This window comes from bacterium, assembly GCA_036504735.1.
In the GTDB taxonomy this organism is placed as follows: Bacteria; Electryoneota; RPQS01; order RPQS01; family RPQS01; genus DASXUQ01.
This window is the reverse complement of sequence record DASXUQ010000005.1, coordinates 519,043-576,713: the sequence shown is the minus strand read 5'-3', so window position 1 is coordinate 576,713 and position 57,671 is coordinate 519,043. Positions and strand designations below refer to the sequence as shown.

Below are 57,671 nucleotides of genomic sequence, written 5' to 3'. Positions count from 1 at the left end.
GGGGCGCAGATGAAGCGTACTGGTCCGGGACTTGCATCCAGAAACGGTCGGTGTCTCCTTCGGCAAGGACCAAAAAGGTGTCAATGGGCACGGGCTGCGCCCAAAGGACACAGCCCGTAACCAACACCAGCGCAAACGGCAGAAGAATCTGTCGCATCGAATCCTGATTTCCTATTTGAGCAATACGATCTTCGCGGGCGCCTGATGCGTTCCCGGTATCGACACAAAGTAGATGCCCGAGGAGAGCCCGTCACCCGACAACATGATCCGCTGCGTTCCGGGGTTCAGGTTCGCCATGATCGTCTTTGCCAGCCGCCCCGTAACGTCGAACAACCGGATTTCCCGTCGGGCGGAAATATTGCTCTGAATCTCCAGCACCATCTGCGAATTGAACGGGTTGGGATACGCGGCGGAAAGGGCGATTTCCAGCGGCTGCAAGGCGGTGGGCCTGTCCGCGGCGTTCGGCTGGAAGATGACCGTGTAATCACCGCTGCCCGGAATCACTACTGTCAGCGTATCATTGGCATAAGTGAACGCCCAGGTTGCTCCGTTGCGGCGAACTTCGCGCACGGCGGGAACACTGGTCAGTTGGATGGTCGCGTGCGGAATGGCGACCGAGTCACGGTTAATCCAGTGGCCGTTCAGCGTATCGAACCGTCCCCACGGAAACAGGAATTCGACGTCCAAGGCGGCAACATTGCGCACAAGATTGATGTCCAGCCGTTTATGGGCGGAATCTTTTACCGCGCCGTACCGCCCCATGGTGAACCGCTGAGTGTCAAGGCTGGCCTTGGTCCAATAGTACTCGTCGTATTCATCCGCATTGATGGAGATGTTGTCCGGATACCGGTTAGCGCGGAAGCCACTGAGCCACATCATCACCGAATCCTGATAAAGCACCGGGTATCCGTGCGCGTTAATGCCGGAGCAGAAGGTCTTTGTCGTGTCGGCATGATCAGCGCGGCGCAGCGAATCCAGAGCCTGAGCGGGCCTGCCATAGGCAAACCACTCTGCATTCCAGGCGTTGTCCGAAGTGCCCCATGTATTGTAGGCGGGCAAATGCAGGGCGTTGAAGTGCATGGATTCAAGAGTATCCGAAATGCGAATGGCGCTGGCCCGGTGATACTCATGAGCGATGCTGTCGCTGTCCCACGGGAAACCGCCAAATACCGCCCGCATGGCATCCAGCGTGTGACCGGAATCGACATACTGCTGTTGCCGCAGTTCGCAGTCCAGAATGGGTGATCCACCGACCACGGCTGCCGGCATGAAATCATGGATTCCGCAATGGTTGTTGTGCCAGACCAGGCCTGCCGCGGCGCCCATCGAGCTTCCTGCCATATAGATCGAGTCCATGCTGAAAGGGGCAGTGTCCATAGCCCACGTCAGCATGGAATCCATCTGATGCTGCCCCCGGCGTCCCTGGTAGTGCTTTCCATCAAACGGCCCGCGGATCGATGCCGCCATCCAGCCGCGCTCATCGCACAGAGCGGGAAAGTTGGTTGCCCGCAGTTCCAGCGAGTTGGCTCCATACCCGTGCCACCAGACGAGAATGGCGGGTGGATGCGTTCGATCATAGTTCACTGGCGTCCGCAACCAGAACTCAAAGGTGTCGGTCGCAGTGGTGTCGAAGAGAGCATACTCGGTCTGCGCAATCGCCTGGAGTGACAGCACAGCCAAGAGCAGCAGTACGCCAAGTAGGAGTTTCTTCATTGCCGGTCTCCTGATGTTTGCCGGTGATGCCCGGCCGAGAGCATTGCAGTCAGGTATTTGCCTTACGGAGTTCAAAATTATGGTCAACGCCCAAGAGCTTGCAGGGAAAGTCGCCCTTGTTACCGGCGGTGCGCGCGGAATCGGCCGCGGTATTGCGCTGAAACTTGCCCAGGATGGAGCCGATCTGGTGATCAACTATCTGGAACGGGAAGATGCGGCGCATGAGGTCGCCGATTGGATCCGGGGAATGGGCCGGCGCGTGTTGCTGGCCAAGGCAGATGTGTGCGATCCCGTTCAGGTTCACGATATGTTCAAGAACATTGTAACCGAGTTCGGTCACCTCGATATTCTGGTTAATAATGTCGGCCCGTTCCTCGTGCGCAAGGTATTGAAGATGTCGGTCGAGGAATGGAACCTGATGATTACGGCCAATCTTACGAGCGCTTTTCTTGTGGCACGGGAAGCCGTCACACTGTTCGACCGCGGCGAAGCCGGTGGCAATATCATCTTTATTGGCGCGCCGAATGCCGAGCGAGTTGGATCTCAAAGCGAATCCTGTACCTACTCCATTGCTAAAACCGGCGTGGTGATTCTGGCTCTGACCTTGGCCCGCGACCTGGGAACCAAGGGCATCCGCGTCAACGTGGTCAACCCGGGCTACATCGAAAACGATTCCATGACCCCGCGAATGCGGGAATGGATGCCCCACGAAGTGCCCCTCGGGCGCGTCGGCACTCCTGCGAACATCGGTGACGCAGTGGCGTTCCTCGTCTCCGACCGGGCTTCCTACGTTAACGGCACCGTGCTTAATATCCACGGAGGACTTTGGGTGTAGCTAACCCGTAATATACTGCGGCAATTTAACGATTTCAATCGAAATCGTGGCTAACGCGAAAAACTTCCGCCTTCATCTCCGGAAGCAATGCTCCACGCCTCAACATCGTCTACCGTTGTCAGCTATCCCTCATTATGTCCCGCTATCTCTTCACTCCTGCCCCCACCATGCAAGGTCTGCACGGATGAATGTGGCTTATTGCACATGTGCGCACGGAAAACCCATCGCAACTAATTGATATTTTTGTCTTAAGGTCGTTGCCCCGGATTTTGCAAGCTATAGAATAGCTAATGCCAGGCTTTCCCGGACTGCCTATCCCGCTTTGCATGCACGCCATTCTTCCGATCACCACATCAACTTGTATGGGGACCCGCCATGAAACACACTGTTAGACAGCTTTGTACTTTGGTGGCACTGCTGTGCCTGTCAGGTCACATCGTGGCTTCGACCGGCGCACTCCCGCTCGGCGAGGTGGATTTTTCGCACATGAACCCCAGCCTCGCCGTCTCGTCGGACAACATCCAGCGGACATCTATCCGGTTGGTGAATCCCGAAATCATCGTCATCGATTCGACGGTGAACTTCGAGACCTACCAGATTCCGGTCGTGCTGGGAGAACCCCTCAGTCAGGCGAGCGGTACGCCAACGGTGCCACAGGTCTCCCGGTTCTACCACATTCCCAACACCGGCTCCGTGACACTGGAAATCACCGCCGCGGAGTACGAACTGGTGGAGAATTACAATGCCTATCCAGTCCAGCCGGACGATGGCACGTTTCCGAATCAGTTGGTCAAGGACGCGCTACAGTACGGGAAAAACGAGTGGTATCCTCGGGATGTCGCCGTGATGACTTCACCGATGATCTGGCGCGATGTCCGGGTCGTGGCGGTAACGCTGTACCCCGTGCAGGTCAATCCCGTCACTCATCAGGCGCGCATCTATCGCCGCCTTGAGGCCAATGTTGTGGCGAATGACACTCCCGGCGAAAACGAACTCCTGAATCCCCGCCGGCCTTCGCGGGATTTTGCCGCCGTCTACCGCAACCTCATCCCGAATCTTTCCGACGCGACGCTGGACGACTTGAGCAATGTGCCCGGCTCCTATCTGTTGGTCTGTCACAACGACTCCGTATCGCTCCGCTGGGCCGACACGCTGGCGACATGGAAGCGCCGTGCGGGGTATTCGGTCGTGGTGGATGCCCGCCCGACCTGGAGCGCGACGAATATTATAGCACGCGCGCAAGATCTCTACAATAACTCAAGTCCTCCGCTCGAATACATCTGCCTGCTGGGCGACGTGTCGGGGACGTTCGCTATTCCTACTAATGGCGGCTCGTATGATCACGGATATGCTCTCCTTGCCGGAGGCGATGATCTCGAAGATGTCGGTATTGGCCGCCTGTCCGTCACCTCGGGCCAGCAGATGTCGATCGTGATCAACAAGGTGCTTTCCTACGAGCGGACGCCTTACATGGCGGACACAACGTGGTACCACCGCGCATTCCTCTATGCCGGAACCGGCGGCGGCAATCTTAGTTCGAACGTGATTACCATGATCTGGGCCCGCCAGCAGTTTCGCCATTTCACCGGTATTCCCAACGCCGATACGGTTGTAACCTCAGGCTCAGTAGATGAAGGTGTCGTCGCGTCGCATTTGAATCAGGGCGTGGCCTTCTTCTTCTGGCGCGGATCTGTCGTCGGCGAAATACAGACGACGGCGGCCTACGCGCCGAGTAACGGCACGCGCCTGCCGGTATGTCTGACCATTACCTGCGGCACAGGTGACTTTGATTCGCAGGGTGAATCCGTCACGGAATCGTGGCTGCGAGCGGCGGAGGGCACCACGCCTAAAGGCGGAGTCTGCGGCATCGGAACAGCCACGTGGAATACGCATGTGCACTTCAACAATACCGTGGCCGGGGGGCTTATCTACGGTATTTGCAACCTCGGGATCGAGCATCTCGGGCCTGCGCTGTCCGCGGCCAAAGTACAGCTCCACGCGGCATTCCCGTCGGACGCGGGCGCGGTCAATTTCTCCAACTGGAACAATTTGATGGGAGATCCGGCGCTGTCCATGTGGACGCAAAAGCCGGTGATTCTCAACGTGACCTTTCCCGGTACAGTGAACGTCGGCACCCGCCGCGTTCAGCCACAGGTGACCGATAGCCTTACAGGCCAGCCCATTCAGGATGCCCTTGTGGTACTCTGGAAGGGTACGGAATGCTACGCGCAGGCCTTTACGGATGAGGGCGGATTTGCCGATGTCCCGGTGACTGTGAATACGTCCGGTACGATGACGCTGACGGTGACCAAGCATAACCACAAACCTTTCCTTGCCAATATTTCCTGCGTGGATGCGGCGGAGATGGTTACGGTGTCCAGCCTGACGCTGGATGATGATAACGGCGGGGGAACGCAGGGCAATTCCAACGGCATCCTGAACCCCGGCGAGATCATTGACCTGTCCGTTGCCATGCGCAATTTCGGCACCACTCAAACCTCGGCGGCGGGGCAAGCGGTGCTCACCGTGGATAACACGGACGTAACCGTGGTGAATGGAACGCGTGCCTATCCGGTGATTGCGCCGGGCGATACTGCACTGGCAGCCGCGCCGTTCCGCATCTCCGTTGCGCCTGATATGCAGGAAAATGAGGAAGTGGTCCTGTCGTTTGCGCTGACCACCGGCAGCAATACGACTCACAGTTCCGTGCGGTTGATTTGCAAGGCCGGACACGCGCTGTTCCAAAACGAAACTGTGGTGGGGGGAGACGGTAATGGCCGGCTGGATCCCAATGAAAATGCCTCGCTGCAAGTCACGATTCGCAACGAAGGCGATCTGGCCCTGGACAATGTGACCGGCGTCCTCCGCTCGACCACGAGTTTCGTAACCTGCGGCCTCGACGCGCAGCCGTTCGGGAATATCGCGGTCCAAGGCACGGGCAACAATGCGGGACACGAATTCCCGGTTGCCTGCAACCCCCTCACCTATCGCGGATTTCCCGCGCGCATGATGCTGATTCTAACGACGGGCGGCGGCTACATCGACACCGTGTTCTTTACGCTTTCGCTGGGCCAGATCTCGCCCACCGACCCCACCGGCCCCGACTCCTTCGGCTACTATGCCTATGACAATACCGATGTCAGCTATGAGATGCATCCCACATACCGCTACATAGACATCTCGCAGAATGGAGTAGGGGAGAATCTGAACCTCAATGACCCGGGCGAAGAATCGGCGGGAGGTCCGACCTATTCCACCGCGCGCAACTTGCCCTTCGCGTTCACCTTCTACGGCCAGACCTACAATCAGATCACGATCTGCTCCAACGGTTGGGCGGCATTCGGCGATCAGCATGACATGGACCAGTTCCGGAACTACTCGATCCCCGGCGAGCAGGCCCCCGACGCATTGCTGGCTCCCTTCTGGGATGATCTGAAAACACAGGGGACCGGAAACGGCGTGTGGGCTCACTACGATGCGGACACCAACGCCTACGTCATTCAGTGGAAAGCGCAGGCCTGCAACGACGGCTACAGTTTCGCGCAGACCGAGCAGTTCGAAATCGTGCTGCTTGACCCGGCGCACTACCCGACCCGTGACGGCAACGGCATCGTCCTCTTCCAGTATAATAACGTTGCCGAGGCGCAGGGGCCGAACAACGACGTCCCATATTCGACAATCGGCATCGAAGCTCCGGGCTGCCGGGTCGGACTGGAATACCGTTTCAATAACCAGCCGCAACCGGGCGCGGCGACACTTGTTGCGGGACGCAGTATCGCCTTTACGACCGAAGGGCGCAGCGCCTTCGGCTCCATTACGGGAGTCATCACCGATAGCGCATCCCACGCGCCGATGTCCGCGGTAGCCGTCACCATCGACGGTCAGATGTATCGCGATACCACGGATGCTGAAGGCCGGTACTTCATTCCCAATGTGCTGCTGGGCACCTATGTTCTCCGCGCGCACAAGTTCGGATACAATGACGGCCTCAACCCCAACACCGTCATCGAACTGAACGACACACTGGCCATAAACTTCGCGCTGCCGCATCCGGAGATTGCCCTTTCCACCGATCATATCAACGTGTCGTTGCCCTCGGAGCCTCCGCAGACATCGTTCAATATTCAGAATGCAGGCAACGGTCCGCTGGATTATCAGATCCGGATCAGCTATTCAGCGAGTGGCCCGCTGGACGATGCCTGGGACTACCTCGACAGCGTCAACGTGTCGTCGCTGTCCGGTGATAACATGATCTGGGGCTGCGAATTTGTCGGCGATTACTGGTGGGTGACTGGCGGGAACAATGGCGAAGGGCCGAAGTACCTCTACCGCTTTGACCTCGAAGGCAACTATGTGGACCGGGTTCCCCAGCCATCCGATAGCGGCATGGGCTGGTTCGACATGGCTTACGACGGACAGTACATTTATGGGTCGAACGGACACGGGATTATCGGCGTGGATCTCAACGGCGTCGCGCGGGACACCGTGCCCAGCCCGCTGAATCCCAGCCGGGCGCTGGCGTATAGCCCGCAGAGCGATCACTTCTTTGCGGCGGACTATGCGAGCGGTGTGTACGAACTCACCCGCACGGGGACGGTGGTGCGCCATTTCTCGACCGAGTGTCAGGTCACGGGTCTCGCGTGGAACGCCTCCGATCCGCTGGGATACAATCTCTATGTATTCGGGCGGGATGAAACGAACGGGCATTCGCTGCTGTATCGGATGCATCCGGTGTCAGGCGATCAGCAATTTGTGACCACGTTGGACCGCGCGCAGGGCGACCGCTCCGCGGGCTGCGCGATCACTCCGGCATGGAACAGCACTCTGCTGGTCTTTGGCGGAATCGTACGCGGCAGTTCCGGTGCGCGCCTCGGTATTTGGGAACTGGACTTCAACACCCAATGGATCACGGTCACGCCGATGATGGCTACCGTGCCCGGCGCCAATACGCGCGAGGTGATGATTGACTTCAACGCTACGACGCTGCGCCCCGCCACCTATCATGTCAATTTGACCATCAGCAACAACGCAGCCGCCGGCACCATCGTGCTGCCGGTGGCGTTGACGGTTGAGCGGCTCGAGTCGAAGGTAAAGAAGGACATTCCGGTCGAATACAGCCTGTTGCAGAACTATCCCAATCCCTTCAACAGCGAGACGACGTTCCGCTATGACCTCAAGCAGCCGGGGCATACCACGCTGAGAATCTATAACCTGCTCGGGCAGGAGGTCGCCACGCTGGTGGATCGCCTCGAACAGGCAGGCTCCTACACGCGAAGCTACAACATGAACGGCCTGCCCAGCGGCGTGTATCTGTACCGCCTCAGCAGCGGCTCTTTCGATCAGACCCGGAAACTGATGCTGCTGCGTTAGGCAGCGATCCCTTATCGAATAAACAAAACGCGAGCCCTGCGGCTCGCGTTTTCTATTCAGATGGGGAAGATACTTAAATCAGATCCACGTTCTTCATACTGAACCAGCCGTCGCCGCCGACAATCACGTGGTCGAGCAGTTCAATGCCCAGAATTCGTCCGGCTTCGTAAAGCTGCCGCGTCATCTCGATGTCCTCCACCGAAGGCTCGGAGTCGCCGCTGGGATGATTGTGCACGAGAATGACGGAAACCGCGCGGTGCGTGAGGGCTGGGCGGAAGACCTCGCGCGGGTGCAAAATGGCGCTGGTCAGTGTCCCGATCGAAATGACCTCATCGGCAACCAGCCGCTGGCGGTTATCAAGGTAGAGGCCGCGGAACTGTTCGCGCTTGAGTTTGCCCATGTCCGCCGTGTGGGCGTAAATGTCTTCCGGCCCGCGCAGCACGGGTGCCTCCTCATCGGAGGCAAAGAAGCGGCGGCCCAGTTCGAAGGCGGCTACGATCTGCGCGGCATGGGGAGCGCTGATGCCGAAATTCTCCACCAGCTTCTGCGGATCACGTTCGTCAGCCACCGCGCGTGATCCATATTCCTTCAGAATTCGCTGTGCCAGTTTTTCAAGCCGGCTGTGGGACTCACCACCGGACATCACCAATGAGAGGAGCTTGGCGGACGCCATTGTTTCCATTTCGGAATTCGAATCGGATTCCGGCTCCAGCAGTTCGACCTCGCCGTCCTCAGCTTCAAGCAGAATCGGCGGAGCGTCTGCCGTCAAAATTTCCGAAGCAAACAGGGATCCCTCGGCGGCGGCGTAGACGGTCTTCTTGACGCCATGCAGCACCACAAGGCCGAGCGGTGCCACACCGTACACCTCGATGCGGCGTTTCAAGTCCATTAACCGCTGCTCAAATCCCCGGCGACGGTCGCCGAGCCGGCTGAGCGATGGCAGCAAATCAAGTTTGATCCGGTCCAGGCACTCCCGCTTCAAGAGCGTCTGCCAAGGGGTGCCGCCACTCAGATCATCGGGAGAAAGTTCGACCGAGCGGAAGTGATTCAGCTCAAGCAATTTCAACTCCCGGCGAATGTCGTCTACCGAGACGGAAGGAGAAGGCACGTCCAGCAGCGCATGGTCGCGGTCGCAGAGCAGCTTCTCCAATTCCATCAGAATAATCTGCGTCTGCGTGGCGGCGATGGCGCTGTCTTCAGCCACCACAAGGTGTCCGCGTTGCTTCAACAGCCGCATGGCCTCTTTCAAAATATCCGCCCACTCCGCGCGGGAGGTCAGCACGCGCAGCAGGAATACCGCATCGAAACTTGCGCTGTCATAGGGAAGATCGCCCCGGCCCGGCCAGGGCGTGCGCCGCACGCTGGGAGGAATATCCGCGGCAATGCGTCCGGCGGAAGCCGAAGTGGATAAGACCTCAACCTCTTCAAAGTACTTCGCTACCGGCGCAATATACTTACCGCTGCCGCTTTCTATGATGAGGGCTCGCCGTCCGCCAAGTCGGCCCAGAGTTTCGAGTGTTTGTGCGAAATCCATATCGCTGCCGTCTCCGTCAATCGTTCACGTCTTAACTGATTGCCGCGCCCGTTGGGATATCGGAATCCACCGTGAGCAGGACCAATTTGCCGTCGGCTTTCGCCGCCAGTAACATGCCCTCTGACATCTCGCCGCGCAATTTGGCGGGTTTCAGATTCGCGACCACGATAATCAGCCTTCCGATGATCTCCTCCGGCTTGTAAAACTGCGCGATGCCCGCGACGATCTGCCGCGTGCTGCCGCCGACGTCCACGTTCAGCTTCAGCAACTTGTCCGTGTTGGCCAGCCGCTCGGCGCTGATCACCTTGGCCACGCGCAACTGCACCTTGGCAAAATCCTGAATCTCAATCAGACCGGCCGGCGCTTCTGCCTGCTTGGGCGCGGAAGCCGCCGCTGTTGCCGGGACAGGTTCACCCGAGTACAACTCGGGCAGAATCTGCGGCAGCAGTTTTTCATCCACGCGCGGGAAGAGCGGTTCGCCCGCGACGAACTTGGCGCCGGAGCGCAGCCGTCCCCAAGCCGTCGCTTCATCCAGCCGGAAATTCTCAACCGGTTCACCGAGCCGCCCCAGAAGTTCGGCCATCTTCGCCGGCATTACGGGGTACAAAATCACGGAGGCGATGCGCAGCGTCTCGGCACATTCATACAACACTTCGCCGCAGCGTTGCTTATCCGTCTTGGCCAGCGCCCAGGGCGCGGACGATTCGAAGTAGCGGTTGGTCGCCCGCACCACCTGCAGGGTCTCTTCAATCAGCGTATGCAGGCGGAAGTCGGCAAGATAGTCGGGAACCGCGCGCACGAGGTTCTCCGTCATCGGCTTCAGGTCGCAGCAGTCGGCCGGCGGCGCGGGAATCACGCCGTCGAAATAGTCGCCGACCAGCTTGGCAATACGCGAGAGCAAATTCCCCAGGTCATTCGCCAAATCACTGTTGATGCGCTGCACCAGCAGATCGGGTGTGAACTTGGCATCGAGGCCCACCACCATGTCGCGCATTAAAAAGTAGCGCACGGCGTCGGCTCCGAATGCCCGCAGCAGCGGTTCGACATTTACCGGCTTGCCGGTCGACTTGGAAATCTTCGCGTCTTTGAAATTCCAATAACCGTGCACGGTCAGATGACAGAAGGGATCGATTCCTGCCGCCTTCAACATGGTCGGCCAGTAGATCGCGTGCGGCTTCAGAATGTCCTTGCCGATCAGATGCTCGACGTTGTTCCAGTAGCCCGCCCACTGCGGATTTGTGCCATAACCGATTCCCGTCAAGTAGTTGAGCAGCGCGTCAAACCACACGTAGGTTACATAGTCGCGGTCAAAGGGAATCTCAATGCCCCACGTTAGCCGAGACTTGGGCCGGGAAATGCACAAATCTTCCAGCGGCTCGCGCAAGAACCCCAGCACCTCATTGCGATAGCGCTCCGGACGGATAAACTGCGGATTGCGGTTGATGTGATCGATCAGCCATTCCTGGTAGCGGCTCATCTTGAAGAAATAGTTCTTCTCTTCGATGATCTCCACGGGGGTCTGGTGGATCGGACACTTGCCGTCGACGACTTCCTTTTCCGTGAGGAACCGCTCACAGCCGGTGCAATAGAATCCACGGTACTCGCCGAAATAAATATCGCCGCTGTCATACACGCGCTGCAAAACATCCTGCACCAGCTTGACGTGATCCGGATCCGTGGTGCGGATGAAGCGGTCCGGAAACACCAGCAGTTGCGGCCACAGCGTGTGGAAACGCGAGCTGATTTCGTCGACAAAGGCCTGCGGGGCAACACCCTTGGCCGCGGCGCTGCGCGCGATCTTATCGCCGTGCTCATCGGTGCCGGTCAGAAAGAACGTCTGATTGCCGAGCAGCCGGTGGTAACGCGCCACGACGTCCGCGAGCACGGTGGTATAGGCCGTGCCGATGTGCGGATCGGCGTTGACGTAGTAGATGGGGGTGGTTATGTAGTAAGTGTTCATGTAGAGTGCAATGTGGTTTGTCGGTGGGAGACTATTCGTCATCACCTTCCGATTCCGGCTCGTCCTGGCCGGGTTTGTCCTCGCCGCCCTTCGCGGTGGCATTCGGATCGCCGGGTTTCTTGTGACGGCGGCGTTTACGCTTTTTCTTGGGCTGAGCGGCTTTGGCCGGCACATTCAAGTCCGTACCGACCTGAATTTCCTCGCCCTTGGTGCCCGACTGCATACCGAGGCCGCCGCCGGCAAGCAGGCTGACCTTCTCGCCGCTGCGCACCTGCACGCCGGGAATCGAATGCTCTTCTACCGTGGTCACCGGTGCAGCCTGAGGAGCCGCAGGCTTGCGGCCACAGGTGCAGATGCACTCATTCTTCGGCATCTCCGGCTTCCAATTGGTGATCTGCACAAACTCTTCCTGCGAGAACTTCTCCGTGTCGCCGCTGCCGTACCGGACCTGAATCTGCTCGCGGACCACGTCCAGCTTTTCGATCACACCATCGCCCTTGACTTCATCGCGCACCGGATGACCGACCTTGGGGCAGGATCTCTGGAAATCGCGGTATACGTCGAGTTCATAGCGCAGGCAGCACTTCAATCTGCCGCACACTCCCGACAGCTTGGAAGGATTAAGCGGCAGGAACTGGTCGCGCGGCATCTGAGTGGTGATCGGCTTGAACTCATTCAGGAATGTCGAACAGCACAATTGGCGTCCGCAGACGCCATAGCCGCCCGCGCGTTTTGTTTCGTCGCGCGCGCCGATTTGCCGCAGGTCAATCCGGGTCCGGAAGGTAGACGCGAGGTCCTTCACCAGTTCGCGGAAGTCCACACGGCCTTCGGCGGTGAAGTAGAACGTCATCTTTCGTCCGTCCCATTGCAGTTCCACGTCCACCAGTTTCATATCCAGATGGTGGTCGGTAATCTTCTGCCGGGCTATGCCGCGTGCTTCCTGTTCCCGTTGGGCATTCTGGTCGAGCACCTTGCAGTCGGCGATTGCTGCCTTGCGAATGACGGAGATGGTCGGCGTCTCGTCGCTTTCCATGCCCGCCCGCCAGCCAAGGTGACTGACCTTTCCCATGTCGTGCCCGCGCTCCACCTCGACGATAGCGATATCGCCGACGAGAAAGGGGAATTGCATCGGGTTCAACGCATATTCTTTGCGGCGACCCTTGAATTCTATTTCCAGTACGTCAAGCATGTTTGGTCTGGGCTGGTTTGGCCTTGGTGGTCGTCCGTGGACCGAGCGCGGTGTTCAGGCTAATGGCCAATGAGTAGAGTACGAAATCCTGCGTGTAGCCACGGGACAGGTAATCGGCGTATTGGTCAACGGCTCTGGCCGCCTCGTCAAGGTCCGCCGCGGGATATGAAGCCAGCAGCGCCTTGATCGGATCCTCGAAATTGCGAAAGGTGATCGGAAAAGAACTCGGACCGTTGGTGGCACGGCGAATCGCCACATCACGCAAAAAGAGTCCGAGCAGTTCCAGCGCCGTGCTTTCCGGAAGTTTGCCCGTTTCCAACAGGGCATCCGTCACCGATGGGAGCTTGAGCGGGTCGCACACGGCGGCGGCGCGTAGATAATCAATGACGTGACTCTGCATGGTTTCCAGATCGCTGCCCGACAGCTCACGCGCATGCGAAAAACTTCCGCTGGACAATGCCGCGGCGGTCTCCGCGCGCTCGGCAGGAACCTTCTCCGCCGTCAAGGCGGAAATAATCTCTTCGCGGGGCAGCGGAGCCATCCGAACCCGCTGGCAGCGGGAGCGGATCGTCGGCAGCAACCCGGTTTCGTTTTCCGTGGTTAGCAGGAAGAAGGCCTCCGGCCCGGGCTCCTCAAGCGCCTTCAGCAGCGCGTTCTGCGCCGCCTCATTCATGGAGTCGGCCTGCACAATCACAAATACCTTGCGCCGAGCCTGAAACGGCTTCATCGCCGCGGCGCGCAGCAAGGCGCGAACCTGCGGGATCTTGATCGCCAGAGTCTCGATCTTGCTTTTGGATTCGTCCTGATCCTTCTTGCCACGCACCTTGGGCAGCACAATCGGCGCATAAGGATCTTCCGCCAGTGCGTTCGTTAGCAAGGCCACACGGTCGGCAAGGGCCTTAGCCGGATCGTCGTCCGACGAATCGCCGCGCGTATCGAAATCCCCCTCGTCGGCGGCACGCTTCTTTGCCTTTACCGGCGGCAGCGGAAACACAAAATGCAAATCCGGGTGCTGGAGCCGCGCGGATGCAATACACTGCGGGCAGACGCCGCAAGGTGCAAGCTCGTCGCGGTCACACAGCAGCAGAGTGGCATACTCGAGGGCAACTGCCGCTTTGCCAATGCCGCGCGGGCCGCTGAACAGGGCGGCATGGGCGGCATGGTCTACGCGCAGATTCCCGGCAAGATGCACCCGCACCTCTCTCTGCCCCACAATGCGTGACCAGAACGGTATCTTCAACGGGCTTGCAGCCACTCGATCGGATCCTTTTTCTCTTTCCCTGACCATACTTCAAAGTGTACGCGGTAGTCCCTGGCCCCGGCATCATAGGCCGGCTGGCCCAGCAGCGCACCGCTCTTGATACTCTCGTTCGCCTTCACCACAACCTTGTCGAGCTTGGCATACACCGTGTAAATGGAGCCCGGGTGCTCGACAATGCATACCGTTCCATATCCCCGCAGCCACGTCACCGAGGACACGCGCCCGTCCGCGACCGATGTGACCGAGGCATCCGCAGCGGTCGACAGTTCGATTCCCGGATTCTCTGTGACGGTATCCAGCTTGCGATTGTGAACCAGCCCGAACCTCTCCACCACCTGGCCATCTACCGGCCAGGGAAGTGAACCTTTGCGCAGATCGAGCGAGGTCCCGGCCAGCGGCGCGCGTTCGGTGGCGCGGTCAATCATATGTCCGATCTCGCGCTGGGCCTTGGAAACCTCCTTGCGGCGGGCGGAGAGGGACTTCCGTTCGCGGCGCAGATCGCTCAATCGGTCCTGCAATTCGGATTTCTCGGCATCGAGCTTCTGCAAGTCGGCGCGATAAGTCTCTTCCTTGGCGGCCGCCAGTCCCCGCGACTGTTCGAGGTCGCTCTGCCGCTCACGCAGGTTGCGCGCGCTCTCGAAGATCGCGCCTTCCGTCAGTTGCAGGCTGTCTTTGACCGAGTTCAAAGCGGTAAGCGAGTGGCGCTCGACCGTCTGCAGCCGTTTCAGCAGCTCGCGGCGGGCCAGCAATTCCCTCCAGGAGCGGGAGCCAAGGAGGAATTCGAGGGAAGCCCAGCCTGTCAACCGCCTCTCCACAAGGAAGGACTTGGCCAGCGAGGCGGCAATCCGCTGCTGCTCATCCTCCAGTCCAATCAGGCGTGTGCCCAAGTCGGCCAGTTCGGCATTGCGCGGCGCGATTTCGGATTCTAAAGCGGCAATACTGTCGCGCAAACCGTCCACCTGAGTGCTCTGATTGTGGATCATCTGCTCAATCAGCGCCGCCCTCTGCCTCGCGGCGGCGGCGTCCCGCAGTACATCCTGCTCCCGGCTTTGGCGCGCCTCCAGCTCCCGATCAATGCGATCAATCTCCCTGCGGAGGGAGTCTAAGACCGCTTGAGGATCATTCGGGGACGGTTTCGGTGCCGCCGTGATGGTCCACACAAGGGTGCAAAGTATTGCTATAACAATAGTTAACCGCATAGCCTCAGAGGAGAATACTAAATCACTAAGATATCATAACCTTGCGGAAAATGCAAGAGAGGTTGCTTTTCCCGAGGATCGAGCCTATATTCTCCGATAATGTCAATCCGGTCTAATTATGCGGGGTGATTTATGGCTTCCCTATTGATCGCTCTTCTGTGCACCTTTGGCGGAATTTGCTGGGCGCAGGCGGCGCCTCTGAGTCCCATGCAGACGGACTACATTCGCCAAGCCGAGGCCCAAAGCCGGGGACGCTGGTTCTCGCTGGATGTGGACAGCGCCCATAGTTATGATCAAATCGCTTTGTCGCTGGATTACCGTGTGGAGGACGCTCTCGTTCCCATGACCGGCCACGCGTATCTGACGCTGGTCGGGAGGTCGGCGATGTCCCAGATTTCGCTGGACGCCCATGCTATGACCATCTCTCAGGTCAGCGAACACGGTTCACCGTTGCCGTTTTCTCTCAGCAACGACACGCTGTACGTGACGCGCACGGTGCAGCCTAACGACACCGTGACGCTGGATATCGAGGTTTCTGTTCCCGCGCGGACCAATTCCTACGGCCTGAACTACGCCACGGCCCGTGCCCATCACGCCTACACCTTTGCCGAGCCGTACGGCGCGCGCTGGTGGTTTCCCTGCTTCGACCAGCCGTTCGACAAGTTCAACGAAGTCACAACCGCGGTGAACATGCCGGATAACTGGAATCTCGCATCGAACGGGGCGCTGATTGAGACCACCTACCCGTCATCAGGCCGCAAACGGCAGGTTTATCATCATTCTCATCCCATCAGCACGTATCTTGTGGTGGTAACGGCGGGTGATTACACTCGCCGGTATGAGACCGTCAATAATGTGGAGTTCCGTTACTTTGCGTTTCCGGTGGATTCGGCCAATGCCGCTTATGACTGGGGCCGAACGCCGCTCATGGTGCAGGTCTATGACAGCCTCTTCGGACCGTATCCCTTTGAGCAGTACGGCATGGCGGAAGCGGCCTTTGGGGGTGGAATGGAACACCAGACCTTCACCACGATCGATCAGAACTGGATTACTGGCAATCGCGCCGCCGAAGGTGGCGTAGCCCATGAACTATCGCACCAATGGTTCGGCGATCACTTGACGTGTGTTGATTTTCGGAATATCTGGCTCAATGAAGGCTTTGCCACGTACTGCGCATCGTTGTTCTATGAAGCCACGGGCAGTGAAGCGCTGTTCGATACGCTGATGTCGAACAGTGAACGATACTACTTCTACGAAGACAGGAATGTGCTCCGCTATGCCATCTACAATCCGCCTCCTCAGGTACTGTTCGGCACCGTAGAGTATGATAAGGGCGGGTGGGTGCTGCATATGCTGCGGAGACAGGTCTTAGGTGACAGCCTTTTCTTTGCGGGCATGCGGCACTACGTGGCCGTGCACGGGGGAGGAACGGTCAATACCGAGGATTTCATCCAGGCGATGAACGATGTGTCCGGCCAGGATCTGCACTGGTTCTTCGATCAGTGGGTGTACCATGCCGGGCACCCGGCCATCGAATACACGATCCAGACGGGATCTCCTGCCTCGCGCGATGTGAGTGTATTTGTCCACCAGACCCAGTACAATCCGTCCACGCAAACGCCTTACTTCCGCTTCCCGTTGATGCTGAACGTGCATCTCACAAGTGGCCAGACGGTGACCCGTCCTTACTGGTTTAACGCTCAAGAGTTTCAGACGGTAACCGACAGCTTTCCGGCGGACGTTCAATCGGCGGACCTTCTCCCGTTTCAGGACGTGCTGTTCGAAGGCACACCGGTCAATGTGCCGTCATTCCCGCCAGTTACTGCTGATCGTTTCGAACTTGGCGCGGTCTACCCGAATCCGTTCAATTCGGTGGCGCGTATTCCGTACGAACTCGCCCGCACCGGAAACGTGAAAATCGAGATCTACGATGTGCTGGGCCGACTGGTTCAGACGCTGCGTCCGGGCACGGTCGCTGCTGGACGGCACGAAGCGGTCTACACGGCCACGCCGGGAATGGCCAGTGGAGTGTACCTGATTGCGCTCGAATCCAGCGGCAGCCGCCGCGTCACCAAAGCCTTGTTCCTTAAATAGTCCACATTGCAAGTCGGGGAAAAATGAATCTTGCCATAGTTGCGGTGGGAAAGTTGCGCGAGCCGTTTTACCGCGCGGGAGTCGATGAATATTTGATGCGCATCCGCCGCTTTCTGCCCATCGAGCAAATTGAGGTGCCAACCGGGACGGGCGAAGAGTCCAACGGCAAGGGCAAAGGCGCTCTTGGGAAGGAAGCGGCATCGATTGAGAATCGTCTGTCCGCCGATAGCCGCGTGGTGGCGCTGGACCCGGCCGGAAAGCTGATGTCCACCGAAGAGTTCTCCCGCTGGCTTCAGGAAGCCATGAATACGTCGGTGCCTCGGGTGAACTTCGTGATTGGCGGTGCGTGGGGACTGGCGTCCAGCGTCAGCGAACGGGCAAACCTGAAGCTCAGCCTCTCGCCGATGACCTTTCCCCACGAACTTGCGCGGCTTGTGCTGGCCGAACAAATCTATCGGGCTCTAACACTATGGAAAGGTTTGCCTTACCATAAATGATTTTTTCGTGTACTATTTAGAGTCGAACGAATTTTCGTCCGGTCGTGCAATTTTTCGCGCAGGGGAATATTGCCCTAAACCCTATCTTTGTATAGAGTTCCTGAAACATCTGCGGCATCCAATCGTTCTCAAAGGTGAAATAGGTGCCCAAAGTGCCTGTCCGATGCCGCCCCGTGCTCGATGACGAGAGCTTGACAACATAAGCCGTTTTGGCTATATTCAAAAGATGCGAATTATTAGAGAGTCGTGAACCTTGGCAAGCCCCACACAAGAACAAATTCTTGATGCGCTGAAAACGGTGAAATTTCCCAAGCTCTCCCGGGACATCGTTTCATTCGGTCTGGTAAAGGGAGTGGACGTTGAAGATGGCGTCGTGCGGGTGGACATTCATGTCTCGTCGCGGGATCCCAATGTGCCGGTGACGATTGAGAATGACGTTACCAAGGCGCTGAAGCATGTGGCAGGGATTCAGGAAGTCCGCGTGGAGATGCACTGGGCACAGCCCGACGGTGCTGCGCCGCACGCTGCTCCGCAGGCGCACCATGATCCTCATGCATCGCCGCCGTCGACTGAGCCGCTGCTTCCCGGCGTGAAGATGAAGATCGCCGTTGCCTCCGGTAAGGGTGGAGTAGGGAAGAGCACCGTGGCCGCCGGCCTTGCGCTTATGCTGCAAAAGCAGGGCTTCAAGGTCGGGCTGGTGGACTTCGATATTTACGGTCCCAGCGTTCCCACGATTATGGGCATCAACGAGACGCCGCGCGTGGTGGACAATAAGATTATGCCGCTGGACCGCGGCGGACTGAAACTGATGTCCATGGGTTTCCTCGTGGATCAGGGTACGCCGATGATCTGGCGCGGCCCCATGGTTCACCAGGCGACCGAGCAGTTTCTGCGGGATGTGGACTGGGGTGAGCTGGATATTCTGATCGTAGATCTTCCTCCCGGCACCGGCGATGCGCAGATGACGTTGTCGCAGAAGGTACAGTTGCAGGGAGCGGTCATTGTCTCCACGCCGCAGGATTTGGCGCTGATTGACGCCCGCAAAGGCGTAGCGATGTTCGAGAAGCTCAACGTGCCGATCCTCGGTATGGTCGAGAACATGTCCGGTTTCACCTGCCCGCATTGCGGCGAGACCACTTACATTTTCGGGCATGGCGGCGCGGAGCGTGAAGCTCAGGCATTGGATGTTCCGCTGCTGGCCAGAATCCCCCTGATTCCCGCTCTGGTGCAGGCCGCCGATGAAGGCGACCCCTCGCGTGCCATTGAATCCATTCCCGCACTGTCCAAAGTGTTTACGGAAATGGCCGAGAAGGTGATGCAGAAGATCGGTCTTACGGTATCGAAATAATGTATTCGCGCAGATAATTGAGAATCCTATGGCGACCCCTGAAGACGTGTACAATGCCTTAGCCAAAGTGTATGATCCCGAACTGGCGCTGCCCGTGACGGACCTCGGACTGGTATATGACATCCAAGTCGTGGAGAACCGCGCGGAAGTCAAGATGACCTTGACCACAATGGGCTGCCCGATGGCGGGGTCCATTACCGACATGGCCAAGCGTGCGATTATCCAGACTGTGCCGGGCATCGAAGATGCCACCGTGGAAATCATCTGGGATCCGCCGTGGTCGATCGATATGATGTCCGATGAGGCGCGGATGCGCCTTGGCCTGATGTGACCGCCGTTCCGCCGCTTCGCTCCCGCGCATCCCTTCTATCCCTTTAAGCCGTTCCCTGTGAGAACAGAAAGGGTTCTTCCTATGAATCCATCCTTTTTAGAATACAATCCCTTTGGCTCTCCCCGGAGGGATTCTCTCTCTTTGCACCTTCCATAGGCTCTCTTACAACCATGGATTACAAAGTCAAATCTGTGCTCGTGGACGCGGCCGGGTTTAATCGCACCATTACGCGGCTGGCGCACGAGATCATCGAACGCAATCGCGGCACCGCGGACCTGGCGTTTGTGGGCATGCAGACTCGCGGCGTCTATCTGGCGCGCCGGCTTGCCCAGAAGATCGCCGAGATCGAGCAGATGAACGTGCCTGTCGGCGTCCTGGATACCACCATGTATCGCGATGACTACCGCACCGCGCTCAAGCAGCCGAAGGTGCAGGCCACCGAGATCCCGTTCGATCTGTACAACATGAACGTCGTGCTGGTGGACGACGTGCTCTACACGGGCCGCACTGTACGCGCTGCGTTGGATGCCTTGATGGACATCGGACGTCCCAAGCGGATCCAGCTTGCCGTGCTGGTGGACCGGGGCCACCGCGAACTGCCGATCAAGCCGGATTTCGTGGGCCGCAATGTGCCCACGAGCATGAATGAAGAAGTGCGCGTGCTGATGTCGGAGGTTGACGATGAAGACTCGATTCTGCTGGTGGAGGTAACCCAATCATGAGCCTGCTTGCCCACAAGCACATGCTCGGACTGGTGGACTATTCCGAGCAGGAAATCACCATGATCCTTGATACCGCCATGCGGATGAAAGACATCCTCGACCGGCCGGTAAAGAAGGTTCCTACGCTGCGTGGCGTCACGGTGGTCAATCTGTTCTTCGAAGCTTCGACGCGCACGCGCATCAGTTTTGAGCTGGCGGAAAAGCGCCTGTCCGCTGATACGCTGAATTTTTCCGCGTCGGGCAGTTCGCTTTCCAAGGGCGAGACTCTGCTGGACACCGCGCTGAACATCGAAGCCATGAAGATCGACGTGGTGGTGATGCGCCACAAGTCTCCGGGCAGCCCGCATTTTCTGGCGCGGCACCTTGACTCGGTGATTGTCAACGCGGGTGACGGCACGCACGAACATCCCACGCAGGCGCTGCTCGATATGCTCACGCTGCGCGAGAAGTTCGGCACGCTGAAAGGGCTTCGCGTCTGTCTGGTGGGGGACATTTCCCACTCCCGCGTGGCGCTCTCCAATATTATCGGCCTGAAGACGATGGGCGCGAATGTGACACTCTGCGCGCCGGCGACGCTGATTCCGCGTGACGTGCAGAAATTCGGTGTGGACATCACGCATAATCTCGACGAAGCCATTCAAAACTGCGACGCCCTGAACATTCTGCGCATCCAACTCGAGCGCCAGACCGCCGGCCTGTTCCCGTCGCTGCGGGAATATCAGAAATACTTCGGCCTGACCCGGGAGCGACTCGCCAAGGCGTCATCTCCGCTGACGATTTTGCATCCCGGCCCGATGAACCGGGGCGTGGAAATCACGTCCGACGTGGCGGACAGTGAACACTCCGTCATCCTTCAACAAGTCACCAATGGCGTCGCCGTGCGCATGGCCGTGCTGTATCTTTTGGCCGGTGCACAGCCGCAGCCTGCCTGAACCAAGCCGCAATTCCCCCTATGCAACGCAATTATTCCAATTTCGAAGACCCTGCTCGCGCCCGCAATCTGATTCTCGAAGGCGCGCGTGTGGTGGATCCGCGACTCAAACTCGACGCGGCGGTGAACCTGCACGTCCACGACGGAATTCTGACGGTGGCCCCGGCGGACGTTCCCGCGGATGCAGATGTCATCGACCTGCGAGGACACATTATTACTCCCGGCTGGTTCGATCTGCACGTGCATTTACGCGAGCCCGGCAGGGAAGTCGCTGAAACCGTCGAGTCCGGCTGCCAGGCCGCAATGAACGGCGGTTTTACCGGCGTCGCCTGCATGCCCAATACCGATCCGCCCCTTGATGACGTGGGACGAGTGCAATGGGTGATGGAGAAGGCCGCCAAGTGGCCGGTGGATGTGAGCGTGATTGCCGCGGCGACACGCGAGCGCGCAGGCAAGGAACTGGTCGACATGTCCGAACTGGTGGAAGTCGGCGTGCGTGGCTTCAGCGATGACGGCGCACCGATTCGCAATACGGCGGTGCTGCGCCACGCGATGGAGTACGCGAACATGCTCGGTGCCCGCGTCTTTCAACATGCCGACGATCCGGATTTGTCCTCGGGCGGCGCAATGAATGAAGGCGAATGGTCCACACGCCTCGGACTGCCCGGAATACCTTCTGTCGGCGAGACGGCCGATGTGCTGCGCTGCATTCTGCTGGCCGAATATACCGGCGCCGCCGTGCACATCTGCCACGTTTCCACGAAGGATTCGGTGCAGTGGATCCGCTGGGCCAAGGAGCACAAACTGCCGGTGACGGCTGAAGTCTGCCCGCATCATCTCTTCCAGACGGAAGAAAGCTGCAAGGATTTCGACACGGACTACAAGATGAGTCCGCCGCTGCGCACCGAGGCCGACCGCATGGCCTGTCTTGCGGGCCTTGTCGACGGGACACTGGATGCCTACTGTACGGATCACGCGCCGCATTCCTGGGAAGTCAAGATGCAGGAGTTCGACGTGGCGCCGTTCGGCGTGGTCGGTCTGGAAACGGCGCTGGGGCTGGCATTCACCCATCTGGTGCCGAATGTGATGGACCTGGCCGCTCTGCTCGAGCGCACTGTGTACGGCCCACGCGAAATTTTGCAGCAACCGATTCCGCAAATCGCCAACGGTGCGCCCGCTAATCTGACGATCATCGATCCCAAGGCGGTGTGGACCGTTGATCCCGCCAAGTTCCGCTCGAGATCCCGCAACAGTTCCTTCAAAGGCATGACTCTCAAAGGCAGTGCCCGGGGCATCGTCAACCGCGGTTTTGCTGTCATAAAGAATGGCCGGAGCGCATAGTCCCGTTTCCGAAGAAATCGAAGTTTCGCTGAACCCAAAAACGCAGATAATCGGTGAGGCATTACGCATGAAGAGCACCACAGCACTGATCCTGTTCGCCGCGACATTGGCCCTGTTTCTGGCCGGCTGCGGCGCCAAGGATATTCCGGACGGCACGGTTGTGTCCATTATCTATTCGTCGGATGTGCGAGGCAAGCTGGAAGGCTGCGGATGTCAAAACAGCGGAGGCGGCGTAGCCCGCCGCAGCGGCGAGGTCGTCAAGGCGCAGGAAGAGGATCCGTCCGTTGTCTTCTGCGATGCAGGCAACTTCATGAGTGGCACGCCGGAAGTGGATAAGTCTAAGGGCGCGGTGGCGGTGGAAGTGTACAACCAGATGAAGGCGAACGTGGTAAACGTTTCCGAGCGCGAACTGGCGTTCGGCATGGACGCGTTCAATGCGGCCAAGAAGGATGCGAAGTTCGACTTCGTGTCGGCGAACCTGCGGCATAAGGGCGCGATGGTCGCTCAACCCTTTACGGTGAAAAAGGTGAAAGAGGCGCGCGTGGCATTCATCGGCCTGTGCGGCTCTAAAGACCTGATGCGTTATGACAGCTTGACGCTCCCGGCGGAAGTTTCCGTCGAAGATCCGGTGGCCGAAACCCGCCGCGCGATTGTCTCGCTCGAAAAGAAGGCGGACCTGATCGTCGTTCTGTCCACGTGCGGCGACGCTATGGATTCACTGCTCGCGCTGAATGTGCCGGGGATTGACCTGATTATCGGGGGCCGAACCTTCCGCCCGAATGTAACCGCTCCGTGGGTGCTGGGCAAGACCCGCGTCGTTCGCACGCCACGCGATGGCCGCTCGATGGGCCGCATGGATATGGTTTTCGGACCGGATGCCAAGATCAAGACCTATAGCGCCACTGCTCTGAACACGACCGTTTCGGGTCCGGTGGATGCTAAGATGGTTGCGCTGGTGAAGAAGTACATTCCTAACTACTCTGATGCGCCGGCGGAACAGGTGAGCAACGCGGGCACAAGCGCCGCGAAGTAGCAGCGTAAGTCCTGAATCGGAAAACCCGGCATCACTGCCGGGTTTTTTCGTTTGACTGCTACCGGAGCGAATGAAGAAATTCGATTCTCCATACCGTACTCAATAGACAACCGCCGCGCTATACACGCGGCGGTTGCCTGTTCGGACAGAAATACGTTAGCTGATCAGTCCATCTGGTGACGGAGGAAGGTGGGAATTTCGAAGGAATCTTCGCCGACCACTACCTGCTCCATTTTGCCGTTGGTCTCGCGCATCAACGGTTGCACGTTGGACGTGTCGGGCATGCGCACCACGCGCGGCTCAAAGCTGCGGACTTCAATGGGCGCTGAGCGCAGCGGCTCGTACAGCTTGGTGCCGCCATTGCCGTTGCCGTTACCGTTTCCATTGCCGTTCCCGTTGGTGCTGGTCATGACGCGCTGCGGGCCGGCCTTGACGTCGATCTGATTGAAGCCCGTAGCAATGACCGTGACGCGCAGTTCGCCCGTGATGGATGAATCGGACACCGCGCCGAAAATCACTTCGGCGTCTTCGCCCGCGGCTTCATAAATCGCCGACGTGGCTTCGGACACGTCATGCAGCGCCAGATCATCGCCGCCGGTAATGTTGATGAGAATCGCCCGCGCGCCGCGAATCGAAACTTCTTCGAGCAGGGGGGAGGAGATCGCCTGCTGCGCCGCTTCCACCGCACGATGGTCGCCGCGCCCCACGCCCACGCCCATCAGAGCGTCGCCGCGCTGCGCCATGACGGTGCGCACATCGGCGAAGTCCACATTGACGATGCCGGGCACCGCGATCAGGTCGGAGATGCCTTTGGTTGCCTGCAGCAGCACGTTGTCCGCCATCTTGAAGGCGTCTTTCAACGTAGTGTCGCGTTCGACGATGGAAATCAGGCGCTGGTTCGGGATGACAATCAGCGTATCTACGTGCTGCTTAAGTTCGAGCAGACCGCGTTCCGCCGCCGCCGAGCGCTTCTTACCTTCAAAGGCGAAGGGCTTGGTGACGATGCCGACGGTGAGTGCGCCGAGTTCCTTGGCGATTTCCGCCACGATCGGAGCCGCGCCCGTGCCCGTGCCGCCGCCCATACCCGCCGTGATGAATACCATGTCGGCCCCTTCGAGGCTGGCACGGATTTCATCGCGGTTTTCTTCAACGGCAATCCGGCCCACATCGGGATTTGCTCCGGCACCCAGACCGCGAGTCGTTTCGCGACCGATCTGGATGCGCTTGGCGGCGCCATTCTGCTGAAGCGCCTGCGCATCCGTGTTGACGGCGACGAAGTCCACGCAGGCCAGCCCCGCCTCAATCATGCAATTCAACGCGTTTCCGCCCGCGCCGCCCACACCGACCACCTTCATCTTGGCGCTGCCAATGATCTCTTCGGCAAATTGAAACCGGTTAGAGTCCATGTGCTTCCTCTCCTTGACCTCGTTGCCTATTAAAAGATTCCTTGAAACCACTCTTTAACGCGGCCGGGAGCGCGAAGCTTCCAGGAACGGCCGTTGTTGTTTGTGGTCTCGCCGCGCCGCGTCTGCTGATGAGCGTAGCGTACAAGACCGACGGCGGTGGCGAACTTGGGGCCGAGCCCAAGGCCATCACCAGGTGCGGCATCGCGCGGCGCGCCGATGCGCACCGGCAAGGTAAAGATCTCTTCGGTGATTTCCGCCATGCCCGGCATGGAGGCGCCGCCACCGCTGAGGACCACGCCCCCTCCGATGTAATCCATCGTCCGGGAACGAACCAATTCGTCACGCGCCAGCGTCAGAATCTCTTCCACACGCGGTGCGATAATGGAGACCAGCATGGAGCGGCTCATCTCGCGCGGCTCGCGGCCGCCCACGCCGGGGATTTCCAGAAATTCGCTTTGACCGATGACGCGCATGTGCGCCGCGCCGTTTTCGATCTTGATGTGCTCGGCGGATTCCACGGGAGTGCGCAGGCCGACCGCGATGTCCCGGGTAATATAGTCTCCGCCGTACCCGATGACCGCCGAATGGCGGATAAAGCCATTGTGGAAGACGGCAAGATCGGTCGTACCGCCGCCGAAATCCAGCAGCACGGCGCCCAGTTCGGTCTCGTCTTTGGTGAGCACGCTCGCCGCCGACGCCAAAGGCTCCAATACCAGTTCATTGACCGTCAGACCCGCGCGCTTGCAGCAGGTCATGATGTTCTGCGCAGAGGAAACGGCGCAGGTGACGATGTGGACATTGGCTTCAAGGCGCACACCGGCCATGCCGACCGGAGCGCGAATGCCGCGCTCGGTATCCACGACGTATTCCTGCGGGAGGATGTGCAGGATGCGGCGGTCCATCGGCAGCGCCACGGCCCGGGCCGCTTCAACCACCCGGTCCACATCGGTTTGGGTGACTTCGCCCGTCGGTTCGCCGCGCAGCTTGCTGATGGGAATCGCGCCGCGCGAATTGATGCTTTTGACGTGCTCGCCGGCCAATCCCACCCAGGCCGCATGCACCGTGGTCTGCGCCGCTTCTTCCGCCATGGCCACGGAGCGTTCGATGTCTTCGGTGGTCTGTTCGAGGTTGATGACCACTCCGCGCCGCAGGCCGCGGGAAGGCACGCACCCGATTCCCAGCAACTGGACTTCGTCCTCGCCCACCGGCTCGGCAATCACGGTCACGATCTTAGTGGTTCCGATATCGAGGCCGCACAACAGGTCCATAGTGCTTCCGATCTTTTTCATCCGTGTGTTTGCTCTCCGGTCGCCGCTGAGCCCTCTGCCACAATAATCTTCCCAGGTATGCGCAAGTCAATGCTCTGATAGCGCGCCAGATCCGCTGAGCTTTTTCCATTCAGGATCTTCAATGCGCCGGTCCAGGCCAGCTCGCTGGTGCCGTGTCCAAGCAAGACGTCCACGGCGGGACGGGAGAGTGCCGCGTGCATTTGCCCGTCGGCATAATACAATTCGCTGAGGTTGTGCCACGCGTCTTTCGAGACCGCGTGCAGTTTGAGGGCTTCCCGTAACAGGGCGAGCGTGCAACTGTCGCTGACCGTCGCGCCGGCCTTTAACCTGACGGGGCGGGGAGGAGTGAGCAGCGGAAAGTCCCAGACCCAGTTATCGGTGACTGGCGCCAGTGCCACGCTGTCGGAGGTGAGAATCAGCAATTTGTCGCTGCGCACGGCGGCAATCGGCTCGCGTTCGACAATCCGGATTTCAATCGCATCGGGAAGCCGCCGGCGAACCACCACGGTTTTGATCCACGCCTGGCTCTCGATCCGCGTCTTGGCGGCGTGAACCGGCACGTTGAACAGCGATGTTCCCTTGGGGATGCTTGCCAGCTTTTCAATCGTTTCCGTGGCGACCACATGGTTGCCGGAGATCAGCACGTGTTGAACCCGAAATCTGCTGCTCCAGTCCACCAATTGGCCCGCGCACATCCGTGCGATCCAGTTGCTCCAGAGCGGAAGCGTGCCCACCACCAGCAGTACGGCCACGATCGAGATCAGCGTAACCCGGCGAGTCCGGCGGCGCTTTTCAGCTTTCGATGGTAAACGGGTCTGCTTCAAAGCCAACGGGCTTGACCTCAGTTTGGAGCATGATGCCGAACTTCTCATAGACACGGCGGCGGATCTCGCGCACCAGTGCGGTGACGTCTGCGGCCGTGGCGTTTCCGGCATTTACAAAGATCCCGGCGTGCTTGGGAGACACCCTGGCGCCGCCGATCTGCAACCCCTTGCCGCCCACCGCTTCAATCAACCGTCCCGCATAGTCTCCGGGGGGCCGCTTAAACATGGACCCGGCGGAAGGGAAGTCCAGCGGCTGCTTTTCGCGGCGTAGTTTCCACACGCGGCGCATTTCGCTGTAGATTTTGCCCGGTTCGCCTTTGGCTAACGCGTAGCGGCTTTCAAGAATCAGCACATTTTGCAGAGCCGGGGCACTGCGATACCCAAATCCGATCTCGTCCTTGGTCAGGGTGACGATGCGACCGTCGGCGGTCAGCGCGTCGGCTGCGACAAAGGTGTCGGCGATCTCCCCGCCATAGGCCCCGGCGTTCATGTACAGCCCGCCGCCCACCGAACCGGGGATGCCGCACAGAGTTTCCATTCCCGACAGACCCTGCGCCGCGGCGAAAATCGTCACATCCAGCAGTCTGGCGCCGGATCCTGCGCGGATATGGCCATGGGAAAGCTCGATCCGGCAAAGCTCGCCAGTAGCCCGAATCACTACGCCGTCGAATCCCGCGTCAGAGACAAGGAGGTTCGAGCCCAATCCGAGGTAAAAGAACGGAACCTGCTCCTGCGTGAGGAGCTTCATCAGCTCAACGACGTCATCCGTGCTTCGCACTTCGGCCAGAATCTGCGCCGGACCGCCGATGTGGAAGGTTGTCAACGGAGCCAGCGGCTCCAGCGCTTTGGCCGGGCAGCTTATCTGCCGCAGCAGGCGTTCACAACGCGCGGGAATCATGAGCCCCGGCGGAAAGTTCGTGAGCCACCTTCGTAATCGAGCCCGCCCCCATCACAATCAACACATCGCCCGACCGAAGCAACGCCCTTACGCTGGCCGCCGGGATGTCGCCACTCAAAATCTGAACCCGGTCCGCACCCTCCTGCCGTGCCGCTGTGGCAATCAGTTCGGACGTGATGCCGGGGATGGGCCGTTCGCGGGAAGGGTAGATGTCGGTGAGCAGAATCACATCCGCCAGGCGCAGCACCTGCCCGAAATCGGCCGCAAAATCGCGGGTGCGGGTAAACAGATGGGGCTGGAAGAGGGCGACGATCCGTCGGTCCGGCCAGCAGGTCCGTGCGGTTCGGAGAGTGTTTTCGACCTCGGTCGGGTGATGCGCGTAGTCATCTACCACCACCACGCCGTCGAACTCGCCCTTGATCTCGAACCTGCGGTGAACGCCGGTAAACTCGGCCAGCGCGGCGCGGGTGACATCCGGCGGCACATCCAGCTCGTCGGCCACGGCAATCGACGCCAGAGCATTCAGCACATTGTGACGGCCCGGAACCTGAAGTTCAAAGCTCGTCCCCTGGCACTTGCCGCCTTCCACGCTGAATCGCGCATGGTGCCCGCTGAAGGCGACCTGAACGGCGCGGAAATCGCAGCCTTCGGAGAACCCGTAGCTCACCACCGGGCGCTTGATGCGGGGCAGGATCGCCTGAATGTTCGGCTCGTCGCCGCAGACGATCACGCTGCCATAGAACGGGACCTTGTTGGCAAATTCCACGAAAGCATCCTGCACACCGGCCAAATCCGTATAGGTGTCCAGATGCTCGGGCTCGATGGTCGTAATCACCGCAAGGGTCGGGGTCAATTTCAAGAAGGAGCGGTCGAACTCGTCCGCTTCAACCACCAGCAACTCTCCCGAGCCCATCTTCACGCCCGACTGCAGGGATCTTACGATGCCGCCCACGATCAGGGTGGGATTCAGCTCCGCCCGCTGGAGAATGGCCCCGACGATAGACGTCGTCGTGGTCTTTCCGTGGGTCCCGGAAACCCCGATCCCTACCTTCAGCCGCATCAGCTCCGCCAGCATCTCACTGCGGGGAATGGTGGGGATGTGCTGCTCGCGGGCTGCTCTAATCTCCACATTCTCGGGCCTGACCGCCGACGAGTATACCACCACATCTGCGCCGTGGATGGCGTCCGCCGTGTGCCCCTCGTGCATCACGGCGCCCAGGCGGGCGAGGCGGTTCGTAATATCGGACAGTTGAAGGTCGCTGCCCGAAACCACGAAGCCCATGTTGAGCAGCACCTCGGCGATGCCGCTCATGCCGGCGCCGGCGATGCCGACCATGTGCACGTGGCGGACGCGGCGGAAGAGTTTGGGCGCGCTCATGGTTTCTCCGTGAGAGAAAGCGCGATGTCCGCTATGCGCGACGCCGCTTCGGGATGGGCCAGTGACTTCATCTTTATAGACATGGAAGATAATACTTCTTCTGAACTCATGCAATGCTGAACAGCAGAAAAAACATTTTGTGACGTGAGGTCAGCGTCCTTAATCAACAGTGCCGCGCCGCGTGTCTCGACCGCTTTTGCATTGGCTGTCTGATGGTCATCGGTGGCAAAAGGGTAGGGGATCAGCACCGCGGGGACGCCCGTCATAGCCAATTCGGCCAGCGTCATCGCTCCGGCGCGGCAGATGGCAAGGTCCGAAACCGCGTACGCGCCGGGCATATCATCGATAAATTCGAGTACTTTCAGATTCCCTGAGTGATTCGCTGCTTCGATGAGATGCTGATTTGCGGACTCCGGAACTCCCAGTCGGCCCGTCTGCCAGATCACATTGAAAACCGCCGTGAGATTTTCAAGCGCGCCCGCTATGGCCTGATTGATCGACCGCGCTCCCGCAGAGCCTCCAAAGACGAGTACCGTGCGGCGACTCGGATCGAGAGTCCATCTCTGGCGTGCCTCTCTTGAGTCCTCTTCCCGGAAGGACAATCGCAGCGGGTTGCCGGTGAACTCCATTCGCGCAGAGCCCAGCCGGGCCTTGGCCTCTTCGAACCCGAGGCAGACCATGCCGGCCTTCGGCGCGAGGGCTCGAGTAGTCCAGCCCGGATGCGAGTTCTGCTCCTGCAGCACGGTGGGAATGCCGAGCTTCTGCGCGGTCCAAAGAACAGGTCCCATCACATAGCCACCCGTCCCGATGACCACTTGCGGGCGAAAGGACAGCAGCAGCTTGAGGCTCTGCGAGAAGCTCACGGCGAGCTTCAGGGGCAACAGGAGATTCTGAAGCACGTGGCGGCGCGAGAAGCCCGAGATCCAGAAGGTCTTCAGCGTCTCGCCTTCCCGCGGCATCACCTTGGCCTCAAGGCCGCTTGCGGTTCCGGCGAAGATCACCTGTGCCTGAGGAGTCTTGCGCACGATGGCCTGCTTAATGGCGAGGGCCGGGAAGACATGGCCGCCGGTGCCGCCTCCGGCAATCAGGACCCGAACTGGGTTGTTTCGCGGACCGCTCACTTGAACCGGTAGGGTTGGTGTGGGGAATCGGAGTGGCGCTGGGACTGTTTCGAAATATTGAGCAGGACGCCGACCGCTCCGAGTGTCATCATCAGTGAAGAGCCGCCATAGCTGATGAAGGGCAAAGGTTGTCCTGTCGCGGGAAGCAGACCGAGGGTGACGCCGACGTTGATGGTGAGGGAAATCGCAATCGCGCAGGTGATTCCCGCCGCCAGATAATAGCCGTAGCTGTCCGGCGCGTGACGCGCGATCTTCCAGGCGCGAGCCAGAAAGAGCCCGAAGCCCGCCAGCAGCAGGAGGCTGCCGATCAATCCTGCCTCCTCGCCCACGATGCTGAAGATGAAATCTTTGTAGGGCTCGGGCAGGAAGAAATGCTTCTGGGTTGAGCCGCCGAGGCCAAGCCCTGTCACGCCGCCATGCCCGATACCGATGAGCGACTGCTTCACATGGTAGCCGGCGCGGAGCGGATCAACGATGCCGTCCACGTAGGCCGTGAGGCGGCTGCGCATATACGGGGTCAGCCAAGCCGCCAGACTCAGCGGAATTGCGCTGGCTCCGGCCAGGATCAGCAGGGGCTTCAAGCGGATGCCGGAGAGGAAGAAGAGGAGAGCGGCCGTGCCGAAAACCAGCACGGTCATGGACAGGTTGGGCTCGACCAGAATCAGACCGATCACGAAGACCGAGATGATCAGCGAGCCGACGTACACCTTGCGGCGATCCGAAGAGAAGGGATCATCGAAGTGTTCGCCGAAGCGGAAGGCGAGGTAGTTAATGAGGGCGAACTTGGCAAGTTCGGCGGGCTGAAAACTGAAGCCGCGGATGTAGATCCAGCGGTGGGCGGTTGCGCCCGCAGGCTGGGGAATGAACAGGACGGCCACGAGGGCGGCGAGCGCCAGCAGGATCGCAAAGCGTGCGGCCTGCTTGTTTAGAATGTGGTAGTCTACAAAGGAGAGCACGGTCATGCAGACCAGCCCCCAGCCCATTCTGCCGATATGGCTCCAGAAAATGGTCGCCGAATCCCCGCCCGCCATCTTCCAGGCGTGAGCGGCGGAGGAGGTCCACACGAAAATCGCACCGCAGATGCAGAGCCCGATGGTTGCCGCCAGCAACCAGACATCATAGCCCGCGCGGCGTTCGAGGTTCGAGGAGGTTTGAGGGGTGCCGGCAAAGGGAGTGGTCATGCGCCTTTGACCAGAGCTTTGAAAATGCGGCCGCGTTCTTCGAAGTTGTTGAACTCGTCGAAGGACGTGCAGCCGGGGGACAAGAGCACCGTGTCCCCGTCGCGCGCCGCGCGCTGCGCCAGTGACACCGCCGCTTCCATCGTTGCCGCCTCTTCAAGCGGCAGGCCTGCGGGCAAATCCGCATGCAGCTTCGGCAGAGCCTCTCCGAAAATAATCAGTTTTTTGACCGGCGACGGAATCCGGGTGGCCAGTGGCGCGAACGATTCCTTTTTCGGACGGCCGCCGAACAGCAGAATCACGTCGCGCTGGAAGGAGTTCAGGGCAGTCATGGTGGCCACCATATTGGTGCTCTTCGAATCGTTGTAGTAGGCCACGCCGTTGCGGGTGGTCACGTACTCGATGCGGTGCTCCACGGCCTTCGCCTCTTTGAGCGCGCGGCGAATCGCGTCCAGATCCGCGCCAAAGCTGTAAGCCGCGGCGGAGGCCGCCGCCGCATTCAGCGCATTGTGATGGCCGATCAGGGGGAAATCGGCCCGGGAAATGAGCGCCTGTTCACGTCCGTCGATACGGCACGCCAGGCGGTCCGGTTCGGCCCAAAACTCAAACTCCGACGAAAGGCCGAATCTTACTACGCGACTTGAAACAGCGCGCTCAATCTCCCGCACTCGAATGTCTTCGCCATTGAAAACCGCCACGTCGCCGGGGGTCTGGTTGCGAAACAGCTTCGCCTTCAGCCCGGCATAAACGTCCATCGTCCCGTGGCGGTCAAGGTGGTTTTCATACAGATTCAGCAGCACCGCTACATGGGGGTGCACGGTCGGCGAGGTTTCCAACTGGAAACTTGAGACCTCGACCACAAACACGCGGGACTCCGGCGCAGGCAGCAGCCCACTCCACGCCGTGCCGACGTTGCCGGCCATCATGACGTCCATACCGGCCTGCTTCAACATATCCGCAATCAGGTGCACGGTCGTTGTCTTGCCGTTGGACCCGGTCACTCCGATCCAACGGTTTGTGCTTGCCCGTGCCGACAGTTCCAGCTCCGACCAGACGGGAATGCCCTTCGCCTGCCATGCCTGCTCGAGGTCCGGCTTGGGAACCACACCGGGGGACAGCACCACGAGGTCGAAATTCTCGGTAACCACGCGCCGGTGTTCGCCCGTCTCCATCTCGATTCCCGCCGACCGCAGCTCCTCCAGCGCGGACGACACGGCTTCTGCCGGCTTGGTATCCGAAACCAGCGCATACCCGCCGAGCCGTTTTACAAGCTTCGCCGCGCCGATCCCACTGCGAGCACCGCCGATGACGGCGACTCGCTTGCCATTCAAATCCAGAGCCATTAGCGGACCTTGAACATCGTAAGACTGACCAGAACCAGCAACACCTGCACGATCCAGAAACGAACGACCACCTTGGACTCATGCCAGCCGAGCTGTTCGAAATGATGGTGGAGGGGAGCCATCAGGAAAACCCGTTGCCCCGTCCCATATCGTTTCTTCGTATACTTGAAATAGAGCCGTTGAATGATGACGCTCACCGCTTCGATCACGAAAATGCCGCCGATCACCACGAGGAAGAATTCCTTCTTCAGCAGAATTGCCATCGTGCCGAGACCCGCTCCCAGCGCCAGCGCTCCCGTGTCCCCCATGAACACCTGCGCCGGATAGCCATTGTACCAGAGGAACCCCAGACCCGCACCCAGCACGGCCGCACAGAAGATCGTCAGCTCTCCGGCGCCTTCGAGGTAGATGATATTGAGGTATTCGGCGAACTTCACGTTGCCGGTGACATAGCTGATCGCCGCAAACGCCGCCGCCGCAATCGATGTTACACCGATGGCGAGCCCATCGAGACCGTCCGTCAGATTCACCCCGTTGGATGTCCCCGTGACCACGAGCAGCACAATGATCGGGTACAGAATGCCGAAATTGAACATCACGTTCTTCAAGAACGGCAGGGTAGTGAGCGTCGACTGCGCCGCGAAATTATGGCCGAAAAGCTCAGGGTAGATCATAATGAAGGCGGCGATGAGTGCTCCGATGCCGAACTGCCCGAGCAGCTTGTAGCGCGCAACCAGCCCTTTCTTCGTCTTGCGCACGGCCTTCAGATAGTCATCGAGAAATCCGACTGCGCCCATCCACAGAAACGCCAGCAGTGTGAGCAGCACATAGAAATTCGTCAGATTGGCAAAGAGTAGGGTAGGTACGGCTACCGCCACCAGCACCATCAGCCCACCCATGGTCGGGGTACCGGCCTTGCTCAAGTGGGTCTTCGGTCCGTCTGTTCGGATTTCCTCGCCGATCTGGTGCTTGCGCAGGGTGCGGATCATCCACGGGCCGACCACAAACGAGATCAGCAGAGCAAACACAGCCGCCATCGCGGAGCGAAACGTGAGGTAACGGAACAGATTGGCACCGCTGATGACATCGCGAAGCGGCAGAAAGAGATGGTAGAGCATCAGGTATATAACGTTTTCAGTTTCTGCACAGCCCGTTCAAGGCGCATGGACCGCGATCCCTTGACCAGCACCGCATCGCCAGCACAAATCAGTGTCGCCAATTCCGCATCACACTCTTCATAGGTGGCGAACGCCTTGGCTTCGATGCCTTGCCCCCGCGCCTCGCTTGCCGCCAGCGGGGCGAAAGCCCCTACAAATAAACTCAGCGAGAGATCAAACTGTTTCAGATCCCGGCCCAGCGCACGGTGCTCGCTTTCGGCGTCGCTTCCCAGTTCGTTCATGTCGCCCAGAATCGCCACGTGTCTCCGGGCCGGAAGGAAGGACAGCGTCTCCAGTGCGGCGCGCATGCTCATGGGGTTGGCGTTGTAAGAATCATCCATCACGGTAATCCCGCCTAACCGTTCAATGCTTACCCGCCCGCCGACGCCCTGCCAAGCCTGAATGACCTTGCGGACCTCTTCGGCATAAAGACCGAAGTTGCGCGCAATAGTCAGTGCCGCCAGCGCGGACAGCGCAGCCGGACGGCCCGGCACCGATAGTTCGATCTCCACACGTTCAAATTCAAACCGCGCACAACCGGACGAATCAAACGTCAGCTTTGTGCCTTGGTAGAATTCTGCTTTCCAATCTGCAGGCTTACCGGAAAAGCCGTAGCCGATTTTGTGCCGGCACTCTGTCGCTTCTGTAAGGCAAAGAGCATCATCCGTCGGCACGTAAGCAATTCCGTTTTCGGCAACGGCATCATACAGCGCGCCTTTAGTGCGCGCAATTTCTTCGAGTGTGCCGAAGCCCGCCAGATGCGCCCGGCCAATGGATGTGACCAGGCCGTGCGTGGGCCTAACCAGTTGGCAAAGATCCGCAATTTCTCCCGGATGAGACGCACCCATTTCAATCACAGCTGCATCGCAATCCGACGGCGTAGCCAGCAGCGTCAGCGGCACACCAATCTCATTGTTGAAATTCCCCGGCGTCCCCGTCGCCTTCCGTTTCACCGACAGGATCCGCAGCAGAATATCCTTTGTGGACGTCTTGCCGTTGGTGCCGGTGATGCCGATCTGCGGAAAGGGCAGCGAATTGCGCCATGCCCGCGCGGCGTGAGTCAGCGCGAGGGTTGTTTCGGGAACGGCGATCAACCGTTCGCGGTAAGGTTCAGCATCCGGCGACTGCATCCAATCGAAATTCACCACCGCCGCTTTGGCACCGGACGTGAACGCCGCAGGGACAAAGTCGTGGCCGTCACGGCTGGACTTAATTGCCCAAAACGTGTCACCGGGTTTCAGCGTGCGCGTGTCAATGGAAATCGGGCCGAGGGAGAAATCGGAGAATAAAGATGGGAAATGTGCTCCGACAATATTACCGAACCAGCCAATCGTAGGAAGACTCATAGTGCGTACCCGGCGCGCGAAAGGTACGCTGCGGCCACAAGCCGATCATCAAACGGATGCTTGACGCCCTGAATCTCTTGATAGGATTCATGGCCCTTGCCTGCAATCAAGACAATGTCACCGTTGCGTGCTTCCGCCAGAGCCGTCTCAATCGTCAGTCGCCGGTCGGCATTGCGGAAGTAATGATTCTCTGCGCTGAGTCCGGCGGCCATCTCATTCAGAATGACTTCGGGATCTTCACTGCGCGGATTATCGCTGGTCAAAAACAATTGGTCGCTCAAACGGTGCGCGACTTCAGCCATCAGCGGGCGCTTGCCGTGGTCACGGTCACCGCCCGCGCCAACCACCGTGAAGATGCGGTTGTGCTCCAAAGCCTGAAGGGTGCTCAGGATCTTTTCCAGAGCGTCGGGTGTGTGAGCGTAATCCACGACGACCGTGAAAGGCGCGGATGATCGCACCATCTCAGCACGGCCAGGGACAGGGACGGCTTGCGCGAGCGCCTGCTTTGTGATCTCAAGGGGAACTCCCAGGGCGAAGGCGGTGGCAATAACGGCGAGTAGATTCTGTGCGTTGAAGTGTCCGATCAGTGGAGCTTCAATCGGCAGTGTACCGTGGGCGGTCACCAGATCGAAGCTCGTGGACTGGCGGGTCAACCGGAGGTTCGTTGCGCGGAAATCCGCATTCGTCAACAGAGAATAGGTCAGCACCTTGGCCCGTGCAGCCTTCACAAAATCGTTGGCCGCCGGATCGTCCAGATTAATAACCGCCGCGCCATCCGGTTCCTGCTCCTGAAACAACCGCAGTTTGGCATCGCGATAGGCTTCCACGGAACCGTGATAGTCGAGATGGTCGCGCGTGAGATTGGTGAAGACCGTCGCACGGAAGGGAAGCTTCCATGTGCGCTGCAAATCAATGCCGATGGATGTCGCTTCCATGACGGCGTGAGTAAATCCCAGCGCGCGCATTGCGGCAAAGTGAGCGGCAAGGTCGGCGGACTCGGGCGTGGTGCGCGGCGATTCAGCGGCGACCTCTCCATAATAGATGCCCAACGTGCCGATCAACCCGGTGCGATGTCCCGCAAAATCCAGCACCGCGCGCAACTGCGTGGCGACCGTCGTCTTGCCGTTGGTGCCGGTGATGCCGGCCAGAGTCAAAGAACGTTCGGGGTGATCATAGAAGCTCCACGCCAACTCGGCGAGGGCTTTGCGTCCGTCCTGCACCCTAATGAAGGGAACCTGCAATCCACTTTCCGGCGCGGTGTCCGCAACGATGGCGGCGGCGCCGCGTGCGATGGCATCCCGAATGAACTGAGCGCCGTCCGCTTTGAGGCCGCGCAGGGCGACAAACAGGCTGCCTTCCTGGACGGCGCGGGAGTCATAGGCCAGAGAGTGGACCAGCGGATCGCCGTCGCCGAACCGGCGGCAGTCCCGCAGTTCAACTGTCAGATCATGGAGTCTTTTCGGAGCAGGAGTCATCAACAGCAGCTTATTCCGTAACGCCGTACAGTTCACAGACTGTGCCGACGGGAACCATCGTTCCGGCGGGAGGAAATTGAGTCACAACGGTGCGGCTTCCAAGGAGTTTGAAACTCAACTTCCGCTTGGAGAGTTCCTCGACGGCCGGCCGCAGCGACCATCCCTGCAGGGATGGCACGGCTACCAGCGTCGAATCCGTTGTGGTTTGACTCTGATAGGTGGTTACAGAAGCCAGCGAAACCGGTACATAGGCGGCAGTTCGCGGCGGTTGCACGCGGCCAGACGACGCGTCTTTCTGCGTACTGTGGTTCACCGTCATTTCCAGCGGTACAGGAGTCGTGGACGGAGAAGGCGCGGGACTCGGCGTGGACATCATGCGCATGTCTTCGACAATGGCCTTGAAGATCGGTCCTGCCACCGAGCCGCCGTAGTGCTCACCGCGCGGGTCATCCACCGTAATCAGCAGCACATATTGCGGGTGTTCCGCCGGGAAAAAGCCGACAAAGGACGACATGAAGCGTCCTTTAAAATAGGTGTGGTGCACATAGTCGACCTTCTCGGCAGTGCCGGTCTTGCCCGCGATGCGCATGCCGTCCACCTTGGCTTTGGTGCCTGTGCCGTACTCGACGACATTCACCAGCATCTCATTGATCTGCGAGGCGATCTCCGCCGGCATCACGCGGCGGATAATCTCCGCCGGATAATCGGTGTGCGCTCCCGACGGGAAACGCACGGATTGCACGAGACGCGGTTTCATCAACAGGCCGCCGTTGGCTACAGCCGCGTAGGCCATCGTAACCTGCAACGCGGTGCAGGATATTCCCTGCCCGAAGGCCACCGTCGCCTGCGTCGAACCGCTCCACCGTTCCGGCACCGGAACTTCGCCCGGCTGCTCCATGGGAATTCCCACCAGAGTCAGGTTGCCGAAACCGTACGCACGCACCTTGTCATAAATCTCAGCCGGACTGAATGCCCGCGCGATCTTCGCCGTCCCGATGTTGCTTGAATACGCCAGCACGTCATCCACGGAGATGGTGCCATGCGCGTGGGAATCGTGAATCGTAATGCCGCCGACGGAATATTTGCCGCCTTCGCAATTGATCAGCGACGTCCGCTTGAACCGTCCACTCTCCAGCGCCTTGGAAATCGCCACGATCTTGAAGATGGAGCCCGGCTCGTACACATCGGTAACAGGCCAGCAGCGGCGATAGTCTGCTTTGCCGTCGCCCGGTTGATTGGGATCGAACGATGGATACGTGGACAGCGCGAGAACGGCGCCGGTCTGCGGATCTACCATTACCGCGCACGCGCGCTCGAAGGTGCGATCCTTCAGTCCTTCGCGCATCTTTTCTTCGACAATGGTCTGCAACTGCAGGTCAATCGTCAGAGTAATGTCCGCGCCCTTCGTCTCCACCGGGGCGGGGGAGAGGGCGGCAGACGCTTCGCGCAGGGCATCAACGCGGCATAGCTCCTGATAGCCTTCGCCGGAGAGTTCATCATTCATGAACCCTTCCACGCCTTCCATGCCCTTGCCGTCGCGGTTGGTAAATCCGACCACGGTGGAGGCATAGGTATTGGAAGGATAGGCGCGGCGCGGCTCCTCATCAAACTGCAAACAGGACAGGTTCAGCGCTTCCAGCTTCTCCTTGGTCTGCCAATCCACACGGCGCGCAAGGTAGGTGAAGCTGGTGGTCTCGAGCTTCTCCCGCATTTCGCGCTTCGGTTTCTGCAAGTAGGTGGATAGCGTGCCTGCGAGGGCATTCATGTCCAGCGCGTACTGCGGGCGGTATCCTACGGCGTAGGTTAAGGGAAGCGTCACCGCCAGCGTCAGGCCGTTCTTGTCCCGAATTTCCCCGCGGCTTGGCTTCTGATACTTGGTCGTCATCGACTGGTTGCGGGCAATGGTCTGCCACTGGCCATGCTGGAAGACCTGGAGCTGCACCAACCGCATGCCGAAGGCGCACAAGATCGCCAACAGGACGCAGGCGAGAAAACGTTCCCGCGGGACTTTGCGGTGCCCTTCACTCATGCTCAGGCGCTCCGAGCAGTCTGGCGTCCTCACGGGCAGCCGGAGTCAATTCCGCTTCGGGAATGACGATGGTCCCCACATGGTTCGTGCGCGTCCACCATCCATGCCTGTCTCGCATCCAGCGCGAAACCTTCGTATAGGAGGCTTCTGTCTCCACCTGACCGCTGAGCTGCACCAATTCCTTATTCAATTGCTGAATGGCAATCTGCTGCCGGCCTACATCCAGCGAGAGCTTTTCATACGTCAGGTTGCGCCATGTCACCGCCACCGCCAGCAGCCCTACACAAACGAGGGTTGCTACGATCCATACTACAGGAAGTTGCCGCCGGAGAACTCGCGGCAGCTTGCGGGGACGATACAGGGAAGACGGTAAGGATTGCGATGCGTAGGCCATGGTCAGGATAGGATTTTTTCTACGACCCGAAGTTTAGCGCTGCGAGCGCGGGGATTTTCGTCGATCTCGGTCTCAGAAGGGAGGAGCGGCTTTCTAAAGGGCAGCTTTCCTTCCGGTGGTTCAGTCGGTGCCATTGGCAAATAGGCAGGTGGTTGCGGTGGCTCGGCTTTGGACCTCATAAAGGTCTTCACAATCCGATCTTCGAGAGAATGGTAGCTGATCACTACCAGTCGTCCTCCCGGAATCAGCATATCCCAGCAATCCACCAGCCCTTGCTCTAATTCTTCAAGCTCATGGTTTACGGCAATCCGCAGGGCCTGAAACACTCGGGCCAGACTCTTGGCGCGGGTCGCCGGAACACTTCTATCAATGATCTGCGCCAAGTCGTCCGTGGTTTCGATGGGATGCCGCGCGCGGGTTTCGAGAATGGCCTTGGCGATGCGTCGTGCCTGCGAATCCTCGCCGTAGGCAAAAATTATCCGGGTAAGATCGCTCAGGTCGATATCCTTCAGCAGATCCGCCGCGGTTTCTCCTCTCGAAGGGTCCATTCTCAAATCCAGCGGTCCAGAGAATCTGTGGCTGAAACCGCGCTCTGCCGTGTCCAACTGAAAGCTGGAAACTCCTAAGTCAAGCAGCACCCCCCAGACACCGCGCTGCGTGAACTCTCTTGTTGCCTCTTTGATCTCCGAAAACCGGCACTGGATCAGTACTGCGGTCTCGGGCAACACCTTGCGCGACTGGGCAATGGCGTCGGCGTCCCGGTCGCAACCGATCAGAGTGCCTCTCTTCGACAGTTTTTTGGCAATCAGCAGGCTGTGACCGCCTCCCCCGACCGTGCCATCGAGGTAGATGCCGTCGGGATTGGTCACCAGCAGATCCACCGCAGGCTCAGCCAGCACAGGCCTGTGGTAATTCTGTTCGAAAGAGGTGTCAGTCAAAGGGGGTGGAGAGGAACCGGTTCTGTGTGGCCCGTTGAGGTACGTAGGACTACAAAAACGGCGATGAGAAATGTCGAGATGTCCAAGAAACACTTGGACAATTGAGCCAAAGTTACTAAATTATGACGCTGCGGAAAAAAAGAGGCTCCCGCAGCCCGTCTGCGGCTGAGCTGCGGGAGATTCCGCCAAAAGGCGGATGGCGCTTCCTCTTAATGCTTTGTCAGACGAGAGGCCGGGTTGCCCGAGGAGGCAGTTCAAAGTAGCTTCGGCGGCGGGGGTAAGCGGGGCGACGTGGCGTAGATCGAGCACAAATTTCCGGCAGCCGCGACCATGAAAATGGGAGATAATCGCCTCAAGCTGCGTCAGTTCCGGAGTCCGGAACTCGCCCTGCAAGGCAATGCTTACGTCGCGATCATGCTGATGGATGTGTGCGTGCAGTCCCATGGTTCAGGCCTTTTGGCGGTGATCAAGTAGAGTTTTCCAGGCATCTCCTGCCGTCAGCTTGTGACCGGTGCGATAGGCTTCGAAAGCCTGGGCATCCCAGATCACAAAGTGGTTCCAGCGGCCCATAAACACCACCTCGCGGCCAATGCCCGCCTGCTTCAGCAGACTCTGCGGCACGGTGATGCGGCCCTGGCTGTCAATTTCGCGGTAGACGGCTTCGCTCAACAGAGCGGTATCTCGCGCCAGACTGTCATCACTGGCAAAACCGAGGGAGTTGGAGTCCGCCTGTTCCCAGACATTGTTGAATAGATCCAGAGGAAAGACATTCAGGAACTCGCTGCTGCCGGGCGTGAGGACAATGGTCCCCCCACTGTCTTCCGGCAATGCATGCCGATAGTCAGCGGGGATAGACAATCTTCCCTTGTCGTCAATCAGTCCGGAGAAGTGTCCGAGAAAAGGTATCTTGCCTCGTATGGGCATTCGCTCCACTTTCTGCCAATCTTTGGGAAACCGTACCAAAGATAGGACAAGCGTCTCCGATAGTCAAGTCAATTATTTGTTTATCCACACTATGTGGATAACTCATAACGGACTTAAATTTATGAGATAAGCATGTGAATTTCGCGTATAATAGAGGATAAGTTAATAGTAGAGAGGAGGAATGCCTCTTGAGATGCTGAAAAACTCCCTCTATCACGTGAATTTCTGCCGGGAAAACCGCGATTAGGTGTTGGATAACTAAGATTAGCTACGGGGTAGTGAAACATGAGTAAGATGGTTGCGGTTCTGCTTGCTATGGTGCTCATTTTCTGCCTCGGCTGCAGCAAGTCTTCGACACAATCCGCGCCGTCTCTCTGGACTGTGCAGCAGATCTGGCCTCGCGGATCACATCCGGTGCCATCTCCGACCAGCAACGCCATTTTGTTCATGCAGGAAGAGTCCCCTGCGGGACTTTATCTGCTGAGTAATGGCGCGGCCACCTTGATCAATCCCAGCGGCCCGGATGCCCGTGCCGATTACGCGTGGTCCAATGACGGAACACGTTTTTGTTTTTCTGCCCCGGGAGCACCGGGCGGCGCCAATGCCGGCATTTATCTGGGCCATCCGGACGCGCCGACCGCACTGACCCGATTGTGGGATCGCGGTTCGCATCCCCGGTTCCTGCCCGGTACGGGAGGGATTGTCTGTGCGGGTCCTGAAGACAGCACCGGCAATTCCGACATCGTTCAGATTCCTTTGAGCGGCACGGAACCAACACCCCTCAGCATTCGAGGAACATCTCCCGAAGTGTCACCGGACGGCAGCCGGATTGCCTATCTGGTCCCCGGCGGCATTGAAGGGCGTACACTGGTGGTCGCCAACGTGGAAACTACCGCCCGCGACACTGTCGCAGGAAGAGTGCTGGTCTACTATTGGCTGGGTGATTCCCGAACCCTCGTGTACGGTTCTACGACCAACGGCAATCCTTCCATCTCCACAGCCAGTGTGTCCGGGGCACCCACCACCATTGGCGGCGGCGCAGCGCCCGCTCCCTTCCCGCAGGGCAATGGATTCGTCTTCACCGCACTGTCCGGTGACCGGCTCGATGGTCTGTTCACCGCCGCCCCGGGGCAATCTCCCGTCCGCATCACCCATTCGGGCACCATGGCCATTCCCGCCAGCGGCAACCGGATCGTGGCGCAGGATACAACCGGCCTTCTCGAAATCACGCACTGACCTTTCATCGAGAGTTCCTATACATCAAAAGCCCCGCTCGCGCGGGGCTTTTGCTATCTCAGCAATGACGATCTGTTACCGGTAGTGAGTGACTACGTACGGTTTGCCGTTGGGTTTGTCGGATTCGCCAGTAACGAATTTATGCACGATGTCAATGTCCGTGTTCTGTGTCTCCTCCGGAGTGCCGGAGAACACAATCTCGCCATCGTAGAGCATCACAATCCGTTCTGACACCTTGTAGGCGGATACCATATCGTGCGTCACGACAATATTCGTCACGTGCAGTTCGCGGTTCATAGTGATGATCAGATCGTTAATAGCGTCCGCCGTGATCGGGTCCAAACCTGTGGTCGGCTCATCATAAAGAATATAAGCCGGCTCCATGGCGATGGCCCGTGCCAGCCCGATGCGCTTCTTCATGCCACCTGACAGCTCCGCAGGTTTCAGGTTCTGCGTGCCGTCCATGTTGACCAGTTCAAGGCAGTACTTGACCCGCTCCGCGATCTCTTCTTCGGTCTTCTTCGTGTGGGTTCTGAGACCGAGGGCCACGTTCTGCTCCACAGTCATGGAGTCAAAGAGGGCGGCCCCCTGAAAGAGCACGCCCATCTTCTTACGGATCGCGTAGAGTTCTCGCCGGCGGGCCCTGGTGATATTCCGTCCGTCTACAATCACCGCGCCCGAGTCCGGCGCCAGAAGGCCGACAAGGTGCTTGAGGAGCACAGACTTGCCCCCGCCGGACTGTCCAATAATCGTAATGGACTCGCCCGTCTCAATATTCAAATTCACACCCTTCAGCACCTGTTTGTCGCCGAAGGACTTGTAGAGGTCACGAACTTCAATCATGGCCGAAAATGTGGATGAGTGAGGTCCCCCGCAGGGATACCCACGGAAGTTAGAAGAGGATAAGAGCTAATGTAAAGTCTAACACCAGAATCGTCAGGCATGCCCAGACGAACGCCTTGATTGTCGCCTGTCCCACGCCTTCCGCGCCACCCTCGGTGCGGAAACCAACATAACAGCCGATCATGGCGGAGCTAAGTCCGAAAAGCAGGGCCTTCAACAGACCGGAAAAGACGTCGAAGATTAGAAAGAAATTCGGGATCAGACCCCAGAACTGCTGGGACGTCATCGACAGAAAGACCGTGAGCACGAAGAACGCGCCGAACATCGCCACTGTTACGGCCTGAATCACCAGCATCGGCATCATCACGGTCATCGCCGCAATGCGCGGCACGGCCAGAAAACGGACGCTGGAGATGGCCATGGATTCGAGGGCATCGATCTGTTCGGTGACCTTCATCGTGCCAATCTCGGCGGCGATGGACGCGGAGACACGTCCGGCAATGACCAGGGCGGTCAGCACCGGACCCAACTCCAGCATCACTGCCTTAAAGGTAGCCGGACCGATCAGATCATACGGTGCAAAGCCCTGAAGCTGGTAATGCCCCTGCCATCCGGCTACGGCTCCGGTGAAGACACCCACCACAATGACGAGGGGCAGGCTGTCTACTCCCAGCGTGACACACTCCTGAAAGAACAGGTCCCTGTCGGCGAGGATTCCCCGCATTTCGCGGAAGACTCTGGCCATGAGGATGCCAAACCGCCCCATCTCGCGGAAAAAGCTGATGGTGCCACGGCCAACAAAGGCTATTGCGCGTCCGGGAAGAGTGAGAGCCATAAGGTACTGCCGTCGAAGTTAATCGAACTTAATACTCCGAACCGAGAGAGAAGAAATAACGCGGCTTGGATACACTTGTACCGTCGGTTGACCATGCGAGATCCCAATGCAGGATAAACATACCCAAATTGGCTCGCATTCCCAAACCAAAGGCCGCCTGCGGATCCTTCAAAACGCGCTTGCCGTTGGCGCCAACGGCTGTGAGTTTGAACGCGTCATCCTGCCACGCGGCTCCAATATCCGTAAATACCGCGCCGCGAATGTCGTAAAAGGCTACCGGCAAGGGATAACGCATCTGCATCTGTTCAATCAGCGGGAATCGGAGTTCCTGGTTCACCAGGAAGAAGCGGTTCCCGGTGTGGGCCTTCTCAAAGTAGTTCGCGCCGCGGTACGGTGTGACAAAACTCGAGAAGTAGAAGGCATCGATGTCGTCCGGAACCCGGCTGTTCTCATAACGGGTATTCAGCCAGTTGGATACACCGCCCAGATAGAAGCTCTGGGGATTCGGTCCGCCGGAGAGTCCTGCCGTAATCCGTGACGCCAGCGAGAAATCCTTGTTAAGCCGGAAGTAATCCCGAACGTCGCCTTTCACCGTATAGAACTGAGCGTAGGGGTAGCTATTTCCCGGAGTGTTGCTCCCGAGAGCCGGGCTGGCCGACAGCGAAAACCGGTAACGGCTGCCGTTCACTGGACCCGTTGAGCCCCACAATACTGTATCATGGATGTACGAAAGCGACGGCACCACGGCCCGGCGGCGGTGATCAAACAGATAGTCGTTCGCCGGATCATCGAACTTCGACCGGTCAATCGCCAGGGCGTTCACGTCGAGATCGGCCCGCGAATACTTGGAGATAGGATAGGACGCATTCAGATTAAGCTGAATGGTTTGATCTTTCAGATTCCCGGCGTCAAGATAATACACATACCGGTAGAATCCAATCCCGTAATTAATCCGGTGCGGCAAATACAGGTATTGCAGCGAGAAATTCGTGTTGTCCAGATTCTTCAGGTCATAATACAAATCGGTCGTGACATACAACAACTGATTTCCCATCACATCGGAAAGCAGAAGCTGGCCGGTACCCTGAGCCCCGAGAAACGAGCTGTAAGCCGCATTGGCATAGAAGAAGTCCGGCGAGAACTTCGTCTTGTATTTCTTGCTGAAGAAGCCGCCGCCGTCCCGCCGCGTCGTATTGACCGTTGACGTGAGCGCCGTATCGCCGAGAGCGTGACCGCCGATCCGTTCAGGATCCTGTGTGCCGCGCTCGGCAAAGACATGATGCGCGACTCCTTGCTTCCCACCGGCCGGAATGGTCACCGAATCCGAACCCGTCACCGTGCGTCCGCCCAGACCGGCTACCGCTGTGGAATCCTGTCCGTTTTGCGGTTCGGGCGACCCATGCTGCCGGAAATTCGTCGGTTTCAGGGTCAACCCCGGAAGCTCCGGCGCGTTCTTAATCAGATAGACGTCGTAGCCGCCTTCCTGCAGCGACGTGAACACCATCCGCTGTGTGCGGGCCGAGTAACTGGGTTGGGTGCATCCCGTCAGACAGTTGGTAACTGCCACCGATTCGCCGGTCGCCAAGTCACGCCGGTACAGGTTGGGAATGCCATTGGCGTCGGACACATAGATCAGGAACTTGCCGTCCGCGGTATAAGTTGGGGTGCGCTCGCTGTACGGTGTGTTGGTCAGCCGCTGTGCCAGCGAATCACCGAGGGCCATCGAGTACAGATGGGAGTGGTGATAATCCAGCGTCCACATCTTCACCGTCGAATCATAGCGGCAAGTTCGCAGAGAGTCTTCTCGATCCGAGGAAAACACAAGGCTCTTCGAGTCTGGCGACCATGCCGGATCGTCATCCGAGAACACGTCATGGGTGACCTGAGCCAGCGAATTGCTGCTCAGATCATAATAGTAGAGGTCCGATGCGCCAGCCTTCATTCCGACGAAAGCTATCTTATTGCCATCGGGCGACCAGGTGGGGTTGAACACTCCATCCATGTCGAACCGCAGCGTACGCGAGATCTTGTGCCGCTTGACATCGAGAATATTCACCGCGTCCGTTTTGCCGGCCTTGGAGGCAAAGGTGATGAACTTGCCGTCGGGCGACCAGGAGATCCGCGCGTCCAGCCATTTGAGCTGCTCAAATCCTTCGCTGCGCTCTCCCTGTAGAAGCCGCGTGAAGTGACCGTTATCGATGTTCATCAGCCAAATATCGAAGAAACCCGTACGATCCGACAACAGCGCGATCTGTGTACCGTCCGGCGAGATCGCGGAGCCGTTGTTTACAAAATTACGCCATTCCCGGTGATCCGTCATCCGCTCGGCAAAATCACCGGGCCGCTTCAAATCGGCAATCGTCGGCCAATAGAGGCTGCGCAGCCAGTTCTGCCACTCGCGGTTGAACTCCTTCATATCCACGCCCACCGAACTCTTCAGAGCCCGGTTGACATCGCGTGCCGACTTCACCTTGCCGATAAACTCGCTGACCTTTTCCGGTCCGTACTTCCGGTCCATATAGTAAAATACGGACTGGCCGCCCTTGTATGCCAAATATCCGCCCAGGAAATCTATTGGCGGCAGGTAGCCGGAAATGGTGGCGTCACGCATGAACATATCGGCTTCCACGTCCCAGCCGCCGCGTGATTCATACTCGGCCAGACCTTCGGTGAACCACAAGGGAACGTTGGACGTGGCCACACCGGTCAGAATCGACTGGAAGCCTGTCCCGTAGAACATACGCATGTTCACGGCGTGAGTCAACTCATGATGAATCACATGGCGGAAGGATTCATAGTTGCCCGTAAACGGAATCACGACGCGATTCTTCATGAACTCGGTGAATCCGCCCACCGACTCTTCGGGAATTTCTGACGAGACGTTGGTCTGTTCGAACCCGTTATGCGAACGGTAGGTAACGATCGTCACCCGGCCTTCCAGCCGGTAGTTGAAACTGTTTTCCACCTTCCTCAGAGAGGCCTCCGCCGTCTCCGCACAGAACTCGGCGATACGCTCGGCACCCGGAGCAAAGTACACATCGAAGTGCTCCGACTGAATAAATCGCCAGTCAAACGTGTCGTATTGGACCTTGTTCTTGCCAAAACCATCGCCAAAGTCTTGGCCATGTGCGTAACCGGTCAGAACCAATCCGAACAGAAAGACGGAGATAAGGCGCATCACGCGGTTCAGGGTGCTGGGGGTGGAGTGGGACAATCGCTAATCCTTGTTGTGGGGGTGTTGAGGGAGGCTTTCCGGTGAGGTGTAACCAGCAAGTCCGTGATAAATCCGCAACTTATCCTGACCCAAGCTGGAATATTTGAGTGAGTACGCCCCGAAGCAGTGCTTCAGGGCGTCATCCACATGGAGAAAGGGCTCATCTTCAAGACTGGTAGTCCGTAAAATCACCTGCTCAGGATGGACCGAGTACCTCCTCGACCATCGCGAGCAACTCTTCGGTTTTGATGGGTTTTGTAAGGTAGTTGTAGGCACCTTCCTTGATCACCTGCACCGTGTCCTCAATCTTCGGATAGCCCGTAAGAATGACCACGGTGGCCTGCGGATCGACCGCACGGATCTCACGGAACACATCGATTCCGCTCTTCCCGCGCAATTTGACATCAAGGAAAGTAAGTGCCGGGGCCTTGTCCGCATGAAGCCGGACGGCCTCGTCGCCCGTAGTTGCCGTCAGAACCTCGTGTCCGGCAGCATGCAGAAGGTCTGCCATGACCTGGAGGATCATTGTATCGTCATCTACCACCAAGACAGTACGTGAACGAGGGCCAGTCTCAGCAAGCCTCTGCTTTTCAATGTTTACTTTGATCTCTTCAAGATTATGCAGATCGTACAAGCGCCATCCACGCCAGTCCCTGCGGACCTTTGTGATTAGCCCTTCACGTTCCCACTTGAACAAAGTAGATTTCGAGATCTGGAGTTGCTCACAGACCTCCTTGGAGGAATAGAATTTTCCGTCGCTCATGACCAATTTCGTTGTGGACATCGTGACTATATTAACTATAGTGCAATATACATTGTCCGCAGCCCAAAGTCAAGTTACTCTGCCTATTCAGGTCGCTTTTTTGTCCCCGTGACCCGAATCAGACTTCAGCTACGGCTTGTCATTGCCCTTTGTGTCGTCTTTCTTGCTATCTTCGCCGCGAAGTCCTTCCTTGAACTCCCGGGTGCCTTGTCCTAACCCGCGCATCAGTTCAGGGATCTTCTTCCCACCAAAAAGTAGCAATATTATGGCCACAATGAGTACTATCTCAACCCAACCGAGACGCATGGCCTGCCCCACTAAAAGTAACGCTTATTCTAAATTTAGCAATTTCGGCTCATTGAAGCAAGCAAAACATAATTGCCCCGCCCGCGTCGGAAATCGCACAATCCGGCAAAATCGACCGTCCCACGGGCATTTCATGGGTGACCACGAAGCAACACTACGGCGTTGAGGAGGAGACGACGAGGTAGAAGGCCTTAGCTTGAGTCGCGATATCCTCAGGCACAACGAATGTGGTATCGGAAACCGTTCCCAAATGCTGGGCGGTTCCGAAATCCACCGATAAAGACCTGTAAATTTTGTAATAAGCAGATCCTGCTGAACTCCAGCTCAAGCACACGTCATTGTTTTGCCGGGAAATAACCAACTGCACCGGACTCTCCGTCCAACCCTGAATACGGATCATTCGGTTGCCCCGGCGGCTGTTTGCGTGGGTACCATCCTCTGCGTACCAATGGCTGTCACACGCATCAAATACAAAAGACCGGTTTGCAAGGGTTGAGGAGGTATCCAGACCGAATGCCTCCACTCCGGCTGCCGTGTTCTGAACCGCAACGTAGAAGTCGGAGTTGAAGACGAGAGGCGGCAGAGAATCATCTTGCAGCACGATCCTTGCATTTTGAGCGCCCGGAGAGGGGAATCCGCCAACCACATTTCCGATGGAGCCCCGCACGACCTCCCGGAGCAGCGTGCCCGGTGTTCCGTTCGGGCCATCCGCTGCCCAGACGCGAATCTTCAGCGGCGTATGGGAGGAATCGGGGTGGAAGGCTGCAATGGAAACATCCGCGTCGCACAGGACAAAGGGCGTCCGCGCCGGTGAGAATTTTACCGCCCAGGCCACGCTGTCAGCCGCGGACCAGTTGAACATTTCCGCAGTGCCATCATCGTAAGCGAGAGCAAGACCACAGGCAGGAGCCACGGAGAGGGCGAAGGTTGCGGTTGACGTGGCCTGATTTTCACTGTCCATCGCGCGGATGAAGTAAATCCAGCGTCCAGTGCTGAGTGAAGGGGCCGCCGAATACTCATCGGTGTAACCGGTCGCATTCATTGTCAGGGAATCGAACAGCGCACTTTCCGCCCGGCGATAGAACAGTTTCGCCGAGAGTCCCGGCATATCATCTGTCACAAGCGCGGTAAAGACCACCGATCCCGGCTCGGCATCGCCATGCCTGTCATGCATCACCACGGGTGGAGCAGTCGGCGCAATCACAAAATCCGCGTTGGATGTGTCGCCTATGGAAGGTTGGCTGATACTGTAGATGCGGACCCGGGCATGCGTCGCAGCGGGCGAGGAAATTGTCCACGGTTCCGATCCGTCGTTCACCGCGCTGCCATAGAGAATTTCCCAGTTGGCGGATGGATAACTGCGGTTCAGTTCGATCCGTACATTTCCCGAAATTCCGCTACTGCTCCAAGCCAGCGTATGCGTCTGTCCCACGGTCCATGACTCGCCGCCATTGGGTGCCTGAACCGTAATCGTTGGCGTCTGTATGGCAAAATTGGCGTCGGATACATCATTGACAGCAGGCTGAGCATCGGACACAATTTGAATTCTGGCTGTGGCTGTCGCCGGTGAGGTCACCGTCCATGCCTGTGTTCCGGAGTTGGACACGCCGCTGAAGAGTGTCTCCCAAGTGCCTGCCGGATAGCTGCGGTTCAGCTTCAGGGTGACTGTTCCCGTCAGATTCTGACTGGTCCACGTCAAATTGTGCGCACTGCCTGTCAGCCAAGCTTCACCGCCGTTGGGCGAGACCAAGGTGACCACAGCGGCAGAAGCGACCTGCCGCCGGACATCAAGGTAAACCGGAAGGTGATCTGTCGCGGTGTAGAGCGCGTTGGCAATACTGTCCGGCACCGCGCTGTTCGGTGGGCTGTTGATGCTCTGGTTAAAATGGTTTCCGTCGTTGCCGTATTCGGTGTAGCTTCCCGTCACATACTCCCATCCCGGCAGCGCTTGAAAGGCATAGGACAACAGCAGGAAATCAAACCGGTCGTCGAGGCCGCCTTCACTTAGCCTCGTGGACTGAGTGTGAACATTGACGAACCCTGATCCGTCATGCCAGTCACCGGACACGTTGAGCGGATCATAGAGACGGCCAATGTTGTTGGTGCGCGAGCCGGTGAAATTCTGAAAGGCGGGTTCCGTACTGGTATAGAGGTTGAAGTCTCCCGCCGCGATGAAATGGCCGGGAGCGAGACCGTTCAGATACGTCCGCAGAGTCTCCGCTTCCGCGCCGCGGGCCGACTCGTAGCCCTGAGACGCTTTGAGATGGGCGGAGTAGATCTGAATATCCAGCGTGTCCACGCTAACGCCGGCCGGACGCAGCCTGTACCCGTTAATGTCTCGCAGTGCTGTATGCAAGACCGTCTGCGGACCGATGAAACTGAACTTCGCAGTCTTGAAAAACATCGCGTTGTCTGTGTCCGGGCCATCGTTGAACGGCGCCGAACTGTAGGTGTTCGGACGGCCCGCGTTCAGCACATTGCTGAGAAAGCCGGCTTCCGAAGTCGCATACAGCATTTCCTGCACGACAATGATGTCCGGGTCAATCGCCCTCAGGATTTTGCGGAATTCCGGATTGCGGGAGGCCGTATCCGAACTCGAACTGGAATAATTCAGAGCATTGTAGGTGGCAATCCGGACGGTTTCGTAGGTCTGCGCCACCGCCACATTCCATCCCATCACTACAGTCATCACCAGAACGCTAAACCAACTCTTCATCGTAAATCCTATCACCTGATGCAATCTGTTTCACCACAAGTCCTGACCCGCCACTCGATTCGTCACGGTGTATCCATACCAATTTAGCAAGAATCCGGCCGCAAATCAAGCTGTCGAACACCCAACTCCAAATTTTACTTGATCTTTATCAAGCTTCTGTGTATATTTCCAGGGTGATGTACAGGGTTCATTATGTCAGAAATGACTTGCTCTTACGCGGGAAGCCCCGCCTCGAAAACGCGCCGCCAAATGGGCCGGTTTATGATTAGGGAGCCACGGATATGATAAAGTCCGAAGACCCGTCCTCCGACGGCATTCAGTTTGCCGGGAAGCGGAGCACCCATTCCCAATACCATTTCTTCCAATTCTACAGCAGCCAGCACGCCGTACTGACCGCCGGGACCGGCTGGTTTCCGCCGGTGGATCTGTACGAAACGCCGACGGAATTCGTGCTTGAGGTCAACCTCGCCGGGATCGCTCCCGAGCAGGTGCGTCTGTCCTTCGAAGGCAGCTTGCTGCATATTACCGGGCAGCGCGACGAACTCGGCGAGCCCGGCGTTCGCTGCTATCATATCATGGAAATTGAACGCGGCGCGTTCGCTCGCACGCTGGAACTTCCGTCAGCCGTCGACGGAACCACCGCCAGGGCGGTCTTCCATGATGGCCTTCTTCTTGTACATGTCCAGAAAAAAGAAGGTGGACAAATTCACGGCTGCTTTTCCGCAGACTCCATGGAGGGACTCGAATGACGTTACCCGTTGACGCAGTAGACCGCCCGGCCGATACGGTTGAAGCCGACGGCGGCGAAGGCACACTGCATATCCCGGATATTTTGCCGGCCATGGTGATCAATGATGTGATCATTTTCCCAAACACCATTGCGCCACTTGTCGTCACTGCCGAGCCCATCGTCCGCCTGATTAACGATGCTCTGACCGGCTCCAAGATGCTGGCCGCTTTCGCGCGCATCGCCGAGCCCAAGTCCGACAAGCCGGAAGACCAGTTCTACCGCACCGGCAGCGCGGTGCAGATCCTCAAGATGTTCCGCGTTCCCGACGGTTCGTTGCGCCTGCTTGTGCAGGGACTGGTGCGCGTCGAGCAGACTCGCATCGTGGAAACCGATCCGTACCTGCGGGTCGAGGTCAACGTGTTGCCGATGGACCGGGGCCGCACGATCAAGGTCGAAGCTCTGATGAAGCGGATCGTCGAAGACTTCACGAAGCTTGCCGAGATCAGCCAGACCATCCCCGAGGAAGTGAAGATCGCGGTATACAACATCAGCGATCCGGGCGCGCTGGCGGACATCGTCGCATCCAATCTGAATATTCCCCTCGACCGCAAGCAGGAGATCCTCGAAGCCAATAATCTCGAAACCCGTCTGAACCTCGTGGCAACGCAGATTGCCCGCGAAGTCAAGCTGGTTCAGTTGGGGTCGGAGATTCAATCGCGCGTCGAGAACGAAATGGCGCACGGCCAGCGCGAATACTACTTGCGCGAGCAGTTGAAGGCCATCCGCAAGGAACTCGGTGAAGATACCGAAGGCGCCGCGGAAGTGGCTGATCTGGAGCAGCGCATCAAGGCCGCCGAAATGCCGGTGCAGGCTCTCGATGCCGCCACCAAGGAACTGGACCGCATGCGGCGCATGTCTCCAGCCTCCGCCGAATACACGGTCTCTCGGACCTACATCGAATGGCTGGTTTCACTGCCGTGGCGCAAGCACACGGACGAGGAGTTGGACGTCGAAAAGGCCGCTCTGGTGCTGAACCGCGATCATTACGGCCTCGAAGAGGTCAAGAATCGCATTCTTGAATTCCTCGTGGTGCGCAAGCTGCGTCCGACCGGCAAGGGTCCGATCCTCTGTTTCGTCGGCCCTCCCGGAGTAGGGAAGACGTCCCTCGGCAAATCGATTGCCGTGGCGCTCAACCGCGAATTTGTGCGTCTGAGTCTGGGCGGCGTGCGCGATGAAGCGGAAATTCGCGGTCATCGCCGCACGTACGTCGGCGCCATGCCGGGCCGCATCATGCAGTCTATCCGCCGCGTGGCGGTCAACAATCCGGTCATCATGCTCGACGAGATCGACAAACTCGGCGCGGACTTCCGCGGCGATCCCGCTTCGGCGCTGCTCGAGGTGCTCGATCCCGCTCAAAATTCGACCTTCGCCGACCACTACATCGACGTGGAGTTCGATCTCTCCAAGGTTTTCTTCATTACTACGGCCAATGACAGGTCTCTGATTCCCGGGCCGCTGCGGGACCGCATGGAGATCATCGAGATCTCCAGTTACATTACCAGTGAAAAGGTGCAGATTGCCAGGCATTATCTGGTGCCCCGGCAGGTTGAAGAAACCGGGCTCAAGAAATCCAATATTACCTTTACGGACAAGGGCATCGAAGCCATTATTCAGGGATATACCCGTGAAGCTGGGGTGCGCCGTCTCGAGCAGCAGATCGCATCGGTCTGCCGCAAGGTGGCGCGCGACGTCGTGGCCGGCAAAAACGTCAAGGTGACCATCACCGAGAAGACGGTGCCGGAATATCTCGGCATTCCGCAATTTCTCGAAGATACCGTGCATAATCTTCCCGGCGTGGGCGTTGCGCTGGGGCTCGGCTGGACTCCCGTCGGTGGAGATGTGCTGGTGATCGAGTCGACATGGATGCCCGGCGCCAAGCAATTACAGGTTACCGGACAACTCGGCGATGTTATGAAAGAATCCGCGCAGATTGCACTGTCCTATTTGCGTGCTCATGCCGAGAAGTATCACGTCGCCCCCGAAGAGTTTGCGCGCCACGATATTCATATTCATGTCCCTGCCGGCGCGACTCCCAAGGACGGACCTTCCGCGGGCATCACTCTGGCGACATCGCTCGCGTCGCTCTTTACCAATCGCCCGGTCAAACATGATTTGGCGATGACGGGGGAGATTACGCTCTCGGGCCGCGTACTGCCGATTGGCGGACTGCGCGAAAAGGTTGTGGCCGCCAACCGCTACGGCATCAAGACGGTGATTGTACCCCGCGCTAACGAGAAAGACCTGAACAACGTTCCGGACTATGTGAAGAAGGCCATGACCTTTTTGTTCGTGAGCAACGTCGATGAAGTTCTCGAGTACGCGCTGGTGCCTGTAAAGAATGGCCGGGCCAACAATGGCCGCAACAAATCGTGAACCTCGTCCTCCCGCATCCCCGCACCTGGCCCATCTGGGATGTGGTGTTTCCGCCTCTATGCGCGGTGTGCGGCGAGGCACTGGAACAGCCGGCGATCCTGTTTTGTGCGCGGTGCTGGACCAATGCGCCCGTGGCTGACCTGCGCGACCTGCACAAACTCTACCACATAGACCGCACCGCCTGCGGTTACCGCTTCGCCGCGATGGATGTCGTCAAGGCATCCGTGCACGCGCTGAAATACGAGGGAGTCAAGCCACTGGCCGCCATCATGGCGCAGAAGCTGGTGTCACGTCTCCCCATCCGTTTTGTGCAGGCGGATCTGACCTGGGTCGAGGTGCCTTTGCATTGGCGGCGGCATCTGACCCGCGGTTTTAACCAAAGCCGCCTGCTTGCCTGTGAGTTGGCTCGCGCGACCGGTCACGACATGCCTGTGTCGCTGCTGCGCCGTTCGCGCCACACGCCCACGCAAACCGCGCGCAACTTTCGAGACCGTTCCGCCAATGTCAAAGGCGCGTTCGAACTCCGGCGCGGGGTCCCCATTCCCAAAGCTGTTCTGTTGATTGACGATGTGATCACCACCGGCGCAACCGTGAACGAGTGTGCGCGCACACTTAAGGACGCGGGTGTCGAATGGGTGGGAGCATTGTCCTTCGCTCTCGCGCATCAGTCGTGATCTGCCGGATCCTTTCCCCTAAACAAGGTGACTATGCAGACCAATCCCCCGGACTTCCATCACCGCTCCGTCTTCTCCAATCCCTCTCCCGCGCGTTCTATTCCCCTCTTGTTGATCCTGCTCGCGTTGTGCCTGTTCTGTGGCGCAGCGTTCGCCGAATCTGTCCCCGGCGAACTGATGATCAAGCTGCGGCATGTTCCGGCGCGGACCGGCCTGGATCAGGTGACTCGCTCCGGCGTTTCTGCGGTGGATCATCTGCTCGAGACTCAGAGCGCCACGCTGACGCAGCCGCTGGCTCCGTTTGCCCGCCGCTTTGCCTCGACGGCTCCGCTGGTACTGCTGCGCACGGATCCCATGCTGAATCTCGACTCCCTTCAGGCTCTGATCAGCGCCGATCCCGAGGTCGAATGGACCTCTCCCAATCATCTGTTTCGGACGGAAGACGCTCACCTCGATGACGGTCTGACTCCCAATGACAGCCTGTTCTCACAGGAGTGGTGGCTTAGCCGAATCTCGGCGACCACGGCGTGGGAACTCACGCGCGGCGATACGAATATCGTCATCGGTATCATCGACACGGGCGTCGACTATTTGCATCCCGATCTTCGACCCAACATGTGGCGGAATTGGGCGGAGCTGAATGGCCTTCCCGGCGTGGATGACGACGGCAACGGCTTCGTGGACGATTCCATCGGTTATGATTTTGTCGATTCGCCTGCGCTGCCCTCGTCGGGCGACCATCTGGTTCGTGATCCCGACCCGATGGATGATATGGGCCACGGCACGTTCGTGGCGGGCATTGCCGCTGCTGCCACCGATAACGGTTCCTGCATCGCCTCCGTCGGCTACAACTGCCGCTTCATGATTTTGCGCGCCGGCAATCACGATGGTTTCCTCGAAGAAGATGATATTGCCGCCGCGCTGCTCTATGCCGCTCAAATGGGCGCGCGGGTTGTCAATATGAGTTTCGGCGACGTGGTGGCGTCACCGCTGCTGCGCGAAACCGTCCAGATCGTGTCTCAGGCGGGTGTGACGCTGGTGGCGTCGGCGGGCAACCTGCACGTGGATGAGATCCATTACCCGGCAGGTTATCCGGAGGTGATTGCCGTTGGTGCATCGGACCAGATCGATCACCGCGCCAGCTTCTCGAACTACGGACCTTGGCTGACCATCATGGCCCCCGGCGTCAACATGGTCTCGACCCTTCTGGGCGGAGAATGCGGACCCTGGCTATCCTCTGCGGGTACCAGCTATGCCGCCCCGCAGGTGTGCGGTGTCGCCGCGTTGATGCTCTCGGTCAATCCCCAGCTCACGCCCAACGACATCAAACAGATTTTGCGGTCTACGGCGGATGATCTGCGCCCAGCGGGCTGGGACCCCGAGACGGCCAGCGGCCGCGTCAATGCCCGCCGCGCCGTGGAGCAGGCGGCCTTCAGCTCGGAAGTCGTCGCCCGTATTACGTCCCCGCGCACCGACGACGGTCTGCGGGCGGACTTTGTGGTACGTGGCGAGGCCTGGGGATCGGCTTTCTCCTATTGGGATCTGTATGCCGGGCTCGGGGAAGATCCGGCGGACTGGACGCAGATTTCCACAGGCGCCGTCCGTGTGCATGGCGACTCGCTTGGACGCGTCCAACTCCCGGCTGTGGACACCGTCATGACACTGCGGCTGTCCACCTTTGGCACCGATGGTGCCGTGTCGGTAGACTGCGCCCATCTGTTCATTCAGCACAATGGGCCGCGCATCGACTCGGTTCGGATCCGCCGCATGCTGGATTACGATACTTATGGCGACCTGGTTCAAGTCTGGGTCAACGAGATGACCGGCGCCAGTTTGCTGCTGACCAATACGCAGGGCGATTCGGTGCGTGAAGATTTCGGCTACGTCAGCAAGGACCACGCGGTCGTACTCTCGCAGCGCGAACATCCCGGCGTATGGCGCGTGCGTGTGCGCGTCACCAACACGGCGGGAATTGCCGCCGATTCCGATCTGTACACCTTCGAGGTCCATGAGCCTCCGTTCAGTTCCAATCTCTGGACGCGCACCGACACCGACAAAGGCCACGGCTATATGGCGCCGTTCACGACCGATTTCAATTGCAACGGTCGCCCCGAAATCTGGGATCTGCCCATCAGAGAAAACAATACCGTTCGCTTCATGTACGCCTTCGAATGGAATGGCCAGGCCTTTGCCGACACGCTGGCGATTTACGGCGCCTATATTCCGCAGGCTGTCGGCGACGCCGATCAGGATGGACTCAAGGAAATCATGGGACGCTATTCGTCCACCACGACCCGTATCTGGGAGCAATCCGATTCCTGCGGTCCCTTCAACACTACCGTCTTTGAGGATTCGACCGGATTTGTCGGCGCGGGCTTTCTCGATCTCGATTCCACCGACGGCCACGGCGAGATCATCGGCCGGCAGTTTGTAGGGAATAGAGACGGCTATGTGATCTACTCTGTGGGAGCCGGTTATGCCTTGACACCGGTGGATACACTTCCCAATCGCACCACGGGCTCCAACGCTTTGGGCTCGCCCAAAGTCCTGATCGGCGATCTGGACAGCGACGGCCAACTTGATTTCCTCTATGGCGATTATGACGGCGACATCATTTTCTGCGAGAAGACCGCCACAGGTATCGAGCAGAAATGGAGCAAACGGCTGCCGCTTGAAGATGCCGTGTCCTGGTATGCGTCCGGCGATCTTGACGGCGACGGGCGGCCGGAGTTCGTGTCTGGCTGCCGCTCGGCGGATATCGGCGGATCCGAGAGCCAGACCCGCAGCCTGCACTGGGAATATTTCATTTTCCATCGCGTCGCGGACGACAGTTTTGCCGTCGTGGATTCGGTGCTGATTCAGG

44 protein-coding genes (2 of these 44 only partly in view) are annotated in these 57,671 nt (G+C 58.8%); 15 read left to right on the top strand and 29 right to left on the bottom strand.

The window, feature by feature from the left end:
* Both VGL38_04185 and VGL38_04180 read right to left on the bottom strand, forming a co-directional pair.
* A protein-coding gene (locus VGL38_04185; protein HEY3294611.1) for a T9SS type A sorting domain-containing protein crosses the window boundary here: on the bottom strand, positions 1 to 157 show its 5' end (the start). Its footprint begins 1,385 nt before the window's first position; 157 of the gene's 1,542 nt are visible here — the first part of the coding sequence; it begins with the start codon at positions 155 to 157; its stop codon lies off the left edge, out of view.
* Positions 158 to 171: 14 nt separating this feature from the next.
* Positions 172 to 1,713 carry a T9SS type A sorting domain-containing protein gene (locus VGL38_04180; GenBank protein ID HEY3294610.1) on the bottom strand — a complete coding sequence of 514 codons (1,542 nt, stop codon included), beginning with the start codon at positions 1,711 to 1,713 and terminating at the stop codon, positions 172 to 174.
* Between the two features lie 79 nt (positions 1,714 to 1,792).
* Here VGL38_04180 and VGL38_04175 point away from each other — a divergent pair, with 79 nt between their 5' ends.
* Positions 1,793 to 2,548, top strand: coding sequence for an SDR family oxidoreductase (locus tag VGL38_04175; protein HEY3294609.1), 756 nt, complete (start codon positions 1,793 to 1,795; stop codon positions 2,546 to 2,548).
* Positions 2,549 to 2,923: 375 nt separating this feature from the next.
* A complete protein-coding gene (locus VGL38_04170) occupies positions 2,924 to 7,918 on the top strand; it encodes a C25 family cysteine peptidase (protein ID HEY3294608.1) in 4,995 nt (1,664 codons plus the stop codon).
* Between the two features lie 73 nt (positions 7,919 to 7,991).
* Here the strand turns inward: VGL38_04170 and radC are convergent, their stop codons facing one another.
* Genes radC through VGL38_04145 form a run of 5 tightly spaced genes read right to left on the bottom strand, consistent with a single transcriptional unit; the run spans position 7,992 to position 15,061 of the window.
* Positions 7,992 to 9,452, bottom strand: a complete 1,461-nt coding sequence (radC, locus tag VGL38_04165) for a DNA repair protein RadC (GenBank protein ID HEY3294607.1) — start codon at positions 9,450 to 9,452, stop codon at positions 7,992 to 7,994.
* Positions 9,453 to 9,483: 31 nt separating this feature from the next.
* Positions 9,484 to 11,454, bottom strand: coding sequence for a methionine--tRNA ligase (metG, locus tag VGL38_04160; protein ID HEY3294606.1), 1,971 nt, complete (start codon positions 11,452 to 11,454; stop codon positions 9,484 to 9,486).
* On the bottom strand, positions 11,444 to 12,601 hold the full coding sequence (gene ricT, locus VGL38_04155; GenBank protein ID HEY3294605.1) for a regulatory iron-sulfur-containing complex subunit RicT: 1,158 nt from the start codon (positions 12,599 to 12,601) through the stop codon (positions 11,444 to 11,446). The genes metG and ricT overlap by 11 nt, the downstream gene beginning before the upstream one ends.
* Positions 12,594 to 13,841: a hypothetical protein gene (locus VGL38_04150; GenBank protein HEY3294604.1), complete on the bottom strand. Its 1,248-nt coding sequence runs from the start codon at positions 13,839 to 13,841 to the stop codon at positions 12,594 to 12,596. Before VGL38_04150 ends, ricT begins: the two co-directional genes overlap by 8 nt.
* Positions 13,838 to 15,061: a peptidoglycan DD-metalloendopeptidase family protein gene (locus tag VGL38_04145; GenBank protein ID HEY3294603.1), complete on the bottom strand. Its 1,224-nt coding sequence runs from the start codon at positions 15,059 to 15,061 to the stop codon at positions 13,838 to 13,840. The genes VGL38_04150 and VGL38_04145 overlap by 4 nt, the downstream gene beginning before the upstream one ends.
* 132 nt (positions 15,062 to 15,193) lie before the next feature.
* Between VGL38_04145 and VGL38_04140 the strand changes: the two genes are divergently transcribed.
* From VGL38_04140 to VGL38_04105, 8 genes are all read left to right on the top strand, one after another.
* Positions 15,194 to 17,155, top strand: a complete 1,962-nt coding sequence (locus VGL38_04140; GenBank protein HEY3294602.1) for a M1 family aminopeptidase — start codon at positions 15,194 to 15,196, stop codon at positions 17,153 to 17,155.
* A 23-nt stretch (positions 17,156 to 17,178) separates the two neighbouring features.
* Positions 17,179 to 17,652, top strand: coding sequence for a 23S rRNA (pseudouridine(1915)-N(3))-methyltransferase RlmH (locus tag VGL38_04135; protein HEY3294601.1), 474 nt, complete (start codon positions 17,179 to 17,181; stop codon positions 17,650 to 17,652).
* Between the two features lie 253 nt (positions 17,653 to 17,905).
* Positions 17,906 to 19,000: a P-loop NTPase gene (locus VGL38_04130; protein ID HEY3294600.1), complete on the top strand. Its 1,095-nt coding sequence runs from the start codon at positions 17,906 to 17,908 to the stop codon at positions 18,998 to 19,000.
* 28 nt (positions 19,001 to 19,028) lie between these two features.
* Positions 19,029 to 19,331, top strand: coding sequence for an iron-sulfur cluster assembly protein (locus VGL38_04125; protein ID HEY3294599.1), 303 nt, complete (start codon positions 19,029 to 19,031; stop codon positions 19,329 to 19,331).
* Positions 19,332 to 19,501: 170 nt separating this feature from the next.
* The gene (pyrR, locus tag VGL38_04120) at positions 19,502 to 20,053 is read left to right on the top strand and encodes a bifunctional pyr operon transcriptional regulator/uracil phosphoribosyltransferase PyrR (protein ID HEY3294598.1); all 552 of its coding nucleotides are present in this window, start codon (positions 19,502 to 19,504) and stop codon (positions 20,051 to 20,053) included.
* Positions 20,050 to 20,985 carry an aspartate carbamoyltransferase catalytic subunit gene (locus VGL38_04115; protein ID HEY3294597.1) on the top strand — a complete coding sequence of 312 codons (936 nt, stop codon included), beginning with the start codon at positions 20,050 to 20,052 and terminating at the stop codon, positions 20,983 to 20,985. The genes pyrR and VGL38_04115 overlap by 4 nt, the downstream gene beginning before the upstream one ends.
* A 20-nt stretch (positions 20,986 to 21,005) precedes the next feature.
* Positions 21,006 to 22,325: a dihydroorotase gene (locus VGL38_04110; protein HEY3294596.1), complete on the top strand. Its 1,320-nt coding sequence runs from the start codon at positions 21,006 to 21,008 to the stop codon at positions 22,323 to 22,325.
* Positions 22,326 to 22,392: 67 nt separating this feature from the next.
* The gene (locus tag VGL38_04105) at positions 22,393 to 23,358 is read left to right on the top strand and encodes a hypothetical protein (GenBank protein ID HEY3294595.1); all 966 of its coding nucleotides are present in this window, start codon (positions 22,393 to 22,395) and stop codon (positions 23,356 to 23,358) included.
* 164 nt (positions 23,359 to 23,522) lie between these two features.
* Here the strand turns inward: VGL38_04105 and ftsZ are convergent, their stop codons facing one another.
* From ftsZ to VGL38_04025, 16 genes are all read right to left on the bottom strand, one after another.
* Complete coding sequence (gene ftsZ, locus VGL38_04100) at positions 23,523 to 24,764, bottom strand: cell division protein FtsZ (GenBank protein ID HEY3294594.1); 1,242 nt, start codon at positions 24,762 to 24,764, stop codon at positions 23,523 to 23,525.
* Positions 24,765 to 24,793: 29 nt separating this feature from the next.
* Positions 24,794 to 26,053 carry a cell division protein FtsA gene (gene ftsA / locus VGL38_04095; GenBank protein ID HEY3294593.1) on the bottom strand — a complete coding sequence of 420 codons (1,260 nt, stop codon included), beginning with the start codon at positions 26,051 to 26,053 and terminating at the stop codon, positions 24,794 to 24,796.
* On the bottom strand, positions 26,050 to 26,805 hold the full coding sequence (locus VGL38_04090) for an FtsQ-type POTRA domain-containing protein (protein ID HEY3294592.1): 756 nt from the start codon (positions 26,803 to 26,805) through the stop codon (positions 26,050 to 26,052). The genes ftsA and VGL38_04090 overlap by 4 nt, the downstream gene beginning before the upstream one ends.
* A 40-nt stretch (positions 26,806 to 26,845) precedes the next feature.
* Positions 26,846 to 27,775, bottom strand: a complete 930-nt coding sequence (gene murB, locus VGL38_04085) for a UDP-N-acetylmuramate dehydrogenase (GenBank protein HEY3294591.1) — start codon at positions 27,773 to 27,775, stop codon at positions 26,846 to 26,848.
* Positions 27,756 to 29,153 carry a UDP-N-acetylmuramate--L-alanine ligase gene (gene murC, locus VGL38_04080; GenBank protein HEY3294590.1) on the bottom strand — a complete coding sequence of 466 codons (1,398 nt, stop codon included), beginning with the start codon at positions 29,151 to 29,153 and terminating at the stop codon, positions 27,756 to 27,758. Before murC ends, murB begins: the two co-directional genes overlap by 20 nt.
* Complete coding sequence (murG, locus tag VGL38_04075) at positions 29,150 to 30,274, bottom strand: undecaprenyldiphospho-muramoylpentapeptide beta-N-acetylglucosaminyltransferase (GenBank protein HEY3294589.1); 1,125 nt, start codon at positions 30,272 to 30,274, stop codon at positions 29,150 to 29,152. The genes murC and murG overlap by 4 nt, the downstream gene beginning before the upstream one ends.
* A complete protein-coding gene (locus VGL38_04070) occupies positions 30,271 to 31,455 on the bottom strand; it encodes an FtsW/RodA/SpoVE family cell cycle protein (protein HEY3294588.1) in 1,185 nt (394 codons plus the stop codon). Before VGL38_04070 ends, murG begins: the two co-directional genes overlap by 4 nt.
* Complete coding sequence (gene murD / locus VGL38_04065) at positions 31,452 to 32,795, bottom strand: UDP-N-acetylmuramoyl-L-alanine--D-glutamate ligase (protein ID HEY3294587.1); 1,344 nt, start codon at positions 32,793 to 32,795, stop codon at positions 31,452 to 31,454. The genes VGL38_04070 and murD overlap by 4 nt, the downstream gene beginning before the upstream one ends.
* Entirely contained in the window at positions 32,795 to 33,913 is a 1,119-nt protein-coding gene (mraY, locus tag VGL38_04060; protein ID HEY3294586.1) for a phospho-N-acetylmuramoyl-pentapeptide-transferase, read from the bottom strand. Before mraY ends, murD begins: the two co-directional genes overlap by 1 nt.
* Entirely contained in the window at positions 33,913 to 35,298 is a 1,386-nt protein-coding gene (gene murF / locus VGL38_04055; protein HEY3294585.1) for a UDP-N-acetylmuramoyl-tripeptide--D-alanyl-D-alanine ligase, read from the bottom strand. The genes mraY and murF overlap by 1 nt, the downstream gene beginning before the upstream one ends.
* Positions 35,295 to 36,773 (bottom strand): UDP-N-acetylmuramoyl-L-alanyl-D-glutamate--2,6-diaminopimelate ligase, encoded by a 1,479-nt coding sequence (locus tag VGL38_04050; protein HEY3294584.1) that lies wholly within the window; start codon positions 36,771 to 36,773, stop codon positions 35,295 to 35,297. Before VGL38_04050 ends, murF begins: the two co-directional genes overlap by 4 nt.
* A 10-nt stretch (positions 36,774 to 36,783) precedes the next feature.
* Positions 36,784 to 38,802 (bottom strand): penicillin-binding protein, encoded by a 2,019-nt coding sequence (locus tag VGL38_04045; GenBank protein HEY3294583.1) that lies wholly within the window; start codon positions 38,800 to 38,802, stop codon positions 36,784 to 36,786.
* On the bottom strand, positions 38,795 to 39,196 hold the full coding sequence (locus VGL38_04040; GenBank protein HEY3294582.1) for a hypothetical protein: 402 nt from the start codon (positions 39,194 to 39,196) through the stop codon (positions 38,795 to 38,797). The genes VGL38_04045 and VGL38_04040 overlap by 8 nt, the downstream gene beginning before the upstream one ends.
* A gap of 2 nt (positions 39,197 to 39,198) precedes the next feature.
* On the bottom strand, positions 39,199 to 40,134 hold the full coding sequence (gene rsmH / locus VGL38_04035; protein HEY3294581.1) for a 16S rRNA (cytosine(1402)-N(4))-methyltransferase RsmH: 936 nt from the start codon (positions 40,132 to 40,134) through the stop codon (positions 39,199 to 39,201).
* A 120-nt stretch (positions 40,135 to 40,254) separates the two neighbouring features.
* Positions 40,255 to 40,578 carry a hypothetical protein gene (locus VGL38_04030; protein ID HEY3294580.1) on the bottom strand — a complete coding sequence of 108 codons (324 nt, stop codon included), beginning with the start codon at positions 40,576 to 40,578 and terminating at the stop codon, positions 40,255 to 40,257.
* Between the two features lie 3 nt (positions 40,579 to 40,581).
* Entirely contained in the window at positions 40,582 to 41,058 is a 477-nt protein-coding gene (locus tag VGL38_04025) for a cell division/cell wall cluster transcriptional repressor MraZ (GenBank protein ID HEY3294579.1), read from the bottom strand.
* Positions 41,059 to 41,343: 285 nt separating this feature from the next.
* Here VGL38_04025 and VGL38_04020 point away from each other — a divergent pair, with 285 nt between their 5' ends.
* Complete coding sequence (locus tag VGL38_04020) at positions 41,344 to 42,294, top strand: hypothetical protein (GenBank protein ID HEY3294578.1); 951 nt, start codon at positions 41,344 to 41,346, stop codon at positions 42,292 to 42,294.
* 75 nt (positions 42,295 to 42,369) lie between these two features.
* On the opposite strand, the gene VGL38_04015 is transcribed toward VGL38_04020, so the two are convergent.
* From VGL38_04015 to VGL38_03990, 6 genes are all read right to left on the bottom strand, one after another.
* Entirely contained in the window at positions 42,370 to 43,137 is a 768-nt protein-coding gene (locus tag VGL38_04015) for an ABC transporter ATP-binding protein (GenBank protein ID HEY3294577.1), read from the bottom strand.
* A 49-nt stretch (positions 43,138 to 43,186) separates the two neighbouring features.
* Positions 43,187 to 43,972: an ABC transporter permease gene (locus VGL38_04010; GenBank protein ID HEY3294576.1), complete on the bottom strand. Its 786-nt coding sequence runs from the start codon at positions 43,970 to 43,972 to the stop codon at positions 43,187 to 43,189.
* 28 nt (positions 43,973 to 44,000) lie between these two features.
* On the bottom strand, positions 44,001 to 47,186 hold the full coding sequence (locus VGL38_04005; GenBank protein ID HEY3294575.1) for a hypothetical protein: 3,186 nt from the start codon (positions 47,184 to 47,186) through the stop codon (positions 44,001 to 44,003).
* A 196-nt stretch (positions 47,187 to 47,382) separates the two neighbouring features.
* Positions 47,383 to 47,949: a response regulator gene (locus tag VGL38_04000; protein ID HEY3294574.1), complete on the bottom strand. Its 567-nt coding sequence runs from the start codon at positions 47,947 to 47,949 to the stop codon at positions 47,383 to 47,385.
* A 129-nt stretch (positions 47,950 to 48,078) separates the two neighbouring features.
* The gene (locus VGL38_03995; GenBank protein HEY3294573.1) at positions 48,079 to 48,255 is read right to left on the bottom strand and encodes a twin-arginine translocase TatA/TatE family subunit; all 177 of its coding nucleotides are present in this window, start codon (positions 48,253 to 48,255) and stop codon (positions 48,079 to 48,081) included.
* A gap of 154 nt (positions 48,256 to 48,409) precedes the next feature.
* Entirely contained in the window at positions 48,410 to 50,971 is a 2,562-nt protein-coding gene (locus VGL38_03990; protein ID HEY3294572.1) for an endonuclease/exonuclease/phosphatase family protein, read from the bottom strand.
* Positions 50,972 to 51,252: 281 nt separating this feature from the next.
* Between VGL38_03990 and VGL38_03985 the strand changes: the two genes are divergently transcribed.
* The 4 genes in view from VGL38_03985 to VGL38_03970 are tightly spaced (at most 33 nt apart) and all read left to right on the top strand, a layout consistent with a single transcriptional unit that may run on beyond the window.
* On the top strand, positions 51,253 to 51,720 hold the full coding sequence (locus VGL38_03985; protein ID HEY3294571.1) for an Hsp20/alpha crystallin family protein: 468 nt from the start codon (positions 51,253 to 51,255) through the stop codon (positions 51,718 to 51,720).
* On the top strand, positions 51,717 to 54,134 hold the full coding sequence (gene lon / locus VGL38_03980; GenBank protein HEY3294570.1) for an endopeptidase La: 2,418 nt from the start codon (positions 51,717 to 51,719) through the stop codon (positions 54,132 to 54,134). The genes VGL38_03985 and lon overlap by 4 nt, the downstream gene beginning before the upstream one ends.
* Positions 54,131 to 54,808, top strand: coding sequence for a ComF family protein (locus VGL38_03975; GenBank protein HEY3294569.1), 678 nt, complete (start codon positions 54,131 to 54,133; stop codon positions 54,806 to 54,808). The genes lon and VGL38_03975 overlap by 4 nt, the downstream gene beginning before the upstream one ends.
* A 33-nt stretch (positions 54,809 to 54,841) precedes the next feature.
* On the top strand, positions 54,842 to 57,671 hold the 5' portion of the coding sequence (locus tag VGL38_03970; protein ID HEY3294568.1) for a S8 family serine peptidase. It continues 1,457 nt past the right edge of the window; 2,830 of the gene's 4,287 nt are visible here — the first part of the coding sequence; the start codon lies at positions 54,842 to 54,844; its stop codon lies off the right edge, out of view.

Excerpts from the sequence above, each read along its gene's own strand:
- VGL38_04180 (HEY3294610.1), bottom strand. The coding sequence starts at position 1,713 with ATGAAGAAACTCCTACTTGGCGTACTGCTGCTCTTGGCTGTGCTGTCA.
- VGL38_04175 (HEY3294609.1), top strand. The coding sequence starts at position 1,793 with ATGGTCAACGCCCAAGAGCTTGCAGGGAAAGTCGCCCTTGTTACCGGC.
- VGL38_04170 (HEY3294608.1), top strand. The coding sequence starts at position 2,924 with ATGAAACACACTGTTAGACAGCTTTGTACTTTGGTGGCACTGCTGTGC.
- radC (HEY3294607.1), bottom strand. The coding sequence starts at position 9,452 with ATGGATTTCGCACAAACACTCGAAACTCTGGGCCGACTTGGCGGACGG.
- metG (HEY3294606.1), bottom strand. The coding sequence starts at position 11,454 with ATGACGAATAGTCTCCCACCGACAAACCACATTGCACTCTACATGAAC.
- ricT (HEY3294605.1), bottom strand. The coding sequence starts at position 12,601 with ATGCTTGACGTACTGGAAATAGAATTCAAGGGTCGCCGCAAAGAATAT.
- VGL38_04145 (HEY3294603.1), bottom strand. The coding sequence starts at position 15,061 with ATGCGGTTAACTATTGTTATAGCAATACTTTGCACCCTTGTGTGGACC.
- VGL38_04140 (HEY3294602.1), top strand. The coding sequence starts at position 15,194 with ATGGCTTCCCTATTGATCGCTCTTCTGTGCACCTTTGGCGGAATTTGC.
- VGL38_04135 (HEY3294601.1), top strand. The coding sequence starts at position 17,179 with ATGAATCTTGCCATAGTTGCGGTGGGAAAGTTGCGCGAGCCGTTTTAC.
- VGL38_04125 (HEY3294599.1), top strand. The coding sequence starts at position 19,029 with ATGGCGACCCCTGAAGACGTGTACAATGCCTTAGCCAAAGTGTATGAT.
- pyrR (HEY3294598.1), top strand. The coding sequence starts at position 19,502 with ATGGATTACAAAGTCAAATCTGTGCTCGTGGACGCGGCCGGGTTTAAT.
- VGL38_04115 (HEY3294597.1), top strand. The coding sequence starts at position 20,050 with ATGAGCCTGCTTGCCCACAAGCACATGCTCGGACTGGTGGACTATTCC.
- VGL38_04110 (HEY3294596.1), top strand. The coding sequence starts at position 21,006 with ATGCAACGCAATTATTCCAATTTCGAAGACCCTGCTCGCGCCCGCAAT.
- VGL38_04105 (HEY3294595.1), top strand. The coding sequence starts at position 22,393 with ATGAAGAGCACCACAGCACTGATCCTGTTCGCCGCGACATTGGCCCTG.
- ftsZ (HEY3294594.1), bottom strand. The coding sequence starts at position 24,764 with ATGGACTCTAACCGGTTTCAATTTGCCGAAGAGATCATTGGCAGCGCC.
- ftsA (HEY3294593.1), bottom strand. The coding sequence starts at position 26,053 with ATGAAAAAGATCGGAAGCACTATGGACCTGTTGTGCGGCCTCGATATC.
- murB (HEY3294591.1), bottom strand. The coding sequence starts at position 27,775 with ATGATTCCCGCGCGTTGTGAACGCCTGCTGCGGCAGATAAGCTGCCCG.
- murC (HEY3294590.1), bottom strand. The coding sequence starts at position 29,153 with ATGAGCGCGCCCAAACTCTTCCGCCGCGTCCGCCACGTGCACATGGTC.
- VGL38_04070 (HEY3294588.1), bottom strand. The coding sequence starts at position 31,455 with ATGACCACTCCCTTTGCCGGCACCCCTCAAACCTCCTCGAACCTCGAA.
- murD (HEY3294587.1), bottom strand. The coding sequence starts at position 32,795 with ATGGCTCTGGATTTGAATGGCAAGCGAGTCGCCGTCATCGGCGGTGCT.
- mraY (HEY3294586.1), bottom strand. The coding sequence starts at position 33,913 with ATGCTCTACCATCTCTTTCTGCCGCTTCGCGATGTCATCAGCGGTGCC.
- murF (HEY3294585.1), bottom strand. The coding sequence starts at position 35,298 with ATGAGTCTTCCTACGATTGGCTGGTTCGGTAATATTGTCGGAGCACAT.
- VGL38_04050 (HEY3294584.1), bottom strand. The coding sequence starts at position 36,773 with ATGACTCCTGCTCCGAAAAGACTCCATGATCTGACAGTTGAACTGCGG.
- VGL38_04045 (HEY3294583.1), bottom strand. The coding sequence starts at position 38,802 with ATGAGTGAAGGGCACCGCAAAGTCCCGCGGGAACGTTTTCTCGCCTGC.
- VGL38_04040 (HEY3294582.1), bottom strand. The coding sequence starts at position 39,196 with ATGGCCTACGCATCGCAATCCTTACCGTCTTCCCTGTATCGTCCCCGC.
- VGL38_04030 (HEY3294580.1), bottom strand. The coding sequence starts at position 40,578 with ATGGGACTGCACGCACACATCCATCAGCATGATCGCGACGTAAGCATT.
- VGL38_04025 (HEY3294579.1), bottom strand. The coding sequence starts at position 41,058 with ATGCCCATACGAGGCAAGATACCTTTTCTCGGACACTTCTCCGGACTG.
- VGL38_04020 (HEY3294578.1), top strand. The coding sequence starts at position 41,344 with ATGAGTAAGATGGTTGCGGTTCTGCTTGCTATGGTGCTCATTTTCTGC.
- VGL38_04015 (HEY3294577.1), bottom strand. The coding sequence starts at position 43,137 with ATGATTGAAGTTCGTGACCTCTACAAGTCCTTCGGCGACAAACAGGTG.
- VGL38_04010 (HEY3294576.1), bottom strand. The coding sequence starts at position 43,972 with ATGGCTCTCACTCTTCCCGGACGCGCAATAGCCTTTGTTGGCCGTGGC.
- VGL38_04000 (HEY3294574.1), bottom strand. The coding sequence starts at position 47,949 with ATGAGCGACGGAAAATTCTATTCCTCCAAGGAGGTCTGTGAGCAACTC.
- VGL38_03995 (HEY3294573.1), bottom strand. The coding sequence starts at position 48,255 with ATGCGTCTCGGTTGGGTTGAGATAGTACTCATTGTGGCCATAATATTG.
- VGL38_03990 (HEY3294572.1), bottom strand. The coding sequence starts at position 50,971 with ATGAAGAGTTGGTTTAGCGTTCTGGTGATGACTGTAGTGATGGGATGG.
- VGL38_03985 (HEY3294571.1), top strand. The coding sequence starts at position 51,253 with ATGATAAAGTCCGAAGACCCGTCCTCCGACGGCATTCAGTTTGCCGGG.
- lon (HEY3294570.1), top strand. The coding sequence starts at position 51,717 with ATGACGTTACCCGTTGACGCAGTAGACCGCCCGGCCGATACGGTTGAA.